General features: G+C 69.1%; 52 protein-coding genes (1 of these 52 cut by a window edge). 23 read left to right on the top strand and 29 right to left on the bottom strand.

Translation table 11 applies throughout. The features are described from left to right. Positions 1–1590 carry the 5' portion of an LPXTG cell wall anchor domain-containing protein gene (locus AS181_RS16360; protein ID WP_082652957.1) on the bottom strand. 372 nt of this gene lie to the left of the window's left edge, so the window shows 1590 of its 1962 coding nt (coding positions 1–1590); its start codon is at positions 1588–1590; the stop codon falls past the left edge of the window. 165 nt (positions 1591–1755) lie between these two features. Here AS181_RS16360 and AS181_RS16355 point away from each other — a divergent pair, with 165 nt between their 5' ends. Further along, on the top strand, positions 1756–2559 hold the full coding sequence (locus tag AS181_RS16355) for an alpha/beta fold hydrolase (protein ID WP_058252618.1): 804 nt from the start codon (positions 1756–1758) through the stop codon (positions 2557–2559). A 252-nt stretch (positions 2560–2811) separates the two neighbouring features. On the opposite strand, the gene AS181_RS16350 is transcribed toward AS181_RS16355, so the two are convergent. Then, positions 2812–4359 (bottom strand): carboxylesterase/lipase family protein, encoded by a 1548-nt coding sequence (locus tag AS181_RS16350; RefSeq protein ID WP_058252617.1) that lies wholly within the window; start codon positions 4357–4359, stop codon positions 2812–2814. A 98-nt stretch (positions 4360–4457) separates the two neighbouring features. Between AS181_RS16350 and AS181_RS16345 the strand changes: the two genes are divergently transcribed. After that, on the top strand, positions 4458–5216 hold the full coding sequence (locus AS181_RS16345; RefSeq protein ID WP_058252616.1) for a LamB/YcsF family protein: 759 nt from the start codon (positions 4458–4460) through the stop codon (positions 5214–5216). Positions 5217–5231: 15 nt separating this feature from the next. On the opposite strand, the gene rlmB is transcribed toward AS181_RS16345, so the two are convergent. From rlmB to AS181_RS16320, 5 genes are all read right to left on the bottom strand, one after another. Beyond that, on the bottom strand, positions 5232–6182 hold the full coding sequence (gene rlmB / locus AS181_RS16340) for a 23S rRNA (guanosine(2251)-2'-O)-methyltransferase RlmB (RefSeq protein ID WP_058252615.1): 951 nt from the start codon (positions 6180–6182) through the stop codon (positions 5232–5234). Beyond that, positions 6182–7573 (bottom strand): cysteine--tRNA ligase, encoded by a 1392-nt coding sequence (gene cysS / locus AS181_RS16335; RefSeq protein ID WP_058252614.1) that lies wholly within the window; start codon positions 7571–7573, stop codon positions 6182–6184. The genes rlmB and cysS overlap by 1 nt, the downstream gene beginning before the upstream one ends. Positions 7574–7636: 63 nt before the next feature. Next, positions 7637–8983, bottom strand: a complete 1347-nt coding sequence (locus tag AS181_RS16330; RefSeq protein WP_058252613.1) for a condensation protein — start codon at positions 8981–8983, stop codon at positions 7637–7639. After that, positions 8980–10431 (bottom strand): acyltransferase, encoded by a 1452-nt coding sequence (locus tag AS181_RS16325; protein WP_058252612.1) that lies wholly within the window; start codon positions 10429–10431, stop codon positions 8980–8982. The genes AS181_RS16330 and AS181_RS16325 overlap by 4 nt, the downstream gene beginning before the upstream one ends. Further along, entirely contained in the window at positions 10431–11939 is a 1509-nt protein-coding gene (locus AS181_RS16320; protein WP_058252680.1) for a condensation domain-containing protein, read from the bottom strand. The genes AS181_RS16325 and AS181_RS16320 overlap by 1 nt, the downstream gene beginning before the upstream one ends. A 496-nt stretch (positions 11940–12435) precedes the next feature. Here AS181_RS16320 and AS181_RS16315 point away from each other — a divergent pair, with 496 nt between their 5' ends. Continuing rightward, complete coding sequence (locus AS181_RS16315; RefSeq protein ID WP_058252611.1) at positions 12436–13788, top strand: hypothetical protein; 1353 nt, start codon at positions 12436–12438, stop codon at positions 13786–13788. Continuing rightward, entirely contained in the window at positions 13785–15035 is a 1251-nt protein-coding gene (locus tag AS181_RS16310) for a nucleotide disphospho-sugar-binding domain-containing protein (RefSeq protein ID WP_058252610.1), read from the top strand. The genes AS181_RS16315 and AS181_RS16310 overlap by 4 nt, the downstream gene beginning before the upstream one ends. On the opposite strand, the gene ispF is transcribed toward AS181_RS16310, so the two are convergent. From ispF to AS181_RS16295, 3 genes are read right to left on the bottom strand one after another with little or no spacing between them, the layout of a single operon-like run. Continuing rightward, positions 15032–15499 carry a 2-C-methyl-D-erythritol 2,4-cyclodiphosphate synthase gene (ispF, locus tag AS181_RS16305; RefSeq protein WP_055475225.1) on the bottom strand — a complete coding sequence of 156 codons (468 nt, stop codon included), beginning with the start codon at positions 15497–15499 and terminating at the stop codon, positions 15032–15034. The two genes, AS181_RS16310 and ispF, sit on opposite strands and share 4 nt — an antisense overlap. Beyond that, on the bottom strand, positions 15496–16188 hold the full coding sequence (gene ispD / locus AS181_RS16300; protein WP_058252609.1) for a 2-C-methyl-D-erythritol 4-phosphate cytidylyltransferase: 693 nt from the start codon (positions 16186–16188) through the stop codon (positions 15496–15498). The genes ispF and ispD overlap by 4 nt, the downstream gene beginning before the upstream one ends. Positions 16189–16218: 30 nt before the next feature. Further along, on the bottom strand, positions 16219–16707 hold the full coding sequence (locus AS181_RS16295; RefSeq protein WP_058252608.1) for a CarD family transcriptional regulator: 489 nt from the start codon (positions 16705–16707) through the stop codon (positions 16219–16221). Positions 16708–17164: 457 nt separating this feature from the next. Here AS181_RS16295 and AS181_RS16290 point away from each other — a divergent pair, with 457 nt between their 5' ends. Beyond that, positions 17165–17758, top strand: a complete 594-nt coding sequence (locus AS181_RS16290; protein WP_058252607.1) for a hypothetical protein — start codon at positions 17165–17167, stop codon at positions 17756–17758. Positions 17759–17762: 4 nt separating this feature from the next. Next, a complete protein-coding gene (gene radA / locus AS181_RS16285; protein ID WP_058252606.1) occupies positions 17763–19142 on the top strand; it encodes a DNA repair protein RadA in 1380 nt (459 codons plus the stop codon). Between the two features lie 22 nt (positions 19143–19164). On the opposite strand, the gene AS181_RS16280 is transcribed toward radA, so the two are convergent. Next, a complete protein-coding gene (locus tag AS181_RS16280; protein ID WP_055475229.1) occupies positions 19165–19713 on the bottom strand; it encodes a PaaI family thioesterase in 549 nt (182 codons plus the stop codon). 107 nt (positions 19714–19820) lie between these two features. Here AS181_RS16280 and disA point away from each other — a divergent pair, with 107 nt between their 5' ends. Then, a complete protein-coding gene (gene disA, locus AS181_RS16275) occupies positions 19821–20906 on the top strand; it encodes a DNA integrity scanning diadenylate cyclase DisA (protein WP_058252605.1) in 1086 nt (361 codons plus the stop codon). A gap of 29 nt (positions 20907–20935) precedes the next feature. Here disA and AS181_RS16270 read toward each other — a convergent pair whose 3' ends face one another. Beyond that, complete coding sequence (locus tag AS181_RS16270) at positions 20936–21706, bottom strand: hypothetical protein (protein WP_058252679.1); 771 nt, start codon at positions 21704–21706, stop codon at positions 20936–20938. A 133-nt stretch (positions 21707–21839) separates the two neighbouring features. Further along, positions 21840–22493 carry a carbonic anhydrase gene (locus tag AS181_RS16265; RefSeq protein WP_058252604.1) on the bottom strand — a complete coding sequence of 218 codons (654 nt, stop codon included), beginning with the start codon at positions 22491–22493 and terminating at the stop codon, positions 21840–21842. Here AS181_RS16265 and AS181_RS16260 point away from each other — a divergent pair. Both AS181_RS16260 and AS181_RS16255 read left to right on the top strand, forming a co-directional pair. After that, on the top strand, positions 22492–23388 hold the full coding sequence (locus AS181_RS16260; RefSeq protein WP_058252603.1) for an A/G-specific adenine glycosylase: 897 nt from the start codon (positions 22492–22494) through the stop codon (positions 23386–23388). The genes AS181_RS16265 and AS181_RS16260 overlap by 2 nt on opposite strands. 163 nt (positions 23389–23551) lie before the next feature. Beyond that, a complete protein-coding gene (locus AS181_RS16255) occupies positions 23552–24514 on the top strand; it encodes a hypothetical protein (RefSeq protein ID WP_058252602.1) in 963 nt (320 codons plus the stop codon). A 69-nt stretch (positions 24515–24583) separates the two neighbouring features. Here AS181_RS16255 and AS181_RS16250 read toward each other — a convergent pair whose 3' ends face one another. Continuing rightward, positions 24584–25414 (bottom strand): alpha/beta fold hydrolase, encoded by an 831-nt coding sequence (locus tag AS181_RS16250; RefSeq protein ID WP_058252678.1) that lies wholly within the window; start codon positions 25412–25414, stop codon positions 24584–24586. 111 nt (positions 25415–25525) lie between these two features. Between AS181_RS16250 and AS181_RS16245 the strand changes: the two genes are divergently transcribed. The 3 genes from AS181_RS16245 (at position 25526) to AS181_RS16235 (ending at position 28152) form a co-directional block, all read left to right on the top strand. Next, positions 25526–25834 (top strand): antibiotic biosynthesis monooxygenase family protein, encoded by a 309-nt coding sequence (locus AS181_RS16245; RefSeq protein WP_035717146.1) that lies wholly within the window; start codon positions 25526–25528, stop codon positions 25832–25834. A 54-nt stretch (positions 25835–25888) separates the two neighbouring features. Then, complete coding sequence (locus AS181_RS16240; protein ID WP_058252601.1) at positions 25889–26524, top strand: LON peptidase substrate-binding domain-containing protein; 636 nt, start codon at positions 25889–25891, stop codon at positions 26522–26524. Positions 26525–26652: 128 nt separating this feature from the next. Continuing rightward, entirely contained in the window at positions 26653–28152 is a 1500-nt protein-coding gene (locus AS181_RS16235) for an aldehyde dehydrogenase (RefSeq protein WP_058252600.1), read from the top strand. 538 nt (positions 28153–28690) lie between these two features. Here the strand turns inward: AS181_RS16235 and cydC are convergent. The 5 genes from cydC to AS181_RS16210 form a co-directional block, all read right to left on the bottom strand. Continuing rightward, a complete protein-coding gene (cydC, locus tag AS181_RS16230; RefSeq protein ID WP_058252599.1) occupies positions 28691–30406 on the bottom strand; it encodes a thiol reductant ABC exporter subunit CydC in 1716 nt (571 codons plus the stop codon). Then, positions 30396–32117 carry a thiol reductant ABC exporter subunit CydD gene (gene cydD, locus AS181_RS16225; protein WP_058252598.1) on the bottom strand — a complete coding sequence of 574 codons (1722 nt, stop codon included), beginning with the start codon at positions 32115–32117 and terminating at the stop codon, positions 30396–30398. Before cydD ends, cydC begins: the two co-directional genes overlap by 11 nt. Continuing rightward, positions 32114–33196, bottom strand: coding sequence for a cytochrome d ubiquinol oxidase subunit II (gene cydB / locus AS181_RS16220; protein WP_058252597.1), 1083 nt, complete (start codon positions 33194–33196; stop codon positions 32114–32116). The genes cydD and cydB overlap by 4 nt, the downstream gene beginning before the upstream one ends. A 12-nt stretch (positions 33197–33208) precedes the next feature. Then, positions 33209–34795: a cytochrome ubiquinol oxidase subunit I gene (locus AS181_RS16215; protein WP_058252596.1), complete on the bottom strand. Its 1587-nt coding sequence runs from the start codon at positions 34793–34795 to the stop codon at positions 33209–33211. 225 nt (positions 34796–35020) lie between these two features. Further along, positions 35021–35890 carry an aminodeoxychorismate lyase gene (locus AS181_RS16210; protein ID WP_058252595.1) on the bottom strand — a complete coding sequence of 290 codons (870 nt, stop codon included), beginning with the start codon at positions 35888–35890 and terminating at the stop codon, positions 35021–35023. A 58-nt stretch (positions 35891–35948) separates the two neighbouring features. On the opposite strand from AS181_RS16210, the gene ygfZ reads away from it, so the two are divergent. The 3 genes from ygfZ (at position 35949) to AS181_RS24620 (ending at position 38081) form a co-directional block, all read left to right on the top strand. Further along, positions 35949–37133, top strand: a complete 1185-nt coding sequence (gene ygfZ / locus AS181_RS16205; protein ID WP_058252594.1) for a CAF17-like 4Fe-4S cluster assembly/insertion protein YgfZ — start codon at positions 35949–35951, stop codon at positions 37131–37133. Next, entirely contained in the window at positions 37130–37807 is a 678-nt protein-coding gene (locus AS181_RS16200) for an MOSC domain-containing protein (protein ID WP_231742502.1), read from the top strand. Before ygfZ ends, AS181_RS16200 begins: the two co-directional genes overlap by 4 nt. A gap of 94 nt (positions 37808–37901) precedes the next feature. Further along, a complete protein-coding gene (locus AS181_RS24620) occupies positions 37902–38081 on the top strand; it encodes a DUF3073 domain-containing protein (RefSeq protein ID WP_010842099.1) in 180 nt (59 codons plus the stop codon). Positions 38082–38355: 274 nt separating this feature from the next. Here AS181_RS24620 and purM read toward each other — a convergent pair whose 3' ends face one another. From purM to AS181_RS16185, 3 genes are all read right to left on the bottom strand, one after another. Beyond that, positions 38356–39462: a phosphoribosylformylglycinamidine cyclo-ligase gene (gene purM, locus AS181_RS16195; RefSeq protein WP_058252592.1), complete on the bottom strand. Its 1107-nt coding sequence runs from the start codon at positions 39460–39462 to the stop codon at positions 38356–38358. A 97-nt stretch (positions 39463–39559) separates the two neighbouring features. After that, on the bottom strand, positions 39560–41170 hold the full coding sequence (gene purF / locus AS181_RS16190; RefSeq protein WP_058252591.1) for an amidophosphoribosyltransferase: 1611 nt from the start codon (positions 41168–41170) through the stop codon (positions 39560–39562). Positions 41171–41321: 151 nt separating this feature from the next. Next, positions 41322–41729 (bottom strand): sterol carrier family protein, encoded by a 408-nt coding sequence (locus AS181_RS16185; RefSeq protein WP_058252590.1) that lies wholly within the window; start codon positions 41727–41729, stop codon positions 41322–41324. Positions 41730–41784: 55 nt separating this feature from the next. Between AS181_RS16185 and AS181_RS16180 the strand changes: the two genes are divergently transcribed. Together AS181_RS16180 and ykgO are read left to right on the top strand one after the other, a co-directional pair. After that, positions 41785–43293: a hypothetical protein gene (locus tag AS181_RS16180; RefSeq protein WP_058252589.1), complete on the top strand. Its 1509-nt coding sequence runs from the start codon at positions 41785–41787 to the stop codon at positions 43291–43293. A 65-nt stretch (positions 43294–43358) separates the two neighbouring features. Then, positions 43359–43481, top strand: coding sequence for a type B 50S ribosomal protein L36 (gene ykgO, locus AS181_RS24615; RefSeq protein WP_033205406.1), 123 nt, complete (start codon positions 43359–43361; stop codon positions 43479–43481). 75 nt (positions 43482–43556) lie between these two features. Here the strand turns inward: ykgO and AS181_RS16175 are convergent, their stop codons facing one another. Then, on the bottom strand, positions 43557–44636 hold the full coding sequence (locus AS181_RS16175) for an NAD(P)H-dependent amine dehydrogenase family protein (protein WP_058252588.1): 1080 nt from the start codon (positions 44634–44636) through the stop codon (positions 43557–43559). 80 nt (positions 44637–44716) lie between these two features. Between AS181_RS16175 and AS181_RS16170 the strand changes: the two genes are divergently transcribed. Beyond that, the gene (locus AS181_RS16170; RefSeq protein ID WP_058252587.1) at positions 44717–45643 is read left to right on the top strand and encodes a glycerophosphodiester phosphodiesterase; all 927 of its coding nucleotides are present in this window, start codon (positions 44717–44719) and stop codon (positions 45641–45643) included. Here the strand turns inward: AS181_RS16170 and AS181_RS16165 are convergent. The 3 genes from AS181_RS16165 to purL all read right to left on the bottom strand — a co-directional run bounded on the left by AS181_RS16165 (position 45629) and on the right by purL (position 48886). Then, a complete protein-coding gene (locus tag AS181_RS16165; RefSeq protein WP_058252677.1) occupies positions 45629–45985 on the bottom strand; it encodes a DUF2752 domain-containing protein in 357 nt (118 codons plus the stop codon). The genes AS181_RS16170 and AS181_RS16165 overlap by 15 nt on opposite strands. Positions 45986–46073: 88 nt before the next feature. Beyond that, complete coding sequence (locus AS181_RS16160; protein ID WP_058252586.1) at positions 46074–46445, bottom strand: CD225/dispanin family protein; 372 nt, start codon at positions 46443–46445, stop codon at positions 46074–46076. A gap of 146 nt (positions 46446–46591) precedes the next feature. Further along, positions 46592–48886 (bottom strand): phosphoribosylformylglycinamidine synthase subunit PurL, encoded by a 2295-nt coding sequence (gene purL, locus AS181_RS16155; RefSeq protein ID WP_175404345.1) that lies wholly within the window; start codon positions 48884–48886, stop codon positions 46592–46594. Between the two features lie 200 nt (positions 48887–49086). On the opposite strand from purL, the gene eccA reads away from it, so the two are divergent. The 3 genes from eccA to AS181_RS16140 all read left to right on the top strand — a co-directional run bounded on the left by eccA (position 49087) and on the right by AS181_RS16140 (position 51915). Continuing rightward, positions 49087–50868, top strand: a complete 1782-nt coding sequence (eccA, locus tag AS181_RS16150; RefSeq protein WP_058252584.1) for a type VII secretion AAA-ATPase EccA — start codon at positions 49087–49089, stop codon at positions 50866–50868. A 64-nt stretch (positions 50869–50932) separates the two neighbouring features. Then, the gene (locus AS181_RS16145) at positions 50933–51361 is read left to right on the top strand and encodes a hypothetical protein (RefSeq protein ID WP_058252583.1); all 429 of its coding nucleotides are present in this window, start codon (positions 50933–50935) and stop codon (positions 51359–51361) included. 14 nt (positions 51362–51375) lie between these two features. Further along, entirely contained in the window at positions 51376–51915 is a 540-nt protein-coding gene (locus AS181_RS16140) for a hypothetical protein (RefSeq protein WP_058252582.1), read from the top strand. A gap of 12 nt (positions 51916–51927) precedes the next feature. Here AS181_RS16140 and AS181_RS16135 read toward each other — a convergent pair whose 3' ends face one another. From AS181_RS16135 to cysD, 3 genes are all read right to left on the bottom strand, one after another. Next, on the bottom strand, positions 51928–52707 hold the full coding sequence (locus AS181_RS16135; RefSeq protein ID WP_058252581.1) for a 3'(2'),5'-bisphosphate nucleotidase CysQ: 780 nt from the start codon (positions 52705–52707) through the stop codon (positions 51928–51930). 71 nt (positions 52708–52778) lie between these two features. Next, positions 52779–54641 (bottom strand): adenylyl-sulfate kinase, encoded by a 1863-nt coding sequence (cysC, locus tag AS181_RS16130; protein ID WP_058252580.1) that lies wholly within the window; start codon positions 54639–54641, stop codon positions 52779–52781. Continuing rightward, entirely contained in the window at positions 54641–55603 is a 963-nt protein-coding gene (gene cysD / locus AS181_RS16125) for a sulfate adenylyltransferase subunit CysD (RefSeq protein ID WP_171011707.1), read from the bottom strand. The genes cysC and cysD overlap by 1 nt, the downstream gene beginning before the upstream one ends. 62 nt (positions 55604–55665) lie before the next feature. On the opposite strand from cysD, the gene AS181_RS16120 reads away from it, so the two are divergent. Beyond that, positions 55666–56595: an IclR family transcriptional regulator gene (locus AS181_RS16120; RefSeq protein WP_058252578.1), complete on the top strand. Its 930-nt coding sequence runs from the start codon at positions 55666–55668 to the stop codon at positions 56593–56595. A gap of 121 nt (positions 56596–56716) precedes the next feature. Beyond that, entirely contained in the window at positions 56717–57190 is a 474-nt protein-coding gene (locus AS181_RS16115; RefSeq protein WP_058252577.1) for a hypothetical protein, read from the top strand. The last annotated feature ends 192 nt before the right edge of the window (positions 57191–57382 follow it).

Below are 57382 nucleotides of genomic sequence, written 5' to 3'. Positions count from 1 at the left end.
ATTGAGCACCGAGACCGTGCCGCCGTCGGCGGTCACCGGCAGCGACAGCTCGGGCAATCCCTGGCCGTCCGCGGCGATGACGACCGCGGGGGCCGAGGCCGACATGGCGTCGTCGAGCGGTACGACGTCGACTCCGAGACGCACCGCCGACAGTCGCTGCAGGCCCGACATCAGTGCCACCGCGCGGGCGACGTCGGCGACGTCACCGCGGGTCCAGGCCAACGAGTTCCGCGGCATCAACGCCTGCGGCAACGATGCGAACCCGGATGGTGTCGGCGGGTCGGCGACCTCGGATCGCACCTCACCGGAGGAGTCCAGGCTCAGCGAACTCCGCACTCCCGCGCCACACTGCTCGCCGACGTCGCCGTGGTTGTAGGTGACGGTGACCTCGGTGAAACGCGTCAGCAGGTCGGCGGGGATGTCGACCCAGGAGTTGTAGCTGCCGGAGGAGTCGGCGGGCCAGGAGGCGATGACCCGGTCCCCGACGGACACCGCGATCTGGCCGCCCATCGGGGTGTAGGTGCCCTTCAGCTGGATTCGCACGTTCTGAGACGGCCGTCCCAGGCGCGTCTGGTCGACCCCGAACGAGATGGTCGGCCAGCCGGTCGCCGAGACGCGCTGATCCCCCACGCCCAGTTCGGCGAGCGTGGTGACCTCCGGCGCGAGTTGCGGTGCGGCAAAAGGCGGTCCGGCCACGGCCGCAGAACTGACGGCGATCGACGAGAGATCAGAGGTGAGGAACTCGACCTGGGTCTCCAGGTCGTCCTCGCTGCCGCCGATCCGCAAAACCGGCCAGCCTGCACCCGGCCCCAGGCTGAGTCCGTCGGGCAGGGCCGAGTTGATGACGATCTGCCGTTCGAGCGGTTCGATCTCCTCGTCGGGTGCGGCATCACCGCGCGGCAGCGAGTCCGTCTCGATCTCCACTGTCGCCGCACCGTAATTCGCGATCACGGCGGTCGCGAGCGACACGGCCGCAGCGCCCTCGGCGGGCCGCACGTCGTCGGGGACGAAGATGGTCAGCTTGCGCAGAACCGGCGGCAGGAACTCGGCGACGCTGTTCGGCGCGGCTTCTCGGCCGCCGTATGTGACGGTCGCGTTCTGGATGCGCAACCCCGAATCGGGGTCGAACAGACACGATCCGGCCGTGCGCAGATAGGTCCGCAGGACGATGTCGGCGGCGTTGCGTTCGACCCGCACGCCGCGTAGCGACAGCGAGATCGGCGAATTCACAGCCGGATTGATCGGCGTCCGCGAGATCAGCCGGCCTTCCTGCAGGACGTCGATGTTGCCGCCGGTGACGAAGGCGGGATACTGCGTGACGCCGCGCAATTCGGTGGGGGCGAGATCCGGCGGTACCGCGAGGGACAGACTCACCTCGCCCTGCTGTCCCGGGAACGCGATGGTCGGCGACGAACCGAGATCGCGAAGGTTCAGCGGCGCAGGCGGATCCCCCGGCGCCGCCTGCGCGGCCGGTGTCGACGGCGCCCCGATCGAGGCGATGCCGGCCAACAGCAGGCCCACCAGCAACAACGCCGGCCCACGGCTACGTCGACAACGCGACTCGCCGCGGGTTCTCCAGGACACGTGCATTCGCCACCCTTCGAGTGACCCCCGTCCCGACCCTTAACGCCCCGAAGAGAACCTATCCCACGACACGGCTCGGCACATATTTTCACGCGATCGGACCGGTGGGCCGCCCGACTCTGCGACCATGTCCTGCAGGTCGACACGTCCGGCGAGATTCGAGGGAGCGCGATGCGACAGGTTCACGCCGGCGAACGCGTCGACGGCGGCGTCTACGTGGACATCGCCGACGCGACGATCTGGCACTTCACCGCCGGCGAGTCATACGGCCCGCCGATGGTCCTGCTCCACGGGCTGTTCGCGTCGGCGTCGACGTGGGGAACGCAGATCCCCGCCTTCCTCGACGCCGGTCAGCAGGTGTTCGTACCCGAACGGCCCGGTCACGGTCACAGTCCCGACCTCCCCGGCGAGTTCCACCTCGACCGGATCGTGGCACGCACGATCGTCTATCTCGAGACCGTCGTGCGCCGGCCGGCCAATCTGGTGGGATGGGCCGACGGCGGCACCGTCGCCCTGCTCGTCGCCCGGGACCGCCCGGACCTCGTCCATCGGCTGGTGTTCGTCGGCGGATACCTGAACCGTGCCGGCCGGATGGCCGACGAGTTCATCTCCCGGGTGTCTCGCCGCGACCCGGTGACGATGGACTACCTGCGCATCTACTACGACACCACGTCACCGGACGGGCCCGAGCATTTCGAGACGGTCTTCGACAAGGCGGTCCGGATGCTCGCCGCCGAACCGGAGTGCGAGGTCAGCGAATTCACCCACGTCGAGGTACCGACGCTGGTGGTGGTCGGCGATCGCGGGCTCGTCCGCCTCGAGCACGCGCTCCAGCTGTCGCGGACGCTGCCGTCGGCCCGGCTGGCCGTGATCCCGGGCACCCACATCCTGCCGGTCGAATCGCCCGAGCTGTTCAACCCGCTCGTCCTGTCGTTCCTGGCCGCCGACCCCCCGTCGGTCTGGGAGTTCGGCTGACCCGCTCCCCGACCGAAAGCACGACCTGCCCCTGCTCCCTGATCCGAGAGAACGACATACCCATTGCTCCCTGAGGTGTGAGGAGCGTCAGCGATTGCCCCTTTGCTCCCTGAGGTGTGAGGAGCGTAAGCGACGAGCCACGAAGGGCCTGGTGAGACACGTTGCGAAGCCCTTCGTGGCTCGCTTCGCTCGCACCTCAGGGAGCAGAGATGTGGATGCTGAGGGTGTTCTCTCGTTGTGCACGACGGCCGCCTAGGCCGGCGAATGCACCCGGTACCACGCCTGGCGCCGCAGGGTGTCCGGGTCGGCCTCGACGTGGTCGGGGTCGTCGAGGACGAGGACCTTGCGGTCGGCGGTGGTGTAGGCGGGCCAGCCGAAACCGGGGTCGCCGGTACGGGCGAACCCGCCCCAGCGGGTCTGGACGTTCCTGGTGACCCGGCCGGTGGCGGGCCAGTCGGCAAGGGCGAGACCGGCACCCATCGGGGCCCGGTAGGCACCGAACACGCTGAACAGCTCGGTGGCGTGCGTGGCCCCGAAGCCCGTGGCCTCGAGCACCTTCGTCTGGTAGTCGTAGCGGTACACGTAGGTCGGGGCGACGGCGCTGTGCCCGTCGGCGAAGGCGCTCATCGGTGCCCAGAAGATCGAGTCGCCGGCCAGCCGGATGCGATCCCGGTCCCCGTCCTCGTAGTGCGAGGCGATCTCGCGCCGGACCTCTTCGTCCTCGACGCGCATCAGGGTGCGTTCGGCGTCGGGCAGGACGTTCCAGAGTTTGGCGAACAGCTTGCCCTCGTCGCGGTTGCTGCCGATCACGAGCGGCACCGGCTGCGTGAGCCCACCCGCGGCGGCGGCGAGCGGCGACCGCGGCAGCAGATCGCCGTCGACGACGGGCGCGAACGGGATCGCACCACCGGCGGTCTTGGTGGCGAATCGCATCAGCCGGTTCCCCGCCGCCAGCAGCAACGCCGGGTTGGGCGAGGTGAGCAGACGCTGGGCGTGGACCGTGTCGACGGGCGGCTCGTCCCGTTCGAAGGAGGTCGCCCGACGCTGCGGGTCGCGTAACAGCCGGACGAACTCGTCCGCGTAGATCTTCGCCGCGTCCTGCTCGACGATCAGTTCCGGGGCGGGACTCTGCGCGATGGCCTGGTGATAGAGACCGGTCGTCGACGGGGCGGACAGCAGCGAGAGCACCGACGACCCGCCGGCGCTCTCGCCGAAGATCGTGACGTTCTCCGCGTCCCCGCCGAACGCCTCGATGTTGTCCTGGACCCACTGCAGGGCCGCGATCTGGTCACGCAGGCCGACGTTGGAGTCGAACGGACGGTCCTCGGTGGCGAACTGACCGAGGTCGAGGAAGCCGAACGGACCGAACCGGTACTGGATGGTGACGACGACGACGTCCTGGGCACGCGCGAGGAAGGCGCCGTCGTAGAGCGGGGTGGCGGCCGTGCCGAGGATGAACGCACCGCCGTGGATGAACACCATCACCGGTCGCGGAGTCGACGACGCGACGTCGGGCGAGTAGACGTTCAGCGTGAGGCAGTCCTCGGCCATCGGCGCGAACTTGCCCGGGGCGATGGCCGTGAACCGCTTCTCCTGGATGGCCGCCTTGGCCACCTTGGTGCAGTTGCGGACGCCGGGCCAGTCGTGGGCGGGCTCCGGTGCACGGAACCGGCGATGGGCCACCGGCGGTGCCGCGAACGGGATGCCTCGCCAGCTGATGGTCCCCTTGCGCAGCCGCTTCCCCCGGGCGCCCTCGACCACGCCGTTACGGGTGGTCACCTTACTGTCGAGTAATGCCATACCCACCACCGTAGACGAAACGACGAGTTCGTCTACCCGCCGCCGCACACACACCGATCGGGCGGTCCCCGCTGGTCGGCCACCACTACGATGCGCTCATGGGTTCCGGCGCGGCACGCATCGACCTCAACGCCGACCTCGGTGAAGGCATCGGCGACGACGCGGCGATGCTGGGGATCGTCACCAGCGCCAACGTGGCGTGCGGCTTTCACGCCGGCACCCCCGCGCAGTTGCTCGCCACCTGCCGGGCCGCGGTCGACGCCGGGGTCCGGATCGGCGCCCAGGTGTCCTACCCCGATCGCAGCGGCTTCGGGCGCCGGTTCATGGAGATGACGACTCCGGACCTCGTCGCCGACCTGGTGTACCAGATCGGCGCGCTCGACGCCCTCGCCCGATCGGTCGGCGGGGCCGTCACCTACGTCAAACCGCATGGCGCGCTGTACAACACCATCGTCCATCACGAGCAGCAGGCCGAGGCCGTGGTCACCGCGGTCCGCGATGTCGACGCCGGATTGGCGGTCATGGGGCTACCGGGATCGGAGGTGCTGTCACGCGCCCGACGGGCGGGACTCGACACCATCTCCGAGGCGTTCGCCGACCGCGCCTACACCCCGGCGGGCACCCTCGTGCCGCGCGGAACCGACGGCGCGGTGTTGTCGGACAGCGCCGAGATCGCGCGACGGGTGGTCGAACTCGTCACGACGGGCCGGATCGGCGCGATCGACGGAACCCAGATCGACGTCGACGCCGGATCGGTCTGCCTCCACGGCGACACCCCGGGCGCGGTCGGACACGCGCAGGCCGTGCGCGACGCACTCACCGCCGCCGGGATCGTCATCGGCGCGCCACCGGCCTGACCGGGAGGGATGCTGCTAGCGGCGTCGCTGGCGGGCGAACTCGGCGAGGACCACACCGGCGGCGACCGAGGCGTTGAGGCTCTCGACGTCGCCGGCCATCGGGATGGACAGGATCGAGTCGCAGCTCTCGCGGACGAGGCGGGAGAGCCCCTTGCCCTCCGAACCGACCACGATCACGGTGGGGCCGCTGCCGTCGTAGTCGTCGAGGGTGACGTCACCGTCTGCATCGAGACCGACCAGTTGCGCCCCGGCGTCGGCCCAATCCTTCAATGTGCGAGTCAGATTGGTCGCGCGGGCGACCGGCAGGCGCGCCGCGGCACCGGCGCTGGTCCGCCAGGCGACAGCCGTCACGCTCGCGCTGCGTCGTGCGGGGATGACCACGCCGTGCCCGCCGAAGGCCGCGACCGAGCGGATCACCGCGCCCAGGTTGCGCGGATCGGTGATGTTGTCGAGGGCGACGAGCAGCGGCGGGGTGCCGCTGGCCTTGGCCTCCGCCATCAGGTCGTCCGGGTGGGTGTACTCGAACTCCGGCACCTGCAGCGCGATGCCCTGGTGCATTCCGTTGGTGGACAGGCGATCGAGTTCGGGTTTGCCGACCTCGAGGATGGAGATCGCCGAGTCGCCGGCGATCTTCACCGCCTCGGCGACCCGCTCGTCGGGCTCGGAGTTGGTGGCGATGTACAGCGCGGTGGCCGGCACGCCGGCGCGCAGGCATTCCACGACCGGATTGCGGCCGAGGACATACTCGGGACCTTCGTCCCGGGCCCGCGCCCCGCTGCGACCGGCCGCCGACTTCGACGCCGCCTTGGCTCGCTTGTGAGCCGGATGATACGGCCGGTCAACCGCTTTCGGTGTCGCGCCACGGGCCTCGAGGCCGCGGCGACGCTGACCACCCGAGCCGACCGTCTGCCCCTTCTTGGTGCCGTCCTTGCGAATCGCGCCTCTGCGCTTGGAATTCCCTGCCATCACGCCTCACCCTTCAATGCCCATTGCGCACCGTCGGGGGTGTCGGTGACCTCGATACCGGCCTGCGCCAGCCGATCCCGCACCGCGTCCGCGGTCGCCCAGTCCTTGGCGACGCGCGCGTCGGCGCGTCGCTGCAATTCCGCCTGTACCAGCACGTCGAGTGCGGAGGTGGTGGCCGACTCGTCGGCGGCACCCGCCCACCGGTCGTCCAGCGGGTCGACGCCCAGAATCCCCATCATCGCGCGGACCGTGGATGCGGCCGCCAGCGCGGCGGCTCCGTCACCGGACTCCAGGGCGGTGTTGCCCTGCCGAACCACGTTGTGCACGACCGCGAGTGCGGCCGGGACGCCGAGGTCGTCGTCGAGCGCGGCGGCGAACTCGGGGTCGACGTCCCCGACGACCACCTCGCCCACGCGCGCGCCGACCCGGGCCACGAACGACTCGACGCGCCGATAGCCGGCGGCGGCCTCGGTGAGCGCGCCAGACGAGTACTCCAGCATCGACCGGTAGTGCGCGCTGCCGAGGTAGTAGCGGAGCTCGACCGCCCGGACCCGTTGCAGCATCGCGGGGATCGACACCACGTTGCCCAGTGACTTGCTCATCTTCTCGCCACCCATGGTGACCCAGCCGTTGTGTAACCAGTAGCGCGCGAACGCATCTCCCGCACCGTGTGCCTGCGCGATCTCGTTCTCGTGGTGCGGGAAGATGAGATCCATTCCGCCGCAGTGGATGTCGAACTCAGCGCCGAGCAGCGAGGTGGCCATCGCCGAGCACTCGAGGTGCCAGCCGGGACGGCCGGGGCCCCAGGGCGTCGGCCAGGACGGCTCGTCGGGCTTGGCCGCCTTCCACAGGGTGAAGTCGCGGGGATCGCGTTTGCCGGTCCCCGCGCTCTCGCCCTGATGCACGTCGTCGAGCCGGTGTCCGGACAGCGACCCGTACTCCGGCAGGCTCAGGACGTCGAAGTAGACGTTGCCGTCGGCGACGTAGGCGTGCCCGCGGTCGATCAGTCGCTCCATGTACTCGACCATCTGGGTGACGAAACCCGTGGCCCGCGGCTCGGCCGACGGCGGCAGGACCCCCAGCGCGCGATAGGCGTCGTCGAACGCACGCTCGTGGGTGGCCGCCCATTCCCACCACGGCCGTCCCGCGTCCGCGGCCTTCCGCAGGATCTTGTCGTCGATGTCGGTGACGTTGCGCACGAACAGGACGTCGAGGCCCTGGTGCGTCAGCCAGCGCCGGAGGATGTCGAAGGCGATACCGCTGCGGACGTGCCCGATGTGGGGTACTCCCTGGACCGTCGCCCCGCACAGGTACACCGACGCCTGGCCTGGGTGCAGCGGCACGAAGTCGCGCACCTCTCGGGAATCGGTGTCATACAGGCGCAGGGTCACGACCGGCAATCCTACCGGACCCTGACCAGGCCACCGACCGCCCGCGGCGTCGGCGCGCGCACCTCACGCACGTTCAGCGGAGGCGCCGACCGGTCCGGCCGGCTCCGCGGCGACGGCGGCGGCGACCGCCCTCATCTCCGCGATGGTCGCGGAGAGGACCGCGACCGCCCGCTCGGTGGCGGGATGCCGCACGCGGACGTGGATCCCGTCCGCATCGCGCCAGAACCACCACTGCGCGGTGTCGGTCGGTTTGGCACTGGAGACCTGTTCGGCCCGTACCCCCCGATGCGGACCCGGCAGTCGCGTGTAGTCGACGTAGGACATCATGAAGACGTCCGACCGGCGCTGACGGAGCCGGTTGCCGAAGGCGAGGTAGACCGGGGTCAATCCGATCTCGGCCAGCGGCAGGGCGGCGGCGAGCCGGACCGTGTTGACCTCCGCCGCCCCGAACAGATCGTCGCCAGCGGTGATCCGCAGGGGCGCGTTGCCCACCGACCAGCCCACGCAGCCGGGGCCCGCGCCGGTGCCGGTGGGCACCACGGTGGCGAGCTCGTCGGGCCCGCCGAGCGACTTGACGGCCATCGCCGCGCAGGTGAGCACCGCGGGGTACGTCCGCCCGCCGTGTCGGTGGACCGCCGAACTGAACGCCCGCGCCGTATCGCCCGGCAGCAGGGTCTCGACGATCGTGCGCATCTCCACGGATTCGCCCGCCGGGACACCGAGGTCGACGGGGAACTCCGGGACCTGCCAGTCGGTCGCGGCCAGGAATCGTCCCCACTCGCCCAGTCGGGGGTCGTCGGGGGTCACCGCCGCCTCGTCGCCCGCGACCCGACGCAGCGCGTCCAGCCCGGACTCCGCGGGAGCGAGGGCCGCTCCGGCGAGCAGATCGCAGATCTCGGAGGACAGCAGCGCCATCGAGCGCGCGTCGACGTAGCAGTGGTCGAACCCGCAGACGACGGTCGTGCTCGACGCTCTGCGGACAGCCGCCAAAAAGTGCGGCACCGGCTCGAACGGGTTGCACGTGGCGGTGATCCGTCCGGCCAGGTCGGCCGCGAATCCCGCGGGCCCGAGCCCGGCGTCGGGTTCGGGCGAGTCCTCTTTGACGTCGACGCCACCGTGCAGCACTCGCTGGTATCCGGTGTCGGTCGCCACGTAGTGGCTGCGCAGGACGTCGTGCCGCGCGATGACGGTGGACACCACCTCGCCCACACGCGCGAGCTCGAGCCGCTCGGGGAAGTCGAGCGTGAGCGCGATCCAGCCGGGCTGCCCCTGCGCGATCGAGTCCAGGTGGAATCGCTCGTTCTCCGACACCGGCGCGCTCGACGACGCCGCGCAGCCACCGGGTATCGGAAGCCATCGGATCAGCTCCCCCGGCTCGACCTCCCAGGTCTCCGAACTCGAGAGCTTCACCGCTGCGGCCTCCCGCTCGCATAGTCGTCGAGGATGCGGCCGACACGTACGAGGTGGTCGGCGACCGATGTGCGCGCCACCTCGTTGTCGGGGAGATGACACCGGACGACGAGGCCCGCGGGGGTCCGCGTGAACCACAGGTTGGCGTTGCGCGTGGGGCCGACACCACTCGAGGTCTGCATCGTCGTCAGGGCCGGGTCGTCGCCGATCGGTAGTCGCGCCAGATCGGTATAGGACACCATGTACGGGCTGCCGTCCAGGCCACGGAAGACGCCTTCGGCGTCCAGCAACGCCAGGACCCCGTGTGCGGGCGCCGAACTCGCGCGGCGCGCGGCGCGCACGCTGCGTCCGGCCGCGCGCACCACGTCGTCGAAGGGCACCGGCTCGGCGGGGAGCTCCACTGCGATCGGGGCGAAGTTGCACAGCCAGCCCTGGGTCCACGCGGTCCCGGCGTCGCGGGTGGCGAGCACCGTGGAGACGAAGAACCGCGACTCCCCGGTGATCTCGCGGTGACGCACCGCCAGGGTGGCGTACAGGAGACCGGCGAATCCCTCGCCGGTCCGGTCCAGTCGGGCGTCGCAGCGCGCGAGCGCATCCGGGTCGAGCAACCACTGCTCCACCGCGACCGCCGGGGCCGGGGCGTCGTCGGTGAGGCCCAGGTCGAGCGGGCACCGCGGTGCGCGACCGTCGTTGGCCAGCAACACCTCTCGCCACATCGCCACCCGCTCGTCGTCGGGCGGGAGCGCGGCCGCCGCGGACCGTTCGGCGAGCACGGCTTCGCCGAACGCGCCCGGCGCCGGCGGTGTGGGTGTCCTCCCCGCGCAGTGTGCACGGTAGAGCGCGGTGATCTCGGTCAGTGCGAGCACCGACGAATATCCGTCGCCGTGCGCGTGATCCGTGGCCACGAAGAACGTGAAACCGCCGTCGCCGACGGTCGCCGCCCACCAGGACCCCGGAACCAGTTCCGCGCGAGCCTTTTCCGATGCCCGACGCCCGACCCAGGTGCCGAGATCGGCCCCGTCCACGACGACGGATTCGGTGTCGGCGACCTCGATCACGTACTCCTCGGGCGGCGCCACCCACCGCTGGGGACCGTCCGGTCCGGGGCGGTAGTGCGCGCGCAGTTCTTCGTGCCGACGCACGAAGTCGGTGAGCGCCGCGGCCATCGCGCCCTCGTCGAGGACGGTGTCGAAACGCATGGCGGCGAGCAGGAATCCGGTGTGCACCTCGCCGCGACGCCGCTTGTCGCCCATCGTCGCCAGGTGGTCGGACTGCAGGAACGAGACCCCGCTCCCCCACTGCTGCGCGGCACGGCCCACTCGATCTGCTTCGCGCAGTTCCCATTCGACGGTCCGACCGCCGATCAGGTGGTCGCGCAGCGGGACCACCACCGAGCCCGGCGCACCGAACCGGGGCGTGGCGAAGACGGTCCGCACGGCGCCGGTCATCAGCTGCCGAGTGCGGCCGTCGACCCTCCGGTGTGCGCTCCGGCCGGCACGGATTCGACCGCACGGTAGGTGTACTCGCAGTCACCGTCGGCGACGATCGTCGTCAGGATCTCCCGGAACGTGGAGAGGAAGACCTCGACGGCGGCGGCGTTCTCGTCGGCGGGGAATCGCGCGGACACGTTGAGCCCGGTCGGAATCCGGTTGATCCAGAAGTAGACCTCGTCGGCGTCGCGAGTCGCGCTGCGCAGCACCCGCGCCTGGCGAGGTGTCCAGTCGGCCGCACCCTCGGCATGACGGAGGTCGATGTAGGACACCACGAAGCCGGGCGGGGTCACGTCGCCGCCGATGAGTTCGGCCACCGGCGCGAACGGGGCCGCACCCACGCTCTTGTACTGCGCGGAGGTCGCCGCCACGGCCGTCAGCGCGTCGGTGAACTTCGCCGGCCGGCCGGGCCGGACCGCGACGGGGATGATGCCGACGAACCAGCCGACGGCTTCGCCCCACTCGATGGCGTTACGGGTGTGCACCGGGCCGATGAATCGCAGATCCGCACTGCCCGACAGCGCGGCCGAGGTCATGGACAGCGCGGTGTAGATCCCCGCCGTCATCGACGATCCGGCACCCTTGCACACCGCGTCGAAGCGCTTGGTGTCCGCGGCGTCGAGCAGCCAGTGCGACAAGGTCGCCTGGAACCCGTTGTCCGGCAGGCGTTCCGACACGATGGTGCGCGGCGACCCGGCCGGCACCTCGAACCGCGGGAAACGCGGGACGGGTTCGGGCTGCACGGCGGTCGGGGTGTCGTCGAAGAAGTCCCGCCACTGACTGACCGCGACGTTGTTCGCGTCGATCTGCTCACCGAGTCGACGCTCGGCGTCGCTGAAGTCGAGGTAGCTGCCGAACTGGTGCAGCGCGTGGGGTTCACCGGTCACCTCGGCGGCGTAGAGTGCGGTGAGCTCGCGGATGGCGAACACCTGGGTGTAGGCGTCCATCACGGTGTGGTCGGCCGCGAACACGAGCAGGAACCCGGTGTCGTCACCGGTCGGCTCCACGGTCACGGCGATGCAGTGCGGCCAGCTCAGCGGCGTGACCGTGCGATTGAAGTAGTCGGTGACCAGGCCGGAGACCTCGTCGGCGGCCAGGTCCGACCCGAAGTCGCGCTGGCGGACGGTGATCGAATCGGCCGATATGGTGATCCGGGTCAGGTCGCCCTGCGGATGCTCCGGTTCGTGGACGCGTACCGAGGTCCGGAAGGCCTCGTGCCGGCGATACCACGCGATGATGGTGCGGGAGAGAACTTCCCGGTCGAGCGGATGCTCGATCCGGAAGGCGGTGCCGATCCACTGGCTGTACCACTCCGACCCCTCGCGGACCGCCCGGCGGGCGTGTTCGAGGTGCATGTAGGACAGCTGTCGGGAGTCCGTCTGCCACTCGGTGGCGTCGACCTGCGGCTCCCAGGCGGTGACGGTGCCGCCGGGCATCGAATAGTCGGTCAGCTCGGTGTATTCCACAACTTCCTCCGTGTTCGCCACGCGTTCGAGCACCTCGGTGGACGTCCTCAACGACACCACCGCAGACCCAGACACCACAGCCGATCGCACCAACGTGGTTAGGACGCCCTTATCAACGGTCAAGACAGTAACCCGGATCCGCCTTGATTGATAGTTTGGCGAGCAAAATGAATGCGAGGCTATGCGGTGGCAAGAGTCGGCCGACAACCTGACTCGAACGTCCGTAGGTCCGACTAACGTGCTCGTATGGCTCTGACCCTTAGTTTTGAGGTCTCCGGAGCGCTTTTCTGCCGTAGCAATGACCGCTGGGCGCGCGGGAGTCGCCCGTTGGTCCCTGACTCGGTGTGAAAGATCTCATCGTCAGAACCCCTACCGAACCGCGGTTTCCCTCTCGTGTCTCCCGGAGAGGCGTCCGGTAGTGTGCGCGTCCTGCGGTGAAGAGTGCGGAGTCCGTACCGGCAATCACCTGACCCGATCAACCAACGGCAAGGCAAGCATGAATTTTGCATCCCTGGTCCGCCCCGACCGCACGTCGGCACCGGAGGTCGTCGACCGCCTGACCGCAGACGACGACCTGTTCGTCCGGATGGACGTCGTCCTCGGCCTCCCCGTCGTGAACCAGACACTCTGGCGGTTCCCGGGCACGGTCGACGTCGACACCATCACCGCACTCGGCCAGAAGTTGCGTTATGGGCGCCTGAGCAGGCTCGTCACCCGACACCGTGGACCCGGCCGCGCGTACTGGCGGTACACCCCGGAGGCAGGCGCGGTCTCGGTGCAGACCGAACCGGTACCGGCCGGCGACGAGGAGGCCTGGGGGCGGGCACAGGCGGACGCCCCGCTCGACTTCGAGAACGGGCCGGCGTGGCGGCTCGTCGTCGCCCGCGCGGCCGCCGACGACTCGGTGCTGGTCTCGCTGATCATCTCCCATGTCATCGCCGACGGCGGCACCGGAGCGGTCGCGGTCATCGAGGCCATCCACGGCCTCGACTACGTGCCCGGCGCCGAACCCGGCCTCGTCTCCGACGTCCGCGATGCGGCGGACCTGCTGTGGACCGCGGGCACGACCGCGGCGCGGATCTGGCGGGCGAGCCGGTCCACCCCGCCGCCCTCCCCCGTGCGGGTGACCGGCCGGCCCACACCCGACACCGACGTCTCGAGCGCCGAGACCGCGCCGAATGTCACGGTCCTGATCCCGCAGGCGGACTACACCGGGGCGGCGAAGTCCCGCGGGGGCACCGACAACAGTCTCTTCGCCGCCCTGATGGTCGGCATCCTCGAGCGCAGCGGTCGCGTGTCGGAAGGGGACGTCGTCCCGGTCTCGCTGCCGGTCTCCTCCCGCACGCTCGACGACCGGCGGGCCAACGCCAGCTCGGGCGCAACGGCCTTCGTGGAGGTCGTCCCCGGGCGCTACGACGACCTCACCGCGGTGCGCACCGCATGCAAGGACGCCTACGGCAGACTCGCCGCGAACTCGGGCGCCGTCGCGCAACGAGCCGTCGTGTTGCAGGCGCTGAGCCCGTCGATCACGCGGCGCCTGGCGTCCAAGGTGACCACACCGCTGTGCCTGGCGTCGAACGTCGGCCAGGCCCCCGACGAGTTCGCGACGCTCGGCACCGGAACCGCTGGTGCACTGTCGATCCGGGCCATCACCGCGACCGGCGACCCGGTGCGGTTGCGCGACCGCAAAGGCGGTGTCAGCGGCTGGCTCGCGATCAACGACGGCCACGTGATGTTCAGCGTCAGTTCCCTCGACCCGGTCCGCATCCCCGACGCCGCGTCCCTGCGGTCCCTCGTCGACGACGAGCTCGCCGCCTGGGGGATCTCGGGAAAGCCCTGGGGCGCATGAGGTTTGCATTCGCGGTCCACGGCAGCCGGGGTGACATCCAGCCGGCGATCGCGCTCGGCGCCGAGCTCACCCGGCGCGGACACGGGGTACGTCTGGCCGTACCGGAGGATCTGGTCGACATGACCGCCGCGACGGGTCTGCCGACCGAGGTGCTGGCACCGTCGACCGCCGAGCTCCTCGCCAGCCCACTGGTGAAAGAGCGCCTCAAATCGAAGAACCCGCGCGTACGTCTGCGTGCACTCGGCGAGGTCGCCGAACACGGGCGCGCGACCTCCGAGCGCGTGATGCGCGAGCTCGCCGACTCCTCGGATCTGCTCGTGACCGGTCCGCTCGCCCAGGACCGCGGCGAGGCGATCGCACAGAGTCGTGGAATCCCGTTCGTACCGTTGCACTTCTGTCCGCTGCGGCCCAACGCGAGCCTCGACGTCCGCTACCGCCGCTACCCCCGGCCCCTCTCGCGAGCGATGTGGCTGCTCGCCGACCGCACCTATTGGCTGACGGTGCGCGGGGCGGACCGTCGACTCCGCCACGAACTCGACCTACCGGTCGCGAAAGGCCCACTCGGAAGCCGGCTCCGCGCGCGGGGCGTGCCGGAGATCCAGGCCTACGACGCCGCGCTCTTCCCCGGTCTCGACGAGGAGTGGGGCGCGCAGCGTCCGCTGGTCGGATTCCTGTTGCCCGACAACGTGACCCGGAGCAAGATGGCGACCCGGAGCGCGATGGGATCCGGGAACGACGCGACGGCCGCCGCGCTGGACTGGATCCGCGGAGGCGAACCGCCGATGTATGTCGGTTTCGGCAGCATGAAGATCAGCAGCGAGCAGATCACCGCCATCGTGACCACTCTGCTCGCCCGCGGCCTGCGCGTCATCGGGCACACCGAACACCCGCTGCCACACCACGACCGGCTGCTGCACATCGATGGGCCCGTCGACCACGAGCTCCTGTTGCCGCAGTGCGGCGGTGCCGTTCACCACGGTGGCGCCGGCACCACGGCGGCCGTGGCGCGCGCCGGGATCCCGTCGGTGGTCGCGTGGTTGAGCGCCGATCAGCCGATGTGGGCGGCCGCCCTGCGCAGAGCCGGCGCCGGCGCCGGCAATCGTCTCGCCCGGTTCGGCCCGGACGATCTGGCCCCCCTCACCGATCCCGCGGTGGCGGCGGGCGCGGCCGGTCTCGCCGCGCGTCTCACCCCGCCGGCCGAGGCCACCGGCCGGGCCTGCGACATCCTGCTGAGCTCGGGGGGTTAGCCCGCGGCGTCCAACAGCGCGGTGGCCACCGCGGCGATCCCCTCGCCGCGGCCGGTCATGCCCAGGCCGTCGGTCGTGGTCGCCGACACCGACACCGGGCCGCCCAGCACGTCGGACAGCACCTGCTGCGCCTCCGCACGGCGCGGTCCGATCTTGGGCCGATTGCCCACCACCTGTACGGCCGCGTTCACCACGCGGAGCCCGTCGGCCTCGATGAGAGTCCGTACGTGCGACAGCATCTGGACTCCCGAGACACCCTCCCACTCCGGGCGACCGGTGCCGAACACGGAACCCACGTCGCCCAGCCCCGCCGCCGACAGCACCGCATCGCACAGCGCGTGGGCGCCGACGTCGCCGTCGGAGTGGCCTTCACACCCGGGTTCGTCGGGGAAGTAGAGACCGACCATCCAGCACTCGGCGGACGCGTCGACGCGATGGGCGTCGGTACCGATGCCGACCCTCATCGCCCACCGACCATGTCGCGCACGATACGCAGGTCCCAGGGCGTGGTGATCTTCATGGCAAGCGGGTCTCCGGGGACGAGGTGGACATCGATTCCGCATCTCTCGACGAGGCCGGCGTCGTCGGTCGCGATACCGGCGTCATCGGCGTGCGCACGGAGGAGGGCGTCACGGGCGAAACCCTGAGGGGTCTGCACGGCGCGCAACTCCTCGCGGTCGACGGTCCGCGTCACGCGTTCGAGACCGGCCGAGCCGGGCTCGACCTGTTTGAGGGTGTCGACGACGGGAACGGCGGGGACGACCGCCTGATGCCCGGCGCGGATCGCGGCGACGACGTCGGTGAACACCCGCGCGGGGGTGAGTGGTCGCGCGGCGTCGTGCACGAGCAGGATGCCGGCGCCACCGGCGGCGGCGATGCCGGCGCGCACCGAATCCGATCGGTGAGCGCCACCGGCGACGACGCGCACGCCGGTCAGCAACGCCGATGCCCGCTCGACGAGGTCGGCGGGCACCACGACGACCACGGTCGCCCCCAGCGAGGCTGGGATGTTGTCGATGCATCGCTCGAGAATCGTCCGTCCGCCCACATCCACGAAGGCCTTGGGCACCGGCTCACCGAGTCGGGTTCCCGACCCGGCGGCCGGGATGATGACACAGACTTCTGCGCCGGAAAGCTCCGGCGTAGGGGTCACGAAGAGTCCTGAACCAGGTGCGACCGGCGGTCAGGACGCGGCGGCGAGGACCTCGTCCAGCATGCTGGTGGCCTTCTTGTCGTCGGTGTTCTGGGCGAGTGACAACTCGTCGACCAGAACGCGACGGGCTCGGGTCAGCATCCGCTTCTCACCGGCCGACAACCCACGATCCTGTTCGCGACGCCAGAGGTCGCGGACGATCTCGGCGACCTTGATGATGTCGCCCGAGATCAGCTTCTCCTGGTTCGCCTTGAACCGGCGCGCCCAGTTGGTCGGCTCCTCGGTGTGCGGGGCCCGCAGAACCTGGAAGACCTGATCGAGACCTTCCTGCCCGACTACGTCGCGAACGCCCACGTACTCGAGCTTCGTCGAGGGAATCTGAACGGTCATGTCACCGTCGGCAACCTTGAGAACAAGGTATTCGATCTGCTCACCCTTGATGGTCCGGGTCACGATGTCTTCGACCCGGGCAGCACCGTGATGGGGGTAAACGACGGTGTCGCCAACTTTGAAATTCAATGTTCCTTGCCCCTTTCGAGTGAAGCCAGTCTAGCACGGGCGTTCCGAGGCACCCACCCAACGGTGCAGGTCAACGCGGTGAACAGGTTTCATGACAGGCTCTTGCGAGGTCGCGAGGGGTGCGCGGTGAGGGTGGGCTACCCCACCGGAGCTCCCCGTCGGCCTGGCGCGGGGTACGCCCCACCACGGTGTCGACCGGGCTCCCCGGCACCGCCCGCCGACCCCTGGGACGACGTGGGCTCGACCACCCGGCGACCACCCGGCGACCGCTGCGGGGCCGTGGCGCCGGCGACGGCGACAGACCAATCGGGTACCCGGCCGGACTTTTCCGCACCGCGCCCACTACGCTGCGTAGTGCAGGGTTTCGCGCGCTGCATGTCGGCTTCGTTTGACCTGGGAGGATCGGGTGTCAGTGCTATCACTTTCCGCGCGGCGGTCGGCGGTTCGGCCATCTCGCATGGTGACCGCGGTTGCCGCGATCGGCATCGCCGTCGCCCTCGGCACCACCGGCTGCGGTGCGGGTCAGATCTCGCAGACCGCCAATCAGCTGCCCGCGATCAACGGCGCGAACGTCAACTACGACGAACTCGAGCTCCGCGACGTGCAGATCCTCTACCCCGAGAACGACGCATCGACGGTCTTCGGCGACGGCGGACCGTTCGAGCTGGCGTTCGTCATCGCCAATTCCGATCCGCTGGTCTACTACCGACTCAAGGGGATCAACCCCGAGGAGGGGCAGGTCACCTTCATCGAGGGCGCCGAGGCCGATGACCGCGTCATCCCGCCCAACGGGGCGCTGCGCGGCGGCACCCCGGTCGGCGCCAACCCCGAGTTCGAGAAGCGCCTCAGCGTCGAGCTCGACAACACCGGTGACACGGTCGCGGCGGGTCTGACGACCGAGCTGACGTTCGTGTTCGAGAAGCGCGAGGCCGACGGCCGCTGGGTCGATGCCGGCCAGACCACCGTCGACGCCCCGGTCGACGGCGGCGCCGAGCTCGAGCGCCAGGACGTGGCACGTAACGCCGAGCCGACCTTCTACAACCAAGGCTGACCGGGTGGCCAGAACCAAGACGTCCTTCCGCTGCACCGCGTGTGGCCATCAGGTGCCCAAGTGGGTGGGCCGCTGCCCCGAGTGCGGCGAATGGGGCACCATCGGCGAGGTGGCCGGGCCGGCACCGTCGGCGCGCTCGACCGCGGCGGTCGCACCGTCGAGCCCCGCTCTGCGCATCACCGAGGTCGACGCCGAATCGTCCGCCGCGATCCCCACGGGCATCGGCGAGCTCGACCGGGTGCTGGGCCGCGGCGTCGTCCCGGGCTCGGTCATCCTGCTGGCCGGTGAGCCCGGCGTCGGCAAGTCGACGCTGCTGCTCGAAGCCGTCAAACACTGGGCGGCACAGGACCGCACGGCGCTCTACATCACCGGCGAGGAATCTGCCGGGCAGGTCCGCATGCGGGCCGAGCGCACCGGCGCGGTGCATCCGAACGTCTACCTGGCCGCCGAGACCGACCTCGCGACGATCCTCGGCCACGTCGACTCCGTCGCGCCGTCACTCATGATCGTCGACTCGGTACAGACCCTCGTCGCCTCCGGGGCCGACGGCGTCACCGGCGGCGTGACCCAGATCCGGGCGGTCACGACCGCACTGGTCTCGCTCGCCAAGAACCGCGGGGTCGCGGTCATCCTCGTCGGCCACGTCACCAAGGAGGGCGCGGTCGCCGGGCCGCGGTCGCTGGAGCACCTCGTCGACGTCGTACTCGCGTTCGAGGGTGACCGGCACTCGACGCTGCGCATGGTCCGCGGTGTCAAGAACCGATTCGGGGCGGCCGACGAGGTGGGGTGTTTCGAACAGCGCGACGACGGCATCCATCAGGTCCCGGATCCCTCCGGAATCTTTCTGCATCAACGTGATTCGGATGTGAGCGGCAGCGCCACCCTGGTGACCATGGACGGCAAACGCGCACTGGTGGGCGAGGTCCAAGCGCTGGCGAACGGCACCGAGATGAACATTCCGCGCCGGGCGGTCTCCGGCCTGGACATGAACCGCGTCTCGATGGTGCTCGCGGTACTGCAGGCACGCGGGGGTCTGAAACAGATCGCGAAGAGCGAGGTGTATCTCTCCACGGTGGGCGGCATGCGCGTGACCGAGCCGGCCGCCGATCTCGCGATCGCGCTCGCGGTGTACTCCACGGTGAAGAACCAGCCGATCCCGCAGTCGACGGTGGTCATCGGCGAGGTCGGGCTCGGCGGTGAGGTCCGTCGTGTCTCGGCCGTCGCGCGCCGACTCGCCGAGGCGAAGCGACTCGGCTTCCGGGAGGCGATCATCCCCGCGGCCACCGACGAGGAACTGCCGACGGGCATCCGGATCCTGCGTGTGGCGAACCTCGGCGACGCCGTCGGTCTCCGCGACGCCGATCCGGTGGACGCGCCCTTCTGACCCGTCCCCCTGGCCGCTACGCCTAGGGGTACATCCGGCGTTTGTACTCCTCCGCCCGGGCGCTCTTCTCGACATGGGCGGCGAAGTGCTTCCGCACATCGATCGTCACGAAGATCGCGTGTGCGCTGGCCACCGGCTCGTCCGGATTACCGATGTGGGCGACCGCCTCGGTGAAGATCTTGCGGCGCTGTCGGCCCAGCAAGGTGCCGGTGAACTGCAGCGTCGAGCCCACCGGGATGGGCCGGATGTAATCCACCTCGAGATGCACCGTCACCCCGGAGGGCCCGATCAGGAGCGGGATCGTGCCCATCACCTCGTCGAACGCGGTGCTCAGGATGCCGCCGTGGATGACGCCGGGGCCGCCCTCCATCCGGGTCTCGACCTCCATCGACGCGTCGACGGTGAACCCCTCACCCGCATGCACCACCAGATGCAGGCCCTGCGGGGAGTCCGGTCCGCAGCCGTAGCAGGTCGGGTTGTGCATGCGGACGGGTTCGCCCGGCTTGGCCGCCTTCGGGTGGCGTTCCACCTCGTCCAGGTCGTCGGGCACCACGAAACTGCTGCTCTTCACATCCCGGTACCCTAGTCACCATCAGAACGGCCGATGTCGCGGGCATCCGGCCTTGCGCGGGTGGGCGCCGTCCCCGCGGGGGACGGACGGGTAGCTGGAGGGAAGTCATGGTTGCCGAGGTGGTCAGATCCGAGCTGACGCGCGACACGGTGGCGCGCGTCGCGCCCGGCACGCCGCTTCGTGACGGCCTCGAACGCATCCTGCGCGGCGGCACCGGCGCCCTCATCGTGCTGGGGCACGACTCCGACGTCGAGAAGATCTGCGACGGCGGTTTCCACCTCGACGTCGAGTTCGCCCCGACGCGACTGCGTGAGCTCGCCAAGATGGACGGCGCCGTCGTGCTCTCCACCGACGGCAAGCGCATCGTGCGGGCCAACGTCCAGCTGGTCCCCGATCCCTCCATCCCGACCGAGGAGTCGGGCACCCGCCACCGCGCGGCGGAGCGGACCGCCATCCAGACCGGGCATCCGGTGATCTCGGTGAGCGCGTCGATGTCGATCGTGAGCGTCTACGTCGACGGCGCCCGCCGGGTCGTCGAGAGCCCGGACCCGATCCTGTCCCGCGCCAACGTCGCGCTGGCCACCCTCGAGCGGTACAAGGCCCGGCTCGACGAGGTGATCTCGGCGCTGTCGCGCGCGGAGATCGAGGACTACGTGCTGCTGCGCGACGCGATGTCGACCGCCCAGCGCATGGAGATGGTCCGTCGTGTGTCGGCCGAGATCGAGGAGTACGTCCTCGAACTCGGTGTGAACGGCCGGCAGGTCAGCCTGCAGCTCGAGGAGCTGATCAGCGACAACGACACCATGCGCGAACTGCTCGTCCGCGACTATTACGCCAGCCCCGAGCCGGCGACCGCCGAGGATGTCCGCCAGGCGCTCGAGGTCGTCGAGAACCTCAGCGACGCAGACCTTCTCGACCTCACCCTGCTCGCCGGGGCCTTCGGGTACCCGACAACGATCGAGGCCCAGGACACGGCGATGAGTCCCCGCGGTTACCGTCTGCTCGCCCGGATCTCGCGACTGCAGTTCGCCCACGTGGACCGGCTCGTGCGCAGCTTGGGGACCCTACAGGCGCTGCTCGCGAGCTCGTCGGCCGACCTGCAGGCGGTCGAGGGTATCGGCAGCATCTGGGCCCGCCACATCCGTGAGGGACTGTCCCGCCTGGCCGAGACCAGCATCGAGCGCTACGACTAGTCGCCTGGCCCGGCGAAGGTGACCGTCGCTCAGGGCTGTTGGGCCGGGGCGACCATGTTGAACGTGATCGGGAACGATTCGCGTTCGCCGATCTTGCCGATGGCGGAGTAGGAGCCGGCGGGCACCTGGGTCCGCGGGCGCTCGCAACCGGGGCTGCTGGTGGTGCCCGACCAGGTGATCGTGTCCTTGACCTGCTGCGCAGGCTTGAGCACCACGTTGTTGACGGTGTTCAGCGGCGAGCAGTCGCGCGCCGACCACAGCGTCCGGGTACCGTCCAGGGTGCGGACGATGACGTTCTGCACGGCCTTGCCGACGTCGCGGGTGCACTCGGACAGTCCCGCGTTGGTGGTCACGATGGTGAACACCGGGTTCTGTCCGATCGTGTAGGTGGGCTTGTCGGTGTAGAGGACCACCGAGATCGCCTGATCCGGGCACAGGGCCGGCCCGCCGGCCGCTCCGGGAACGCCTGCTGGACTTGCCGATTCGACCGGGGTCGCGGACCCCGCGGGCGGCCCCGCCGGAGCACCCGCCCCGCCGCCGGCGCCGCCCCCCGCATCCGGTTCACCGGAGGCGCCACCCGCCTGCGGTTCCGACGCGGGCGGCGCGGATGTCGTCGACGACGCCGATGAGCTCGACGACACGCTCGCGGTGGCTGCGGTGTTCTGCGGATCCCCGCTTCCCGACGTCATCCACACGATCAGTGCGACGACCAGACCGACCACGACCAGCGCACCACCCGCGGCGACGACGCGGCGTCGCCAGTAGATCTCGGGTGGCAGCGGGCCCTGGGGTTCGATCACGACCACAACGCTAACGGCCGGGTCTTGACTTCTGGTTCATCACGTGCGGCGTGTCGCAGCGGGAAAGCGGTCCCGAGCAGGCAAAGTCTAGAGTTCGCCTTCAGGTCCACCGCATGCGGAGACGAATACGACGTCAGGCAGACTCGGCTGCCACCGCGGTGGGCGCCGGGCGTTCACCGATGTCCCCGTACACGCCCTGGACGTTCACCTGACCCTCGCTGAGTTGGTAGGTCAGGCCGACGATCGCCAGGCGGCCGGTACTGATCCGGTCGGCGATGATCCGGCTGCGCTGCATGAGCAGCTGCCCGGTCTCCACCACATGGCGGGCCTCGAACTCGTCGACTCGTGTCAGGCCCTCGCTACGGCCGGCGAGGATGCTGGGGGTCACCCGTTCCACGACGTCGCGGATGTAACCGCCGGGGATCTGGTTGTCGTCGAGCGCGTCGAGGGTGGCCTTCACCGCGCCGCAGCTGTCGTGTCCGAGGATCACGATGAGCGGCACCTGCAACACCTCGACGGCGTACTCGAGCGAACCGAGGACCGCCGAGTCGATGACCTGACCGGCCGTGCGGACGACGAACATGTCGCCGAGACCCTGGTCGAAGATGATCTCGGCCGCCAGGCGCGAGTCGGCGCAACCGAAGAGCGCGACGTGCGGATGCTGGCCCCCGGCGAGTCGCGCCCGGTCCTCGATACCCTGGCTGGGATGCTGAGATTCACCTGTCACAAATCGGTTGTTGCCGTCGCGCAGGATGCGCCAGGCCTGCCGTGGTGTCGTTGCGGTCATGCCCAATAGTGTGCCATCGGGCCATCTGCTCGGTTGGTTCGATATGCATGAACGGGATCTTCCGTGGCGTGACCCGTCGTGTAGCGGCTGGCAGATCCTCATCAGCGAGATCATGTTGCAGCAGACGCCGGTGTCCCGGGTGGTCGAACCCTGGCGGGAGTGGGTCCGGCGGTGGCCGGTCCCCTCGGCGATGGCGGTCGAACCGGCCGGGGAGGTCCTGCGGGCGTGGGGCAAGCTCGGCTACCCCCGACGCGCGCTCCGCCTTCACGAGTGCGCCAAGGTGCTTGCCGCCGACCACGGCGATCGGGTTCCCGAGGATGTCGAGACCATGCTGGGACTGCCCGGTATCGGAGACTACACCGCACGGGCGGTCGCCTGCTTCGCCTATGGACAGGCCGTGCCGGTGGTCGACACCAACGTCCGGCGGGTCATCGTCCGCGCGGTTCACGGGCGCGAACAACCGGCGAATCCGTCGCGGCGGGATCTCGCCGACGCGCAGGCGCTGCTCCCCCGGTCCGACGACGGCACCTACGCCGCGTCGGCGCCACGCTTCTCGGCGGCGCTGATGGAACTCGGCGCGCTCGTCTGCACGGCTCGAAACCCCAAGTGCGACAAGTGCCCTCTCGTCGAGGGTTGCACCTGGGTCGGCCTCGGCCGGCCGGCGCACTCCGGACCGCCGCGCCGGGTGCAGAAGTTCGCCGGCACCGACCGTCAGGTGCGCGGTCTGCTCCTCGATGTCCTGCGCAACACCGACGACGCCGTCGACCGCGCCGCACTCGACGTCGTGTGGACCTCCGACACCGCCCAGCGTGACCGGGCCCTGGATTCGCTGCTTGTCGACGGGCTCGTGGAGATCACCGCGAGCGGACGCTACTGCCTCGCCGGCGAGGCATAACTCCGCCGGGACTCCGCCGAACGGCACCGAGACGGTTGTACCGGAACTCCGCTCGAGCCGGTGCCGACAGACCTCATAATCCGTGCCGGGTTCATTGACCAGTCGTTTGATCGTTCGGAGATAGTCTCCCACCACGCCCGGATCGTTGCTAATGTCCCGATCCATGAGTCAGCCGCCGTATCCCCCTGTCCCGCCGCCGGACCCGCAGCAACCGGGCGGCTTCCCCGGGCAGCAGCCGCCCCAGTACGGGCAGCAGCCGCCGCAGTACGGGCAGCAGCCTCCCCAGCAACCGCCGTACGGCCAGCAGCCGCCGCCGCAGCCGCAGTACGGCCAGGCCCCGCCTCCACCGCCTCCGGGCGGGCCGCAGTACGGCGACGCCGGGGCCTATCCCGGAGCCCCGGAACCCTACGGCGCGCCGGGAGATTCGGGCAAGATCGACGTGGGCACCGCGTTCTCGTGGGCCTTCGGCAAGTTCAAGAACAACGTCGGCGCGATGATCCTGCCGGGCCTCGCGGTGTTCCTCTTGGGCGCGGCACTCATCGCGGTGGGGTTCTCCGCGGTCTCGCTCTTCGGCACCACCGAGACCGTCGACTACGGCAATGGCTTCTACTACGAGGAAACGTCACTCGGCCTTGGTGGCGGGATCCTCCTCGGCCTGGTGTACCTCGTTTTCATCCTGGGCCTGCTGTACATCCAGGCGAGCATCATCTCCGGCGCGGTCCGGGTGGCCAACGGCGAACCGGTGACGGCGAAGTCGTTCCTGACCCCGATCCGCTTCGGGCCGGTCATCGGCACCGCGATCCTCGTCGGTCTCATCACGGGTATCGGCTACGCGCTGTGCATCATCCCGGGCATCATCGCGATGTTCTTCCTGATGTTCTCGGTGGTCGCGACCATCGACAAGAGCCTGTCGCCGATCAACGCGATGAAGGCGTCCTTCGAGCTGACCAAGTCGAAGGTCGGCGACTCGATCCTGACCCTGCTGGTCACCTACGCCATCAACCTCGTCGGCGTGCTCCTCTGCTACGTGGGACTCATCGTCGCGGCTCCGGTGGCCCAGCTGTTCCTGGTGCACTGCTGGCGCCGGCTCAACGGCGCGCCCATCGCGCCGGCCGACCCCGCCTGACGCCACCCGTTCCTCCTCGGGGCGTACACGATTCGTCGTGTACGCCCCGAATTACGTTGCGCAGCGGTCTCAGCGGTCGAGGCCGGACAGGAATGCCTCCACCGCACCGCGATACACATGTGGCGCGTCGTCGTGGATCAGATGTCCGGCATCCGGCACGCGGAGGTACCGGGCGTGGTCGTTGACCGCGCACATCGTCCGCATCTGCCCCGGCGGGGTCACTCCGTGCTCGGCCTCGATCAGCAGCGCCGGCACGCCGACCGAACGCCATTGCGTCCAGAAGTCGCGTCGGCCCCATTCCTCGGCGATCGCGGCCCACAACGGAATCCGACCGTGTAACCGGCCGTCGTCGAAGGCCTCGAAGAAGTAGCGGCCGGCCACCGGCCCGAACATCTCGACGGCTTCGGCCTCGGAGGCGAATCGGTCCGGCCAGGACTCGAACCACGGGGTCCAGCTCGTGGTGGTCCGGCCGCGGAAGTCGGGGGCCATGTCCTCGACGACCAGCGCCGAGACGAGTTCGGGGTACTCCGCCGCCGCGCACCAGGCGTGCAGGGCTCCCATCGAATGCCCGATGAGGACCGCAGGCCCGCGGTCGATCCAGGTGAGGACCTCCGCGAGATCGGCGACGAACCGCTCCGTCGCGAGTTCGCCGTCGTCGCAGGGTTCTTCGGCGTCGGCGCCGGTGTGGAGGGCGGCGTCGTAGGTGAACACCCGGCCGTACCGGCGCAGCCACGGGACCTGGCGGCGCCATGTCCGTCCGCGGCCCATCAGGCCGTGCAGCAACACGATGGGCGGCGCCGCGCGCTCGACTGCGGCCGACGATCCGTTCGCGTCGTCCGCGACTTCGGGACCACCGTGGTCGCGAAGTCCGGTCTCCTGCGGAACCTCACCGTCGAACATGCCAGAACTGTAGTCGCAGAACCGCAGTGCCACCGACGAGCGGCACGGGGCCCGACCGCCGTGTCGTGGTTCTCCAGACGACCGGACCCGCGCAGCGCCTATGGTGGACGCATGTCTGTTGTGAAGATCAATGCCATCTCCGTCCCCGAGGGCGCAGGCCCCGAACTGGAGAAGCGGTTCGCCAATCGCGCCCACTCGGTCGACGGGTCCAAGGGGTTCCTCGGATTCCAGCTGCTGCGTCCGGTCAAGGGTGACGACCGCTACTTCGTCGTCACCGAGTGGGAGTCCGAAGAGGACTTCCAGGCCTGGTCGGCGGGCCCGGCCCGTGAGGCGCACTCCGGTGAGCGCGCGAAGCCGGTCGCCTCGGGTGCCGATCTGCTCGAGTTCGAGGTCGTGCTCGACGCGCGGCCCAAGTCCTGAGACGAGCACGCCCTGACCCCTGAACCGGCGGCGGGCGAGTCGCTCGTCGCGCCCATGTTCCCGCTCGGCACCGCCCTGGTGCCGAGCGCGGAACTGCCGCTGCGCATCTTCGAACCGCGCTATCGGCAGATGCTCGACGACCACGTCGACACCTCGTCCGACCCACCCACGGTCCGATTCGGCGTGGTGCTGATCGAGCGCGGTTCCGAGGTCGGCGGCGGCGAGTCACGCTGCCGCGTCGGCACCCTGGCGCACGCCGAGATCACCGACCGGCTGCCGGACGGCCGCGCGACGCTGACCGCGATCGGCCGACGCCGGTTCCGGGTCGAGGAGTGGCTGCCCGACGATCCATATCCGCGCGCCCGCATCACGGTGTTGCCCGAGCGGACCCCGAGCCGCTCCGATCTGGCCCGTCTGCGCGACCTCGCCGAACGACACCGCGAGCTGATCCGGCGGAAGTTCCGCGCCGCCGGCGAGGACCCCGAGCCGATCATCGCCGCCTTCGCCCTCATCGACTCCGATCCCCGGGCCGCGGACCTCTCGCCCATCCACCGGTGGGCGGCGCAGACGGCGGGACAACCGCATGACCAGCAACGACTCCTCGAGGCCGAGGACCCGACCGATCAGATCGAGATCCTCCACGACGTGATGCAGGGGATGGAGGCCCGGGTGGCCTTCGGGAGTTCCTGACGACCACCCCTGGCATCAGAGTTAGAACGTGTTCTAGTATTGCGTGTGCCGTAGTTCACACCTGTCCGTCGGCGGCTGTCGGCCGCCCACGCCCGGACAGGCCCCGTCCTCTGAGGAGCACACGCGTAATGACCGAGACCGTGGAGTCCCAACCCGCCACCCTCACCGGCGGGGGCGATCAACCCCAGTTGCTCATCGGCGGCCGATGGGCCGATCCCCATTCCACCGAGACCCTCGAGGTCCACTCCCCCGCCACCGGTGAGCGCGTCGGTTCGGTACCGCTCGCCGACGCCACCGATGTCGACGCCGCGGTCCGCGCGGCGCGCGCGGCCTTCGACTCCGGGGTCTGGAGTTCGACGCCGCCCGCACAGCGCGCCGACATCATCGCGAAGGTCGCCGATCTGATCGACGAGCGGGGCGACGAGATCACCGCGCTCGTGTCGGCCGAGATGGGCGCGCCGCCGAGCGCGATCAGCACCCTCCAACAGCTCCCCGGCACCGGTGTCCTGCGCGCCTACGCCAACGCGGCCCGTGACTATCAGTGGGAGGAATACCGCACCGGCCTGTTCGGCACCACCCGCATCACCCGCGAACCGGTGGGCGTCGTCGGCGCGATCTGCGCCTGGAACGTCCCGCTGTTCATCACCTGCAACAAGATGGGTGCCGCACTGGCCGCGGGCTGCTCGGTGGTGCTCAAACCCGCACCCGAGACCCCCATGACCGGCAACTACATCGCGCAGCTGTTCATCGAGGCGGGCGTGCCCGCCGAGGCGATCTCGGTGGTCACCGGCGGCGCCGAGACCGGGCAGGCGCTTGTCGCGCATCCCGACGTCGACAAGATCACCTTCACCGGTTCGACCGCGGCCGGCAAGGCGATCGGCGCCGCCTGCGCCCAGACCCTCAAGCGGTGTTCGCTCGAGCTGGGCGGCAAGTCGGCCGCCATCGTCCTCGACGACGTCGACCTCGCCGCGAACGCTTTCATGCTGACGTTCCTCGGCCTGTTCAACACGGGCCAGGCATGCGTCGCGCAGACGCGAATCCTGGTGCCGCGCAGCCGACAGGACGAGATCGTGGCCGCGATGGTCGAGGCGGCGAAGGCGATGAAGGTCGGGCTGCCGTCCGATCCGGAGGCCCAGCTCGGACCGCTGATCACCGAGAACCAGCGGAACAAGGTCGAGGAGTATGTCGAACTCGGCAAGAAGGCCGGCGCCACCGCGGTTCTCGAGAGCGAGCGGCCGGCCGGACTCGACTCCGGTTACTTCCTCACCCCCACGATCTTCACCGGCGTCACCAACGACATGGCCATCGCGCAGGAGGAGATCTTCGGGCCCGTGCTGTCGGTGATCGCCTACGACGACGTCGACGAGGCCATCGCCATCGCCAACGACTCGAGCTACGGACTCGCCGGCACGGTGTGGACGAACGACGTCGAGCGCGGTATCGAGATCTCCACCAAGATCCGCACCGGAACCTTCGGGATCAACTGGTACGCCATCGATCCCGAGTCACCGTTCGGCGGTTACAAGAACTCGGGCATCGGCCGTGAGAACGGCCGAGAAGGCCTCGAGTCGTTCCTCGAGCACAAGTCGACGATGCTGCCGATGGGATACGAGGTGTCCATGGGTTAGACCTCCCGCCTCTCACAGGGGGGAACCGGGGCCGGACGACGCGTACGTCCGGCCCCGGTTCTTGTTCTTGATGCGAGCGCCGAGTCGAAGCCACCACCCCCGCTGGTTGAGCCGGCACCGAGCGCAGCGAGGCGCCGAGTCGAAGCCACCTGGTGACCTCGACAAGCTCGGCCAGCGGGTGGGACGCTCGGCCAGCGGGTGGGAGCGCAACACCTTCGCTACGCCCCCACCGCTGGTTGAGCCGGCACCGAGCGAAGCGAGGCGCCGAGTCGAAGCCACCTGGTGACCTCGACAAGCTCGGCCAGCGGGGTAGAGGCTCGGCCAGCGGGTGGGAGGCCCGGCCAGCGCGTAGGAGCGCGATACCTTCGCTACGCGCCCCACCGCTGGTTGAGCCGGCACCGAGCGCAGCGAGGCGCCGAGTCGAAGCCACCTGGTGACCTCGACAGGCTCGGCCAGCGGGTGGGAGGCTCGGCCAGCGGGTGGAAGGCTCGGCCAGCGGGTGGGAGGCTCGGCCGGCGGGTGGGAGCGCGGCGTCCCGTCACGCTCGGTAGACGCTAGCACCGCCCGCCAACTCGAGCACCGCTGCCGCCCCGGTATCGGCCGGTGGCTGGTGCGTCACCACGACGACGATGCGGTCGGGCCCGAACAGGTCCCGCTCGATCCCCAGGAGGCGCCGCAACAGCTCGTCGGAGTCCGCCTCGTCGAGATGCTCGGTCGGTTCGTCGAGCAGGACGACCGGCGCGGGATGCAGCAGTGCGCGGGCGAGCAGCAGTCGCCGCCGCTGCCCGCCGCTCATCGCATCGGCCCCACCGGTGAGGACGGTGTCCAGACCGTCGGGAAGTGCTGCGGCCCAGCGCTGCAGCCCGGCGGCCGCCAGCGCGGTGTCGATCTCCTCGTCGGTGATGTCACCGCGGGCGACGCGCAGGTTCTCGCGGACCGACGTCGAGAAGATGTGCGCCTCCTCGGCGAAATAGCATCCCGCCGAACGTAACCCGACGATCGAACCGTCGCCGACGTCGACCGCCTCGACGTCCCCGGCCATCGGCGGCAACAACCCGGCGAGGGTGAGGAGCAGCGTCGACTTCCCCGCCCCGCTCGGGCCGGTGACCACCAGACGCGAACCAGGTCGCAGGTCGAGATCCACGCCCGCCGCGGGACCGAGGACCTCCCGATCCCGGTGTCCCCAGCGCAAGCCCGTGGTCCTCAGGCGCACCGGAGACCGATACACCTCGGCGTCGGTTACATCGACTGTTCCGTCGGCGTGCGCCCCGTCCACCAGCGCCATGAGCCGGGCCGCACTCTGTCGGCTCCGCTCGATCTGCAGCCCGGCCTCGGTGAGCGGCGCGGTGGATTCGAAGGCCGACAGCGGCAGCAGGACGAGCACACCGAGGATCATCGGCGTCAGTCCAGCCCCCGAACTCACCCCGGCGAGCGAACCCGAGGTCGCCGAGGCCAATTCGACGGCGATGACGCATGCCGCGATCAGCGACGCACCCAATGCCAGCGGAGTCGCCACCGCGGCGGATGCCTGCCACCGGATACCCCGGTCCGTGGCGTCGAGATGGCGGCGATCCGCCGCTGCGGCCGCTGCCAGCGCGTGATGGCGTCTGCGTGCGACGACGAGTTCAGGCGCGTGCCACAGCGCCGTCGTGGCGGCCTCCGTGGCCTCGGACGCGGCCTGCGCGCCGTCGCGGATCGACCGGGCACCACCGCGTGCGGCCAGCCACGGCGCCACACCGCCGCTGACGGCCAGCGCGAGTGCGAGCACCACGGCCGCGGGCACCGAGACCAGCGCCATCACCACCACTGCCGCAAGCGATGTCGTGGCACCGATGCCGATCGGGATGAGGCCGCGGATGAGGGCGTTCCCGATCTCGTCGACGTCGTCACCGGTCCGGTTCAGCAGTTCACTCCGCCGCAGCGTGACCGAATAACCCGGTGCGCCCGACGCCAACGCCGTGTACACCCGTTGCCGCGCGGTGGCCATGGCCTGCAGAGCGAGATCGTGGGTCGCCAGCCGTTCCAGATAGCGGAACACACCGCGCGAGATACCCAGCGCCCGGACCGCGGTGATCGCGACCGACAGGTACAGCACCGGCGGCATCTGCCACGCACGGGTGATGAGCCAGGCCGACAGCGCCGCCAGGAAGAGGGCCGAGAGCGAGCCGCCGACACCGAGCGCGAGCGCGGTGAGCGCGGGACGCCGGCGCAGGCCGAGGAAGCCCAGGGCCCGGATCAACGGATCACCGCGCATGGTCCACCTCCTCGGCCGTGCCCGCGGCTGCGGTGCCGGTGGCCACCGGGAAGTCCACCACCCGGTCCGCGTACTCGCGGGCGACTCCCCGGTGCGCCACCACGACGACGGTATCCCCGGCCCGAGCGCGATCGCGGAGTGCGGCGAACACGTCGCGCTCGGACGCCTCGTCGAGGTGGGCGGTCGGTTCGTCGAGCAGCAGCAGCGGCGCCGGCGAGGCGAGGACTCGGGTCAGGGCGAGGCGTTGCCGTTGTCCCGCGGAGAGCCCGACCCCGCCGGTTCCCAGCACCGTGCCGAACCGGCCCGGCAGTCCACCCAGGACCGCCGCGAAGCCGGTAGCCGCGGACACCGATTCGAAGGCGTCGCGGTCCAGCGCGCCGAACAGCTCCAGGTTCTCGGCGACCGTGCCCGGCACGATCACCGGTTGCTGGGGCAGCCAGGCGATCTGTTCGTGCAGCGCCGCGGGATCGGCCTGACCGACCGGGATGGACCCGATCAGCACCGAACCCGCGTCCGGAGCGAGCAGGCCCATCATCGCCGCCAGCATCGTCGACTTGCCCGACCCGTTCGGTCCGGCGAACACGGTCAGCGCCCCGGGTTCGATCGTCGTGCGGAGGCACTCCGGTGCCCAGCCGTCGCGCCCGTGGATGCCGACGTCGAGCACGGTGATCGGTTCGCCTGCGACGCTGACCCCACGATTCCCGGTGGCGGACAGCGTGGCCGCCTCAGACTGCGGTGTGATGAGCTCGAAGACCTGCTCGGCTGCGGTGAGGCCGTCGGTGGAATTGTGGAACTGCATGCCGACCCGACGCAGCGGCAGGTATGCCTCCGGCGCCAGGATCAACGCGAAAACGCCCGCGTACAACGACATCTCGCCATAGACCAGACGGAGACCGATCCCCACGGCGACCAGTGCGACGCAGAGCGTGGCCAGTAACTCGAGGACGGCGCCCGACAGGAACGCGACCCGCAGCGAACTCATCGTGCTGCGGCGGTGGGCTTCACCGAGTTCACCGACCCGAACCGCCGGGGCGCCGGCCCGGTTCAGTGCGCGCAACGTCGGCAATCCGGCGATGAGGTCGAGGAGCTGGGCACTCAGCCGGCTCATCGTCGCCAGCTTGCGTGTGGTGCGATCGCGCGTCATCAGTCCGACGAGCACCATGAACAGCGGGATGAGGGGCAGGGTGACGAGGATGATGAGCGCCGACGGCCAGTCGGCGAACGCGATGACCACCGTGACCGTCGGCGTCAGAACCGCCGCGGCCACCAGGGCCGGTAGGTAGCCCGACAGATACGGCCCGAGGGCGTCCAGCCCGCGCAGGAGGACGGTGCTCGCGTGTTCGCGGATCGCCGTCAGCGATCGCGGCGACGTGCGGGCCGGATCGGTGAGGACATCGAGGGCCTCAGCACGCATCTCGGCGATCGCACGCTCGGCGGCGCGGTGCGCGTATCGGTCGTGTCCGTAGGCCATCGCGGCCCGGGCCGCCAGTGCTGCGGCCAGCACGGTCAGGTGAACGCCCTGCGCGGCGAACGACCGCGCTCCGGGCGACACGATCAGTTCGGAGACGATCGACGCCACCATCGCGGCCACCACGATGATCGCCACCACCTCGGCCACCGCGAACGCCGCGGTGACCCCGACATACCGCCGCGTCGTCGGCGAATACCGCAGCAGCCGGGGGTCGAGCGGGGGCCGGGCGGTGCGTCTCACTTGCTCGGGATTCGCAACGACGGAAGTCCGGCCGGGTCCGGGATGTGCGCGACCGACAGTCGCTTTCGGAACACCCAGTAGGTCCAGGCCTGGTAGCCCATCACCACCGGGGTGACGAGCACGGCCGCCCACGTCATGATCGTGAGTGTGTAGTCGCTCGACGATGTGTTCTCGATGGTGAGGTTCCACTCCGGATTCAGGGTGGACGGGATCACATTCGGGAACAGCGCGGCGAACAGCGTGGCAACCGTGCCGGCGATCGCGATGAACGTGAACGCGAATGCGTAACCCTCACGGCGCATCTGCGTGGCCACCACCATCCCCACGGCGGCGACGGCCGCGATCAGCACCGGGATCCACGTCCACGAACTGCCGTACTCGAATTGCGTCCACAGCAGGAACACGGCGGCCACGACGAGGGTCGGCCACGCCAGTCGAGCGGCGTAGCGCGCCGAATCCTCCTGTAGGACACCGGAGGTCTTCAGCGACAGGAACACCGCGCCGTGGGTGAGGAACGCGAGCACTGTGGTGGCGCCGCCGAGTAGGGCGTACGGGTTGAGGAGGTTGAAGAACCCGCCGGTGTATTGCGCATCGGCGTCGATCGGGAGCCCGCGCACGATGTTGGCGAACGCCACACCCCACAGGATCGCCGGAATCCACGACCCCAGGCCGATTCCGATGTCGCACCACATGCGCCAACGCGGATTGTTGATCTTGCCCCGCCACTCGATCGCGCAGACCCGCACAATGAGCCCGATCAGGATGAGGAAGAGAGGCAGGTAGAACGCACTGAACATGGTTGCGTACCAACCGCCGAACGCCGCGAACAGCGCGGCGCCCGCGGTGATCAGCCATACCTCGTTGCCGTCCCAGACCGGGCCGATCGTGTTGAGAAGCGCGCGGCGTCGTTTGTCGGGGTCGGCCTCGGGATCGTCGGCGGCGACCTTGTCATCGCCGCCGGTGTGGCTGGCGCCGAGGAACGGCATCAGCATGCCGACGCCGAAATCGAAGCCCTCCAGTACGAAGTACCCGACGAACAGGAACGCGATGACCAGGAACCAGACTTCTTCGAGACTCATGACCACGCTCCTCTAGTACGCGAACGAGAGCTGTTTGGGCTCATCGGAATCGGATTCGTCATCGTCGTCGGTGTGTCCTGGTGGTCGCGAATCGTGCGCGGCCGGACCCTCGATGATGTAGCGCCGCTGCAACATGAACCACACGACCCCGAGGGCGCCGTAGAGCAGCGTGAAGCCGATCAGGGTGACCAGCACGGTGCTCGCCGAGTGGTTGGAGACGCCGTTCTGGACCAGCATGCTGATCCGGAGCGGATCGAGATCGTCCTCCCAGTTGGGTGCGACCACCCACGGCTGACGTCCCATCTCGGTGAAGATCCAGCCGGAACTGTTGGCCAGGAACGGGGTCGGGATCATCAGCAGGGCGATGAACCCGAACCGTCTGGATTCGACCACCCGCTTGCGTCGCGTGTACCAGAGTCCGCCCAGCGCCACGACGACCGAGCCGAGCGCCCACGTGATCATCGCCCGGAAACCCCAGTAGGTGACGAAGAGGTTGGGGGCGAAGTTCTGGTTCGCCGGCACGTTCGGCTGACCGGCGAACGCCTGCGTGTACTGCTCCTGTAGTTCCTCGACGCCCTGCAGCGTGGAGTCGAAGTCGTGATTCGCGAGGAACGACAGCATCTTGGGGATCTCGATGACGTGGTCGATGTTCTCGCAGTTGTTCTGTCGACCGATCGACAGGACCGAGAATCCCGGACCGGTCTCGGTCTCGCACAACGACTCCGCGGACGCCATCTTCATCGGCTGCTGCTTGAACATGATCTGCGCCTGTAGGTCCCCGGTGACGAACAGCGCGACGCCGGAGATGATGGTCACCCAGAGTGCGAATCTGGTGACCGGCCGCCAGAGGTCGCGGGCATCCTTGTCAAGTGCTTCGGGTGTCGCGTCGACGTGGCTGGGCGACGTGCTGTCCGGGATATCCCCTACGTCACCGGTTTCGGCGGCCTCACGGATCTTCTTCGCCCGCCACGAGTTCCGCGCCATCCACCAGATGCCGATGGCCGCGACGAAGGTACCCGCGGTGAGGAAGGCGCCTGCGATGACGTGCGGGAAGGCCGCGAGGGTCGTGTTGTTGGTGAGCACCGCGAGGAAGTCGTTCATCGCGGGCCGGCCGCGCTCTTCGTCCCAGACGACCCCGACGGGGTGCTGCATCCACGAGTTCGCGGCGATGATGAAGTACGCCGAGGCGTTGACGCCGATGGCGGCCAACCAGATACACGCCAGGTGCACCCGGCGCGGCAACCGGTCCCAGCCGAAGATCCAGAGCCCGATGAACGTCGATTCCAGGAAGAACGCGACCAGACCCTCCAGGGCCAGTGGCGCGCCGAAGACATCGGCCACGAACCGGCTGTACTCGCTCCAGTTCATGCCGAACTGGAACTCCTGGACGATCCCAGTGGCGACGCCCAGCGCGAAGTTGATCAGGAAGAGCTTCCCGAAGAACTTGGTGGCCCGCAGCCACTGCTCGTTGCCGGTGACATGCCACACCGTCTGCATCACCGCGATCATCGGCGCGAGGCCGATCGTCAACGGCACCAGGATGAAGTGGTAGACGGTCGTGATCCCGAATTGCCATCTGGAGACGTCCAGAGCGTCCATATCGCCTCGAATCGAGTTGCCGGCCCCCGGGCTGCGGGGGCAGGTCGAAACCTGCCGGGTACCTACTACTAGCGGTAGTAGTAGGTCGTAGGCGCGACGTTACGCCTGGTCACTAAGCCTTCACAAGCGCCAAAGGTCCCGCCGACCAGCTCGAAGCGGTGTCTTCCCTCTCACCCACGCGGGTGTGTGTCCCAGGCGGAAGAGATCAGGTAGGGGTGACCGGGATCAATTGTCGTCCACGGAGACGGCCCGATCGACCAGATCGGTGAGTCTGGCGGCGTCTGCGGGAACCGGCATCACATACCGGTTGAGATGGGTGACCCGCGCTGCGAGGGTCACGCTGCTGACCAGCCAGACCGAGTCGGCCGCCACCAGATCCTCGGGCCGTAGGACGTCGGTCTTGGTCGTCCACCCCTCCTGTTCCGCGACATCGAAAACCGCACGCACGGTGGTCGATTCGAGAATCCCGATCTCGGTCGGCGGTGTGACCAGGGTGTCGGAGTACACGGCGACGACCGTGGCTCGGGGCCCTTCGAGGACGGCGCCCTCGCTGCTGACGAAGATCACGTCGTCGTAACCCTCGGCCGACGCGTGGCGCAGGGCCGCCATGTTCGTGGCGTAGCTGAGGGTCTTCGCGCCGAGGAGCTGCCAGGGCGCCGTGGCGGCGAGGTCGATCGAGAAGCCGCGAGCGAGGGTGACCACCCGGACACCGTCCGCACGCGCCGCCGACACCCGGTCGGGCACCGCGTCGACGGTGACGTACGCGGTCGGCGCCGAACCGTGCTCGCGTCCGCGGGAGTAGACGAGCCGCAGCAGTGCCTCACCCGACGACCCGTGCTTCTCCGTCCACGCCTGCGTCGCGGTCTCGATCACCGCCCGCCACTCGTCGAGATCGGGCTTGTCGAGTTCCATCGCGGCCGCACTCCGGGCCAGTCGCTCGAGATGCAGTCGGACGCATCGCGCCCGGCCGCCGCGCACGAGAAGCGTCTCGAAGATGCCGTCACCGCGCACCGCGGCCAGGTCGTCGGCGTGGAGGAAGGGAGCGTCGGCATCGTGTCGGGTGCCGTCGAGGGAGACAAGGATCGAATCCGCCATGGATAGAAGGTTGTCATGCGTCGCAGCCCCGCGCCGAATCGACCCGTAGAATCGACGCGTGAGCCGCTCACCCATCCTGACCAGGCATTCCGAGGGCGGGGCGGTGCCCGGCCCCGGCGACCTCCTCTCCGCCGACACCGCGTGGCACTACGGCGACCCCCTCGGCGAACAACGAGCCGCACAACGTGGCGTGATCATCGTCGACAGGTCCGACCGCGCCGTTCTCGAGATCGCCGGCGCCGAACGCCTGACCTGGCTGCACACCATCAGCAGCCAGCACATCGCCACCCTCGCCGACCGGTCGAGCGCCGAGGACCTCTCTCTCGACCTCAACGGTCGTGTCGAAGAGCATTTCGTCCTCACCGACATCGACGGCGTGACGTGGATCGACACCGAGGGTTCGCGCGGCGGACCGCTGCTCGACTTCCTGACCAAGATGGTGTTCTGGGCCAAGGCCGAACCCGCCGCGCGTTCGGACATGAAGGTCCTCACGCTGATCGGGCCCGGGGCCCTCGACGGTCCGGTCGCCGATCTCCTGGAGATCGGCGCGGACGCCGTCGTGTACCAGGCGGGGGGGTTGCCCGAGTCGCACCACGAGGACGAACCGCTCGGCTTCTGGCGGCGCATGCCCCCGCTCGGCGGGGACCGGGACCTGCCGGTCGTCGACCTCGTGGTGCCCGAGTACGTGCTGACCCGCTGGTGGGACACGCTGACCGAGGCCGGCGCGCGAATGGCCGGCAGCTGGGCTTTCGAAGCCCTGCGCGTGGCCGCCCGCCGACCCCGGCTCGGCGCCGACACCGACGAACGCACGATCCCGCACGAGGTCGACTGGATCGGCGGTCCGGACGAGTTCGGCGCGGTCCACCTGGACAAGGGTTGCTACCGCGGCCAGGAGACCGTCGCACGCGTCCACAACCTCGGCAAGTCGCCTCGACGGCTGGTCCTGCTGCATCTGGACGGGAGCGTCGACGAGCGACCCGTCCCCGGCGACCCGGTCACCGCCGGCGGACGAACCGTCGGCCGGGTGGGCACGGTCGTCGACCACCATGAGTGGGGTCCCATCGCGCTGGCACTCGTCAAGCGCAACGTCGGCGCCGACGTGGAGTTGTCGGTCGGGGCCGAGTCCGCCGTCAGCGCGCGGATCGATCCGGATTCGATCCGCGACGACGATCGGGTCCAGGCGGGACGCGCGGCCGTGGAACGACTCCGCAGCGGTTCGGCGGCGCCGGGACGCAACGGTTGAGCACGGGTGTGGTGCTGGCCGTGTGCGCGGCCGGCGACGACGTGATCCTCGAGGGAATCGGCCCCTCCGCCATCGACAAGCGGCCCCGCAGCGGGCGCCTCGACGTCGACGAACTCGGTCTCGTCGACGACCACGTGGGTAACAAGCGACACCACGGCGGCGTCGATCAGGCGGTGTACGCCTACGCCGATCCCGAGGCGCGCCGATGGGCCGACGAGCTCGGACGTGAGCTTCCTTACGGATGGTTCGGGGAGAACCTGCGCATCGACGGGATGGCGGTCACCGATGCAGTCGTCGGGGAGCGATGGGAAGTCGGCACCGACGGGCTGGTCCTCGAGGTGACCATCCCTCGCGTCCCATGCAAGACCTTCGCGGTGTGGGCGGGCGAGCCACGGTGGATGAAGCGGTTCCTGGCGCAGGCAGATTTCGGCACCTACCTGCGCGTTGTCCGCAACGGCACGGTGGCGCAGGGCGATCGGATCACCGTCGTTTACCGCCCCGATCATGGCGTGCGGTCGCGTGATCTGCTCGCCGGCGGTGACGTCGAGGCGATCCGGTCGTTGCTCGCGCAGGACGATCTACCCGCCAAGGTCCGTCGCGAGGCGACCAAGATGGTGAACAAGTCGGAAAGACGCGTCGGCGCGGCAACACAGGGTGGACAACACAAATCCTAGAGGCGCGCTAGACTGGTCCCCACGACAGAATTACTTCAAGAGAACGGGGCCGCCAATTGTTTGGCCGCCCCGTCATTGTGCGAGGGGGTCCCATATGGGCCGCGGCCGGGCAAAGGCAAAGCAGACGAAGGTTGCACGTCAGCTGAAGTACTCCACTCCGAACACCGACCTGGAAAGCTTGCAGCGTGAGCTCTCCGGACAGGGCGATCCGGTTGTAGAACGACCGGATCCGGTGGACGACTGGGTGGACGAAGAGGAGTGGCGACGCGCTTGACGCGCACACTCTTCGGGCGTTGATCTCTCGACGCCCGGGATCACCCCACATTTTCTCCGCATGAGCGGACCCGCGGCGACGCGGGACCATGTTTTCGCACGCACCACCCGTTTCTGATGGGTGGTGCGTGCTCATGCGCACGTTCCGGGGTGATCCCGTCATGAACAGACACCGACGCCCGCCGAGGGAATCCCCTCCGGCGGGCGTCGGTGTTGTGTGTGCGGCTGCCCCCCCCGCTCCAATACTCCTGCGAGAGTTGCGGATTCACCGATCGCTAGAAGCGCGGGTGCTCCCCGAGCAGGGTCACGCGAGAGTCGTTGTCCGAGCGGTCACTCGCGCGCTTGACGGTGCCGAGGACCCAGTTGTCGACGTGCCGTGCCGTCAGCACGGCCTGCGCGCGGTCGGTGTCCTCCGGCGCGACGACCGCCACCATGCCGACGCCCATGTTGAAGGTGCGTTCCATCTCGAGCTGTTCGACCCGGCCGCGCTGACCGATGAGCGCGAAGATCGGGGCCGGCGTCCACGTGTTGCGCTCGAGCTCGGCCACCAGCCCGTTCGGGATCACACGCGCAAGGTTCTCGGCGAGGCCGCCGCCGGTGATGTGCGCGAATGTACGCACGTCAGCCTCGGCGATCAGGGCCAGGCAGTCGCGGGCGTAGATCCGGGTCGGCTCGAGCAGTTCTTCCCCCAGGGTGCGACCGAACTCCTCGACGTGGCCGAACAGGTCCATGTGGCCCCACTCGAGCAGCACCTTGCGGGCGAGCGAATACCCGTTGGAATGCAATCCCGACGACCCCATGCCGATGACGACGTCACCGGCGCGGACGCGGTCCGGGGTGAGCACGTTGTCGGCCTCGACGACACCGACCGCGGTGGCGGACATGTCGTAGTGGTTGTCCTGCATCAGGCCGGGGTGTTCGGCGGTCTCGCCGCCGAGCAGGGCGCAACCGGCTTCGACGCAGCCGTCGGCGATGCCGGCGACGATCTGGGCCACCGTTTCGGGGACCACCTTGCCGACCGCTATGTAGTCCTGCAGGAACAGCGGCTCGGCGCCGCAGACGACCAGGTCGTCGACACACATCGCGACGAGATCGCGGCCGACGGTGTCGTGCTTGTCGATGGCCTGCGCAACGGCGAGCTTGGTGCCGACGCCGTCGCTGGCAGCGGCCAGGACCGGCTCCCGATAGTTGCCCTTGAGTGCGAACAGGCCGGAGAAGCCGCCGATCCCGCCGAGAACCTCCGGGCGAGACGCACGCTTGGCATGGGGCGCGATGAGTTCCACAGCCCGCTCACCGGCGTCGATGTCGACCCCGGCCGCCGCATACGACGCCGGTGTCGAGGTCCCGGCCGTCTCGTCGGCAGCAGCATCCCGCTCCGTCATCACCGCAGCACTCCCGTTCCAGAAAATATCGGTCGAACGTTGTTTCCGGCGTGTTCGCCGACGGGTCATACGGTACCGGAGGGCCTGCGGCACGAAATCAGGGCCGCATGACCGCGCTGACGTTGTCGTTCGGCTGGGTCAGCGGGTCCACCGAGCGGTCGCCGGCCGCGCTCGCCAGCATCTGTTCGAGGACCGCCTTGCCCATCGAGGTCTCCTTGGGCAGCTCGATCGGGTACTTGCCGTCGAAGCACGCAGCGCACAGGCTCGACGCGGCCTGGCCGGTGGAGTTGATCATCTCGTCGATGCTGATGTAGCCCAGCGAATCCGCACCGATGGCCTGGCGGACCCCCTCGACCATCCCGGCCTCGGACTCCATGCCATTGGCGATCAGTTCCGCCGGCGACGCGAAGTCGATCCCGTAGAAACACGGCCACCGGACCGGGCTCGACGCGATGCGGACGTGCACCTCGGCGGCGCCGGCCTCACGCAGCATCCGGATGAGCGCGCGCTGGGTGTTGCCGCGCACGATCGAGTCGTCGACGACGACGAGCCGTTTCCCGCGGATCACCTCGCGCAACGGATTGAGCTTCAGGCGGATACCGAGCTGGCGGATCGTCTGCGACGGCTGGATGAAGGTGCGGCCGACGTAGGCGTTCTTCATCAGTCCCTGGCCGTACGGAATCCCGGATTCCTGGGCGAATCCGACGGCCGCCGGCACGCCCGACTCCGGTACCGGGATGACCAGGTCACCCTCGGCGGGGTGTTCCTTGGCGAGGCGCCGCCCGATCTCGACGCGGGTCGAGTGGACCGAGCGGCCGTGGATCACCGAGTCGGGCCGGGCGAGATAGACGTATTCGAAGACGCACCCGCTGGGGGTCGGCTCGGCGAAGCGCGTGCTGCGCACGCCGTCGGCGTCGATGGCAAGCAGTTCGCCCGGCTCGATGTCGCGGACGAACGACGCGCCGACGATGTCCAGCGCGGCGGTCTCCGATGCGACGACCCAGCCGCGGTCGAGGCGGCCGAGCGACAACGGCCGCACGCCGTGCGGGTCCCGCGCGGCATAGAGCGTGTGCTCGTCCATGAAGGTCAGGCAGAAGGCGCCCTTGAGGGTCGGCAGCAATTCCATCGCGGCCTGTTCGATCGAGCTGTCGGCGGCGCCGTGTGCGAGAAGAGCACCCACGACATCGGAGTCCGAGGTGGCCGCCGAGCTCTTGATCCCCTGCTCCCGCGCACGCGCCGCGAGGTCCGCGGTATTGACGAGGTTGCCGTTGTGGCCCAGCGCGACGCCGGTGCCCGCGTCGGTGGTCCGGAAGATCGGTTGGGAGTTCTCCCAGGTGGTCGAGCCGGTGGTGGAGTATCGGCAGTGCCCGATCGCCACGTGACCACTCATCGCACCGAGGGTCTGCTCGTCGAAGACCTGGCTGACGAGTCCGAGGTCCTTGAACACGACCACCTGGCTGCCGTCGCCGACGGCGATGCCCGCGGCTTCCTGGCCGCGGTGCTGCAGGGCGTAGAGGCCGTAGTAACTCAGCTTGGCGACGTCCTCGCCGGGCGCCCAGACACCGAAGACACCGCATTCCTCACGCGGTTCGTTCTCGGGTTCGTCCAGCGGGGCCGGATCGATCGCACCCGAGCCGCGTGCGGAGCATCCGCCCGCCGGCGTCGTGGCAGCGAGCAGGTTCATGTGGGCGATCGAATGATCAGGCATCGACTAGCTCCCTGGGGCTGCGAATCGGTCCGTCGAGTGGGCTGGGAGACATGCGTGAGTTTACGGGTCGGTCGGCTCCCGATGCGAATCTTCCAGCGGTGTCGACCGGCGGGTCATTCCCGACGCCCCGGTCGAGTGATGCATCACACTCCTACTCCCGGTCGCCCGGCGGGCCGATCGGGATGAGCGGCAGCAGGTCGGCGATGAGCGCCGCGCGATGCCCGGACGCATCCACCAGGCCCGCGGCGAGGGCGTCGTCGTAGGTGAGGACGCCGGCGACGAGGAGCAGCCAGGTCCGCGGCGCCATCTCGACGACGTTCGGCGGCGTTCCGCGGGTGTGACGGGGACCTTCGATGCACTGGACCGCGACGAACGGGGGCACCCGGACCTCGACCGAGTTCCCGGGGGCGAGCTGCTCGAGCGTCCGGGCCGATCGACGGACGGCGTCGGCGAGGGCGGCGCGCCCCGGGGTCGGCACGGTCGGGTCGACGAGCCAGTCCGAGACCGCCAGCACCGCGGCCCGGACCTCGGCGGGGTCCACTCTCCTGCGTGGTGGCACCCTGCCATCTTCGCAAGAGGATTCGTGCCGTTGCGGATCGGGCAGTATTGACCGCATGGGAGCCGAGGTGTCCAAACAGCAGTTCACCGGCGAGGACCGGGTTCGTTTCCGGCGTCAGGTGGGTCGCGGCACGGAAGCGATCGCGCGGATGCTCGCCGACGGGCTGTTCACCGACCAGGGCCGTCCGCCGAAGCCGTTGCTCGGCATGGAGGTCGAACTGAACCTTGTCGACGAGGCCATGCAGCCCGCGATGGCGAACGCCGCCGTCCTCGAGGCGATCGCCGATCCGGACTATCAGACCGAACTCGGCCAGTTCAACATCGAGATCAACGTCTCGCCGCGACCGTTCACGACCGACGACACGATCTCGCTCGAGCAGGCGCTGCGGACGTCCCTCAACCGGGCCGAGCAGCGGGCCGCACAGACGTCGAGCCACCTGGTCATGATCGGCATGTTGCCGACGCTGAAGTCCGAACACTTCGCGCACCACTGGATCTCGGCGAACCCACGCTACGACCTGCTGAACGAGCAGATCTTCGCCGCCCGCGGCGAGGACCTCGAGATCGACATCACCGGTGTCCCGCTGACCGATGGGCACCACACCGAGCACCTGCGCACCTCGACCGATTCGATCCTGCCCGAGGCGGCCTGCACCTCACTACAGCTACACCTGCGGGTCGCGCCGGAAGACTTCGCTTCGCACTGGAATGCGGCACAGGCCATCGCCGGGGTGCAGGTCGCCCTGGCCGGGAACTCGCCGTTCCTCGCCGAGACCGCGTTGTGGCACGAGAGCCGCATCCCGGTCTTCGAGCAGGCCACCGACACCCGGCCGCTGGAGCTGAAGAACCAGGGTGTCCGGCCGCGAGTGTGGTTCGGGGAGCGATGGATCAACACGATCTTCGACCTCTTCGAGGAGAACACGCGCTACTTCCCCGCACTCCTTCCCGTCTGCACCGACACCGACCCGCTCGCCGAACTCGACGACGGACGCATCCCGACCCTCGACGAACTGCGTCTGCACAACGGGACCGTGTACCGCTGGAATCGTCCGGTCTACGACATCCACGAGGGACAGGCCCACCTGCGCGTCGAGAACCGCGTGCTGCCCGCCGGTCCCACGGTCGTCGACACGATGGCCAACGCCGCGTTCTACTACGGCGTCGTCCGGGGCCTCGTCGAATCCGACCGGCCGCTGTGGTCGCGGATGTCGTTCAACGCCGCCGCCGAGAACCTGCAGTCCGGCGCCCGCACCGGCATGGAGTCGCAGCTCTACTGGCCCGACGTCGGCTGGGTGCGACCCGACGAACTCGTCCTGCGCCGACTGCTCGTGCTCGCCGAGGACGGACTGCAGCGGTTCGGCGTTTCCGACAAGGCCCGCAAGCGCTACCTGTCGGTCATCGAGGGCCGGTGCATCTCCCGCCAGACGGGATCGGTCTGGCAACGCCAGGCGGTCGCGGCCCGCGAACGCGCGGGCGAGAGCCGGACACAGGCGCTGCACGGGATGCTCCGCGACTACGTGACCCAGATGCACGAGGGCGAGCCGGTGCACACCTGGGAGGTCTGACACCCGCCTCGGCCCTCGTCGACGGACCTGCTTTAATGGAAACAATTCCCATTAAGGAGGCTCCGTTGAAGGTCCGTGCATCCATCCGGTCGTTGAAGAACCAACCCGGTTCACAAGTGGTCAAGCGCAAGGGGCGCATCTACGTGATCAACAAGGGCAACCCCAGATTCAAGGCACGCCAGGGCTGATCGGAGCGATCCGGTTGCGTTTTGTCCCGGTAACCGGGCCAAAACGCAACGGGATCTGCCAAGCCGGGATGGCGGCTACTTCTGCGCGAACAACCCCCGGCCCGTCACGAGCGGCAGGTCGAGCGCGGTGACCAGGCCGGGTTTCGCATCGACCACCGCCGCAACGGAATTGACCAGTCGCATCGCGGTGACGATCATCCCGGACACGTTGTGGTCGCCGTTCTCACCGTGGTGCCCGAACTCGACGGTCATCTCGGGTTCTCCGGAGATGCTGATGCGATAGCAACCGTCGCCCTCGTGCGGGGTAGGCCAGTCCGGGCATTGGTCGGGATGGGTGCGCGTGTAGTGCTCCAGCACAACGCGATCCACGCCGTCGACCTGGCCGACGACCTCGAAGCGCACCGCGGCCATCGTGCCCTCGGGGATCTCGACGGAGACCGTGGAGTAGTCACGATCGGCCGCCACCCGATCGACGCGTTCGACAAGCGGCTCGTCGAGCACGAGGTCGAGGCCCGCGGCGATCTGTCGCACGACACTCCCCCACCCCATCGACAGGATGCCCGGCGCGAACAGCAGCGGCGTGGCGTCCAGTGGTTGCCCGAAGCCGAACAGGTCTCGCATGACGACCGGCTGGTAGTAGGTCGAGTAGTCGGCGATCTCCTGACAGCGGATCTCGTCGATGCGCTGGGAGAGACTCGTCATCGCCAGCGGCAGTGCGTCATTCGCGAAACCCGGGTCGATGCCGTTGACGTGGAGGCTCGCGCCACCCGCCGCACCCGCGGCGGCGATCCGGTCCAGCAGCGAGTCCGGCAGGATGCCGTTGGGGAACTGCAGGACCACCGGCCCGCTCGACACCACATTGATCCCGTTCTCGACGAAGAAGATCAGATCCTCGATCGACTCCATGACGCGGTCGTCGGTCATCGCGGTGTGCACGATGCAGTCGGGTTTCAGGGCGATCAGCGCGTCGCGGTCGCCGGTCGCCGCGACACCCAGCTCACGGTCGAGACCGGCGAGTTCGCCGGCGTCCTTGCCGACCTTGGCGGGGTCGGACACCCACACGCCCACGAGTTCGAGGTCGGGCCGGGCGTCGATCCCGGCGATGGCATGTCGTCCGACGGTTCCGGTCGACCACTCGACCACGCGCAATGTCATGCGATCCAAACTAGAACACGTTCCAACTTCGGCGTGACGATTCGGCGAGATGCATCGCTAAGGTCGGGAGGGTGACTGCCATGTCGCCCCCGGACCCCACGCCCGCTCCGATCCACATCGACCACGACGGCCATCGGACGATGCTCAAGTGGCACCGGGGCCGACGGCGCGCCGACGACACGGCGTTCACCTCGACCCGGATCGTCGAGGGCATGCGGCTCGGCGCGAGTATCGAGATCGATCTGGTGATCCACGCCGAGCGCGGTTTCGCCGTCCTGCACGACCGCACGGTCGACCACGCCACCACCGGCACCGGCGCGGTGTCGGCGCTCCCGGCGTCGTATCTGCGGGAACTGTCCCTGCGGGACAACCGCGGCCGGCCCGTCGACGAGCACGTCCTCCTGCTCGAGGACCTGACCGAACTCTTCGACGGCGTCGACATCGCGCCCACCGCATCCCTCCAGCTCGACTTCAAGGAGGACGACGCCGCGCTCGATCCCGAGGCGGTGGCGGTGTTCGCCCGCAGTGTCGCACCGCACGCTCGCCACTACATCCTGTCGTGCGGCGACGCCGCGGCGGTCGACACGTTGACCTCGGCCGCACCGGGCATCCGGATCGGTTACGACCCTTGCCACCACGGTGCCGCCGACGCAGCGATCCGCTCCGGGGACTTCGACGGCTTCGTCGAGCGCGCGGTGGCGGCATCGCCGGAAGCAGAGATGGTGTACCTGGAGAACCGGCTGATACTGGCGGCCGACCACCGCGGCCACGACCTGATCGGCGCGTTCCACGAGCGCGGTCGGCTCGTCGACGGGTACACGGTGACGCGGGTCGGACCGCGCGTCATCCCGGACATCAGGCGACTGCTGGAGTTACGGGTCGACCAGATCACGACCGATGATCCCGAGGCCCTGGCGACGCTCGACCTCGATGCCCCCGCACGTGATTCCGGTTCGCGGCTGGTGCGCTGGATCCGCGGCAGCAGCCGACGCTCAGACGTGCAGTGACCGGAACGGTTCGACAGGGATGTTGCGGACGACGAACCAGGCCAGCACGACCACCAACACGACGACCCCGGAGTAGCGGAGGTGCTGCCAGCTGCGAACCCGGCGGCCGGTCCACAGTCGCAGGCAGTACGCGCCGAAAGCGAAGAGCAGCAACCCCATCGCGAGCACGCCGAGGGCGTTGTAGTGCAGCGCCGCCGGGACATCGCCGTGCAGCAGCGAGTAGATCGCCCGCAACGACCCGCAGCCCGGGCACGTCACCCCGAAGATCAGCTTGGTCGGACAGACCGGCAGGGCACCGCCCGGTGTCGTCGGATCGGCGAACCACACGGCCGCGCAGACCATCCCGGTCCCGGCGACGACCGTCGCCGGACCGAGGTACCGATGCTTCGAAAGGGCCGACACCCGTCCGAGGACGGCCCTCTCGAAACGCTCAGTACGTGGACGTGGACGCGGAGGCGCCGAGGAGGATGACGAAGAGGACGACATAGACGATGATGATCAGGACCCAGATGATGACCGACGAGATCGCACTCCACATCGCCCACTTCTTCGCCTCGTCGGCCGCCTTCTGCGCACCGGCGTAGTCGCCGGCGGCCCACAGCTTGCTGACCGAGGTCGACTTCACGATCGACACGATCCCGAGCGGCAGACAGCAGAGCACCGTGGACAGGATCGCCCACACGAGGTTGTTGTCCGGTTCCGGGCCGGCCGGATTCCCGCCCGGGAACCCGCCGTACGGCTGCTGTCCGTAGCCACCCGCGCCGTAGTTCGGCGGCTGGTTCGGATCATTGGGGTAGCTCATCTGCGCCCTTTCGACTCGGTCAGAGAACTCCAGGAGCGTAACCGTTCGTCACCGGGCGCGACATGCCTGGAAACGATATTGATTCCATTGACATACAACGGAATCCTCGCAGGCCGGACCGTTGCGCGATGCAACTAGGCCGTCCTCTAGACCGTGTCGCCGAACAACCTCGGGAGGGTGCCCTCGTGCGCCTCACGGAGTTCGGCGAGGGGCACCGAGAAGTAGTCCTGGACCTCGACGGCGTCGCTGCCCTGGTCGACCACACCGATGCGTGTCCACGGCATCGAACGCGCGTCGAGCATGGCGGTGAACCGCGATTCCTCGGTGCGCGGGACCGCCACGAGCACGCGCCCGGCAGACTCGGAGAACAGCCAGACGAACGGGTTGGCGTCCTCGGGCAGCAGGACGCGGCAGCCGGTCTCGCCGGCCAGGGCCGCCTCGACGACGGTCTGGATGAGGCCGCCCTCGCTGAGATCGTGTGCCGCGGAGATCAATCCGTCGCGGGACGATGCGGACAGGATATCGGCGAGCAGACGTTCGCGTTCGAGGTCGACCTGCGGCGGGACGCCACCGAGGTGGTCGTGACTGACCTGGGCCCAGATCGAGCCGTCGAATTCGTCGCGGGTCTCACCGAGCAGGATGAGTGTCTCACCGGGTTCGGTTCCGATGCCGGTCGGGATGCGGCGGTGCACATCGTCGATGACGCCGAGGACGCCCACGACCGGGGTCGGCAGGATGGCCGTCGCGCCCGTCTGGTTGTAGAAGCTCACGTTGCCGCCGGTGACCGGGATGCCGAGCTGGGCGCAGCCGTCGGCGAGTCCCCGGACCGCCTGCTGGAACTGCCACATCACCGCCGGGTCCTCCGGGGAACCGAAGTTGAGGCAGTTGGTCACGGCCTTCGGCGTCGCCCCGGACACCGCGACGTTGCGGTAGGCCTCAGCGAGCGCGAGCTGCGCGCCGCGGTAGGGATCGAGGAAGGTGTAGCGCCCCGACGCGTCGGTCGCCAGCGCGATGCCGCGTCCGGTCTCCTCGTCGATGCGGATCATCCCCGAGTCCGCATGCTCGGCGAGGACGGTGTTGCCGCGCACGTAGCGGTCGTACTGGTCGGTGATGAACTTGCGGCTGCACAGCGCGGGCGAGGCGAGCATGGCCAGCAGCGTCTCGCGCAACTGGTCGGGTGTGCTCGGGCGCTGCAGCGGTTCGGTCGTCGACGCGATGACCGTGTCCTGCCAGTCGGGACGGGCGACCGGACGCTCGTAGACCGGACCGTCATGGGCGACGGTGCGCGGCGGCACGTCGACGACGGTCTCGCCGTGCCAGGTGATGACCAGCTGATCGCCGTCGGTGACCTCGCCGATGACGGTCGCGAGCACATCCCACTTGCGGCAGACCTCGAGGAATTTCTCGACGTTGTCCGGGGTCACGACGGCACACATGCGTTCCTGCGACTCGCTGGAGAGCACCTCCGCCGGGGTCATGCCCTCGGCGCGCATCGGCACCTTCTCCAGGTCGATGTGCATGCCGCCGTCACCGGCTGCGGCGAGTTCGCTCGTGGCACAGGACAATCCGGCACCGCCGAGATCCTGGATGCCCACGACGAGTCCGGCGTGGTAGAGCTCGAGGCAGCACTCGATGAGCACCTTCTCGGTGAACGGGTCGCCGACCTGGACGCTGGGCAGCTTCTTGCGGTTCGGACCCGAGCCCTCGGAATCGTCGAACGTCTCCGATGCCAGCACCGAGACACCACCGATGCCGTCGAGCCCGGTGCGTGCACCGAACAGGATGATCTTGTTGCCCGCGCCCGAGGCGAAGGCCAGGTGCAGGTCCTCGGTGCGCAGCACGCCCGCGCACAGCGCGTTGACGAGCGGGTTGCCCGCGTAGCTGGCGTCGAAGACGGTCTCACCGCCGACGTTCGGCAGGCCCAGGGAGTTGCCGTAGCCACCCACGCCGCGCACCACACCGTCGACGACGCGCCGGGTGTCCGGGGCGTCGGCCGGGCCGAAGCGCAGCTGATCCATGACCGCGATCGGGCGGGCGCCCATGGCCATGATGTCGCGCACGATGCCACCGACTCCGGTGGCGGCGCCCTGGTACGGCTCGACGTAGCTCGGGTGGTTGTGCGATTCGACCTTGAAGGTCACCGCCCATCCGTCGCCGATGTCGACGACGCCGGCGTTCTCGCCGATGCCGGCCAGCATGCTCGCGCGCATCTCGTCGGTGGTGGTCTCACCGAAGTAGCGCAGGTGCACCTTCGACGACTTGTAGCTGCAGTGCTCGGACCACATGACCGAGTACATGGCGAGCTCCGCGTCGGTGGGCCGGCGACCCAGGATCTCGCGGATGCGCGCGTACTCGTCGTCCTTGAGACCGAGTTCGCGGAAGGGTTGCGGATGGTCCGGGGTCTGGGCAGCGGCTGAGACGGTATCCACCTGGGCACTCACCCGGACAAGTCTAGGCGTGCGCGGGCGGTTGCGGCCGCCGGGGCGCCTCGGGTGCGCACCCTGGGAGATCTGCGACGGATGTCACGCCGGTCTAGCGATACTCTGTCTCCGGCGACCGCCCCCAGGGTGTGTCGTCGTGGTACCCGGGGAGAACGGTTCGGGGTCGGTGTGCGCCGATGGGACGACACAGGGGGAAAACGATGGCCGATGTCCGCAAGGCGAGGGCACTCTTCGAACTCGGCGTCCTGTCCCTGAACATCCCCGTCGAAGGTCAGGAACCGGTCGACAATCCCGCGCAGGCCGCCAAGGCCTTCACCCGTGCGACCGAATGGGACCCGGCCCTGGGCGACGCCTGGATCGGCCGGCTGGCCTGCGGCGACAGCAGCAACGAGGTCCTCCTGGGCCTCTATCGTGCCCGCGGGTCGATCGGCGCGGAGCAGCGCCGGCTCGGGCTCCCGCCCGGCACGATCGCGGGACGCTGGTACACCGGGATGCTGATCGACTTCCCGGCGTCGAATGCCGTCGAGGCGACCGCGGCCTACGCGGCCAGCCTGGTCCGCGGCGCTGACTTCGCCGGTGCGGAAGAGGTCCTCGACGAGGTACCCCCGGCGCACCGCGTGCCGATCGTGGATTTCGTCCGCGCGTTCCTGCACTTCGCCACCCAGCGCTGGCCCGACGTCCTGACCTCGCTGACCAGGTCCGACCGGTGGAACGACCCGTACATGCAGGCCGTCGCCGACTTCATGGCCGGGACGTCGTGCGTGCATCTCGGCATGTACGGCGAGGGCATGCGGCGCCTGCAGAACGCGGTCGACGGCCCGATCCCGTCCTGTTCGACGCAGGCGATCTTCGTCTACGGCCTCGCGCTGCGCGAGCAGGGTCACGAGGAGAAGGCGAAGTCGATGTTCGAGCAGGCCTACGCCCGTGACCCGTCGCTGACCGGCGCGGCCGACGCCATCCGGTCGCCCTCCTACCGGATGCCACCCACGACGCCCGAGCAGATCGCCGAGCGCACCGACCGGTGGGACCCGAAGTCGGTGCCCGATCGCGCCGAGACCCTGGTGTCGACCTCTGGGGACCCCGCTGAACAGAATTCGCTGGTGACCGAGGCGCAACGGGAACTGGCCGAACAGATCGGGCTCGAGTCGGTCAAGCAGCAGGTGGCCAAACTGCAGTCCACCGCGACCCTGGCGAAGGTCCGCGCCGACCGCGGGCTGTCGACGTCGGCACGCAGCCTGCACCTGGCTTTCACCGGACCACCCGGCACCGGCAAGACGACCGTCGCTCGCATCGTCGCCAAGATCTACTGCGGCCTCGGCTTCATCAAGTCCGACAAGGTCGTCGAGGCCACCCGCCGCGACATGGTCGGTGAACACCTCGGCAGCACCGCCATCAAGACCGCGGCGCTCATCGACTCCGCGATGGACGGCGTCCTGTTCATCGACGAGGCGTACACGCTCATCCAGCAGGGGCTGTCCGGCGGCGACGCGTTCGGCCGCGAGGCGGTCGACACCCTGCTGGCCCGGATGGAGGACGACCGTGACCGGCTGGTCGTGATCATCGCCGGCTACGACGCCGAGATCGATCGGTTCCTCGCCTCCAACGACGGACTGGCGTCGCGCTTCGCGCGCCGGGTGCGGTTCGACTCCTACACTCCCGACGAGCTCGCCCGCATCGCCGATTTCATTGCGCGCAAACGCGATTCGTCCTTGACCCGGGAGGCGATGGTCGAGATCGAACAGGCGTGCGCTCCCCTCTACCACGACGTCCGCGAGCATCAGGGCACCGCGCGGCGCGCCACCGATCTCGCCGGCAACGGCCGCTTCATCCGCAACATCATCGAGGCGGCCGAGGAGGAGCGCGAGTTCCGGCTCAGCACCGCAGGCGACTTCGACTCACTCAGCCAGGACGACCTGATGCGCATCGAGACCACGGATGTCCGGGCCGCCATCTCGGGCGTGCTCTCCGGCCTCATGCGCTGACCGCGCCCCATCCCATCCCGCACCACCGGGTCACCACCCGGACCGCTTCCCGAGGAGTTCAGTGATGTCTGTTCCCGCCCGCCGATCCCGCCCAGCCGAGCTGGCCGCGGGCCTGTCGATGGCCGCGATGATGATGCTGGCGATCGGTGCGTGTTCGTCCGACGACGCCGCGCCCGCGCCTTCATCCGACAGCGCGGTCCCGACCACGAGCGCCACCGAGACGAGCAGCCCTGCCACATCTGCGGACAGCAGCCGGGCCAGTGCGTCACCGTCGCGCGTCTCCGAGTCCGGTTCCGACACCGGGTCCGGCTCCGCGTCGACCATGACGTGCACGGAGTTCCGCGAACTCGACGATGCCCGGCGGGCGGCGGTCCTGACCGACCTGGACGTGACCGACAATGTCCAGCACGTGGCCACCGTGGCGGCGACGGTCTGCCTGACGCGGCCCGACGACACCATCGCCGCTGTCGTCGCCGAACTCCTCCCGCGCTGATAGTTTCACCGGGTATGAGCAACAGTCCGTGGACCCTGCTGCACGGGCCGCTGTTCACTCGGGACAGCCCGCTCGAACGCAAGCACGCCGCGCCGCGCATCAGTGCCTACATCTACGGCAACATCCTGATCTTGGCCGTGCTCATCCCGTTGCACGTCGAGGACGACTTCGTCGGTATCGCGATCCTCGCGGGCACCGCCGCGTCGACCTTCATCGCGCACGTCTTCGCCGAGGGCGTCGCCCGGCGCGTGTCCGACGGCAAGGTCGAGCCGACGCGATCGGAGGTACTCGGTCATCTCCGCGACTCGGTGCCGATCCTGACCTCGGCGCTCCTACCTTGCGCGATCCTGCTGCTCGGTCTGATCGGCTGGATCGAGCCCCGCACCGCCCAGCTCGTCGCGGAGATCGTGATCCTCCTGCGCATCGGCGGCACGGTCTTCGTCATCGACCGGCTCAACAACGAACGACCGAGTCGGGCAACGCTGTTCAGCTCCGGCGCGGTCACGCTGGTGGCGACCGTGATCGTCGCGATCAAGGTCGTGGTCACGCACTGAGGCGCTCGGACGTCAGCCGCCGGCACCCTCGGTGGTGACAGTGAGGATCGCCTCGGTGAACTCCGGCCGGCAGATGACGAGGTCGGGCAGGTAGGTGTCCTCGTTGTTGTAGACGAGGGGCGAACCGTCGATCCGCCCGCACCACAGACCCTTCGCCTTCGCGACGGCGACCGGCGCGGCCGAATCCCACTCGTATTGACCGCCCGCATGGACGTAGGCGTCGGCCTCGCCGCGCACCACCGCCATCGCCTTGGCCCCGGCGGAACCCATGGGCAGCACCTCGCCGGCCATCGCCGCGGCCACCTCGTCGGCGAACGCCGGTGGGCGCGAACTGCTCACGACGACGCGCGGGACCCCGGTCCGGGGCCGGGACGCCAGGCCTTCCACGGGCTCGACGGTGGAACCGTCGTCGAGGTAGGTCACCCCGAGGGCCGGCAAGGCGACCGCACCGGCGATCAGCCCGTCGTCGGCCGACCACAGCGCGACGTGCACGGCCCAGTCGCTGCGGCCCCCGCCGGGTTCGTAGGTGCCGTACTCACGCGTGCCGTCGACCGGGTCGATGATCCACACGCGCGACGCCGACAGCCGCGACTTGTCGTCGGCCGACTCCTCGGACAGCACCGCATCGTCCGGCCGCTCCTGTGCGAGACGCCCGAGGATGAACTCGTCGGACCGGCGGTCGCCCTCCTGACCGAGCTCTTTGCCCGTCAATCCGCTGGAGCGTCGGATGTCGAGCAGGAGTTCACCTGCGGCGGTGGCCAGTTCACCGGCCAGGGCACGATCGTCGGTCACGGGGTTTCCTCTCGGTCGGGATACCGGTGGCAGGACGCGGCGCTTCGCGCCGGACGGCTATGAGGCTGCGCTCACAGACCCAGGTTACGCAGCACCAGGTCGGCGACCTCGGAAGGCGGGCCGTCGTCGGGGGTGATGTGCAGATCCGGGTCGGACGGACGCTCGTAGGGCGAGTCGATGCCGGTGAACTGACTGATCTCCCCCCGCCGCGCGCGGTCGTACAGCCCCTTCGGGTCGCGTCGTTCGCATTCGGCGAGCGGGGTGTCGACGAAGATCTCGTAGAACGGCAGCCCGCGCTCGGCGTGGATCTCCCGGGCCCGCTGCCGTTCCTCGGCGAACGGGCTGATGAGCGAGACGATCGCCACCGAACCCGAATCGGCGAACAGCGCCGCCACCTCGCTGGTCCGGCGGATGTTCTCCCGGCGGTCGTCGTCGGAGAAGCCCAGATCCGAGTTCAGGCCGTGCCGCAGGTTGTCCCCGTCCATCAGGTACGCCGGACGCCCCTCGGCGACGAAGCGCCGCTCGAGTTCGACCGCCAGCGACGACTTCCCGGAGCCGGACAGACCGGTCAGCCAGATCGTCGCGCCGCGGTGCGCACGGTGCTCACGCCCGACCTTCGTCGCCTGCCAGACGACATGACTGTCGTGACTCACCGGCGCCGTGATCATCCCCGCACCGACGGTCCGGTTGGTCGCCTCGTCGATCAGGATGAAGCTGCCCGTGTCGCGGTTGCGCCGGTACGAGTCGAAGGTCACCGGCTCCTGGGTGTGCAGGGTGACGCGCCCGATCTCGTTGAGCGACAATCCCTCCGCGTCCTCGTCGCGGTGCAGCGAGTTGACGTCGAGGCGATAGTTGAGCCCGTTGACCTGCGCGCGGGTCAACCGGGTTCCGCAGAGCAGCTGATAACGGTTGCCCGGTCGCAGTTCGGCGTCGTCGGCGAACCAGCACACCATCGCGTCCAGGTCGCGTCCCACGTACGGCCGGTTGTTGGGGCGGGCCAGCATGTCGCCGCGCACGATGTCGATCTCGTCGGCGAGTTCGACGGACACTGCCATCGACGCGAAGGCCTCGTCGACCGGCTGGCCGCCGGGCGCCCAGATCTCGGTGATGGTCGTGCTGAAACCGCTGGGCAGGACGACGATCTCGTCGCCCTTGGCGAGTACACCGCCGGCAACGGTGCCCGCGTAGGCGCGGTGGTCGGCGCCGTCGCTGCGCTGCGGCCGGATCACGTACTGGACGGGCAGACGGGTGTCGATCAGGTTGCGGTCGGAGGCGATGTAGACGTGCTCGAGGTGATTCAGCAGCGGACGCCCCTCGTACCACGGCATGGCCACGGACTGCTCGACGACGTTGTCGCCCCGCAGCGCCGACACCGGGATGAAGGTCAGGTCGACGACGTTGAGCTTGGTCGCGAAATCGACGAAGTCCGCGCAGATCTCGTCGAATCGCTCCTGCGACCAGTCGACGAGGTCCATCTTGTTCACGCAGACCGTCAGATGCGGGATGCCGAGCAACGACGACAGGAAGGCGTGCCGCCGCGTCTGCTCCAGCACGCCCTTGCGGGCGTCGACGAGGATCATCGCGAGATCGGCGGTGGAGGCGCCGGTCACCATGTTGCGCGTGTACTGCACGTGCCCCGGGGTGTCGGCGATGATGAATTTCCTTCTGGGCGTGGCGAAGTACCGGTAGGCGACGTCGATCGTGATGCCCTGCTCGCGTTCGGCGCGCAAGCCGTCCGTGAGCAACGCGAGGTTCGCGTACTCGTCCCCGCGCTCGGCGCTGGTGCGCTCGATCGACTCGAGCTGATCGGTGAAGATCGCCTTCGAGTCGTAGAGGAGCCGACCGATGAGTGTCGACTTGCCGTCGTCCACCGAGCCCGCGGTCGCCAGACGCAGCAACTCGGTCGCGCCGCCGGCTGCGATGAGGTCGCCCATCAGAAGTAGCCTTCCTTCTTGCGGTCTTCCATCCCCGACTCGGAGATCCGGTCGTCGGCGCGCGTGGCGCCCCGCTCGGTCAGCCTCGTCACCTCGATCTCTTCGATCACCTTCATCACGTCGTCGGCGCCCGACAGCACGCAACCGGTGCACGTGGCGTCACCGACGGTGCGGAACCGGACCGTCTCGGTCCGCACCTCCTCACCCGGGAGCTCCTGCAGGAAGCGGGTTTTCGCGAGCAGCATGCCGTCGCGCGGGATGACCTCGCGCTGGTGCGCGTAGTAGATCTCGGGTAGATCGATGTCCTCCGCCGCGATGTACTGCCAGATGTCGAGTTCGGTCCAGTTCGACAACGGGAAGACCCGGATGTGCTCGCCCTTGGCGTGCCGTCCGTTGTACAGCCGCCACAGTTCGGGCCGCTGCTCGCGGGGGTTCCATGCGCCGAACTCGTCTCGGAAGCTGAACACGCGCTCCTTCGCGCGCGCCTTCTCCTCGTCGCGCCGGGCGCCGCCGAAGACCGCGTCGAATCGGTTCTCGGTGATGCCGCGCAACAGCGCGGCTGTCTGCAGCCGGTTGCGGCTGGCCCCCGGCCCGGTCTGTTCGACGACCCGTCCCGCATCGATGTCGTCCTGCACGGAACTGACGAGCAGGCGAACCCCGGTCTCGGCGACCACGCGATCGCGGTACTCGATCACTTCGTCGAAGTTGTGCCCGGTGTCGACGTGCATGAGCGGGAACGGGATCGGCGCCGGCCAGAAGGCCTTGCGGGCCAGATGGAACATCACCACCGAGTCCTTACCGCCGGAGAACAGCAGCACCGGACGCTCGAAGGTCGCGGCGACCTCGCGGAAGATGTGCACCGATTCGGCCTCGAGCGCCGCGAGATGCGAGAGCTCATAACCGTGATGACGACGACGCCGGTCCTCGGTGTCGTCGGGACGACGTCCGTCGTCGGCGTCGATGGTGATGGCCACCGGAGCAACCCCCTTGACATGTCGAATATTCGACACTATGTGTTGACAATGTGACACAAACCGTAGGTGACTTCTCCGACGCACGTCAACCGGCACGTGCGGCGTCGCCACCGACCGCCCGGGTCGTCCGCATCGTCGAACTCCTCGCCGACGCCGAACAACCGGCGCTGACGCTGGCCGAGATCGTGCGTCAGACCTCGATGTCGCGCGCCACCGCGCACGCCGTAGTCTCCGAACTCGTCGACTGCGGATGGCTGATCCGGGACCCGTCGGCCGGCACCTTCGGCGTCGGACCGGCCTTCGTCGGCCTCGTCCGGAACGCCGACGGCGCGGACCACCTCGTACGGTGGGCGGCGTCGGCGGCGCGCGACCTGTGCGAACGGTTCGACGTCCCCTGTTTCGTCGCCCGACGGACCTCGGCCGACGCGGTGACCCTGGCGTCGCACGCCTTTCCGCCCCACCTGGCACCGGAAACCGCGCAGCATCCCTGGTTGCGCAACGGCAGCCGCATCCGGCTCCGCCCGCCGATCTGTCGGGAGTTCATCGCCTTCGACCCGGACGACGCCCGGTCGAACTGGATCGGCCAGGCCGCCGAGTCCACCCGCACCCGGCTGGGCATGGTGCTCGACGTCGTCGCCGAACGCGGCTACTCGATCGAGCGCATGACCGACGACCACGTGGCGATGATCGAGGCCCTGAGCTCCCTCGACACCATGTCGGACACCCTGCGCGCGCGGGTCGGCGACCTGCTCACCGAGCTGTCGGTCATCGATTACCTGCCCGAGGAGATCGACGCCTGCGCGGCCGACGGCACGGGGGTACCCGTGGTCACCATCGGCGCCCCCGTCTTCGACTCCGCCCGTCGGGTGGTCGCGGCGATCGTCGCCTGCCCGAACACCACCCTCGACGTCGACGAAGTGCGCCGACTCGGCGAGGCCACGCGTGCTGCCGCCGACGGCATCTCGAGTCATCTCAGCTGAGGGGCGGGTCGACCGAACGAATGAACACTGCGCCCGGAAATACCCACGAAACGGACTTCCTGCGGAAAACTGACCGGTGATCACGACACGTCACCGTCGCCACCAGCAAGGGAGTCGAGATATGCCCAGCACCAAGACGATCACCCGGTTGGCCGCCGCCGCCATCGCTCTGACCTCGGCTGCCGGACTCGGCGTCGCGGCCACCGGCGACGCGAACGCGGTGTCCCGCGAGTATCCGCTGTCGACCTGCGTGGGCCTGAGCCCGAACGTCGTCGACGTCCCGTTCCTGGCTCGACGCACGATCGTGAGCACGTATGCCGGCAACGCCTACATCGCTGCCGACTTCACCAGCTACTTTCCCGGCGGCTACCAGTCCTCGGCCCGCCTGGACTGGCACAACCTGGCCACCGGCAAGCGCGGCTCGAAGGTCAGCAACGTCCGCGTGAACCCGCCGTACCAGGGCGTCCACTACTTCGTGATCCCCGTCAACCAGATCGGCAAGGGCCGGGTGAACGTGACCTTCAGCGCGGTCAACCGGAACGCGCTCTGGAGCGTGCCGTCCACGAGCTGCAGCGGGAGCATCGTCATCCCCTGAGCCGGACCGCCACCGATGACTTCCGGCGGCACCCTGCTCAATCCGGATCCACACCCACTGGTCCCTGATCCGAAAGAAGCGACCCCATTGCTCCCTGAGGTGTGAGGAGCGATAGCGACGAGCCACGAAGGGCCTGGTGAGACAGGTTGCGGAGCCCTTCGTGGCTCGCTTCGCTCGCACCTCAGGGAGCAG

The sequence above is a fragment of the Gordonia sp. SGD-V-85 genome, assembly GCF_001456905.1.
Taxonomy (GTDB): Bacteria; Actinomycetota; Actinomycetes; order Mycobacteriales; family Mycobacteriaceae; genus Gordonia; species Gordonia hongkongensis.
Note: the sequence above shows the minus strand (reverse complement) of the source record. Positions and strands in the feature narration are given on the sequence as shown.

What these genes read in the sequence shown, in the direction of transcription:
- AS181_RS16355 (WP_058252618.1), top strand. Translation starts at nt 1,756, where the DNA reads ATGCGACAGGTTCACGCCGGCGAACGCGTCGACGGCGGCGTCTACGTG.
- AS181_RS16350 (WP_058252617.1), bottom strand. Translation starts at nt 4,359, where the DNA reads ATGGCATTACTCGACAGTAAGGTGACCACCCGTAACGGCGTGGTCGAG.
- AS181_RS16345 (WP_058252616.1), top strand. Translation starts at nt 4,458, where the DNA reads ATGGGTTCCGGCGCGGCACGCATCGACCTCAACGCCGACCTCGGTGAA.
- rlmB (WP_058252615.1), bottom strand. Translation starts at nt 6,182, where the DNA reads ATGGCAGGGAATTCCAAGCGCAGAGGCGCGATTCGCAAGGACGGCACC.
- AS181_RS16325 (WP_058252612.1), bottom strand. Translation starts at nt 10,431, where the DNA reads ATGACCGGCGCCGTGCGGACCGTCTTCGCCACGCCCCGGTTCGGTGCG.
- AS181_RS16315 (WP_058252611.1), top strand. Translation starts at nt 12,436, where the DNA reads ATGAATTTTGCATCCCTGGTCCGCCCCGACCGCACGTCGGCACCGGAG.
- AS181_RS16310 (WP_058252610.1), top strand. Translation starts at nt 13,785, where the DNA reads ATGAGGTTTGCATTCGCGGTCCACGGCAGCCGGGGTGACATCCAGCCG.
- ispF (WP_055475225.1), bottom strand. Translation starts at nt 15,499, where the DNA reads ATGAGGGTCGGCATCGGTACCGACGCCCATCGCGTCGACGCGTCCGCC.
- AS181_RS16290 (WP_058252607.1), top strand. Translation starts at nt 17,165, where the DNA reads ATGGTGACCGCGGTTGCCGCGATCGGCATCGCCGTCGCCCTCGGCACC.
- disA (WP_058252605.1), top strand. Translation starts at nt 19,821, where the DNA reads ATGGTTGCCGAGGTGGTCAGATCCGAGCTGACGCGCGACACGGTGGCG.
- AS181_RS16260 (WP_058252603.1), top strand. Translation starts at nt 22,492, where the DNA reads ATGCCCAATAGTGTGCCATCGGGCCATCTGCTCGGTTGGTTCGATATG.
- AS181_RS16265 (WP_058252604.1), bottom strand. Translation starts at nt 22,493, where the DNA reads ATGACCGCAACGACACCACGGCAGGCCTGGCGCATCCTGCGCGACGGC.
- AS181_RS16255 (WP_058252602.1), top strand. Translation starts at nt 23,552, where the DNA reads ATGAGTCAGCCGCCGTATCCCCCTGTCCCGCCGCCGGACCCGCAGCAA.
- AS181_RS16250 (WP_058252678.1), bottom strand. Translation starts at nt 25,414, where the DNA reads ATGTTCGACGGTGAGGTTCCGCAGGAGACCGGACTTCGCGACCACGGT.
- AS181_RS16245 (WP_035717146.1), top strand. Translation starts at nt 25,526, where the DNA reads ATGTCTGTTGTGAAGATCAATGCCATCTCCGTCCCCGAGGGCGCAGGC.
- AS181_RS16240 (WP_058252601.1), top strand. Translation starts at nt 25,889, where the DNA reads ATGTTCCCGCTCGGCACCGCCCTGGTGCCGAGCGCGGAACTGCCGCTG.
- AS181_RS16235 (WP_058252600.1), top strand. Translation starts at nt 26,653, where the DNA reads ATGACCGAGACCGTGGAGTCCCAACCCGCCACCCTCACCGGCGGGGGC.
- cydC (WP_058252599.1), bottom strand. Translation starts at nt 30,406, where the DNA reads ATGCGCGGTGATCCGTTGATCCGGGCCCTGGGCTTCCTCGGCCTGCGC.
- cydB (WP_058252597.1), bottom strand. Translation starts at nt 33,196, where the DNA reads ATGAGTCTCGAAGAAGTCTGGTTCCTGGTCATCGCGTTCCTGTTCGTC.
- AS181_RS16215 (WP_058252596.1), bottom strand. Translation starts at nt 34,795, where the DNA reads ATGGACGCTCTGGACGTCTCCAGATGGCAATTCGGGATCACGACCGTC.
- AS181_RS16210 (WP_058252595.1), bottom strand. Translation starts at nt 35,890, where the DNA reads ATGGCGGATTCGATCCTTGTCTCCCTCGACGGCACCCGACACGATGCC.
- AS181_RS24620 (WP_010842099.1), top strand. Translation starts at nt 37,902, where the DNA reads ATGGGCCGCGGCCGGGCAAAGGCAAAGCAGACGAAGGTTGCACGTCAG.
- purM (WP_058252592.1), bottom strand. Translation starts at nt 39,462, where the DNA reads ATGACGGAGCGGGATGCTGCTGCCGACGAGACGGCCGGGACCTCGACA.
- purF (WP_058252591.1), bottom strand. Translation starts at nt 41,170, where the DNA reads ATGCCTGATCATTCGATCGCCCACATGAACCTGCTCGCTGCCACGACG.
- AS181_RS16180 (WP_058252589.1), top strand. Translation starts at nt 41,785, where the DNA reads ATGGGAGCCGAGGTGTCCAAACAGCAGTTCACCGGCGAGGACCGGGTT.
- AS181_RS16175 (WP_058252588.1), bottom strand. Translation starts at nt 44,636, where the DNA reads ATGACATTGCGCGTGGTCGAGTGGTCGACCGGAACCGTCGGACGACAT.
- AS181_RS16170 (WP_058252587.1), top strand. Translation starts at nt 44,717, where the DNA reads ATGTCGCCCCCGGACCCCACGCCCGCTCCGATCCACATCGACCACGAC.
- AS181_RS16165 (WP_058252677.1), bottom strand. Translation starts at nt 45,985, where the DNA reads ATGGTCTGCGCGGCCGTGTGGTTCGCCGATCCGACGACACCGGGCGGT.
- AS181_RS16160 (WP_058252586.1), bottom strand. Translation starts at nt 46,445, where the DNA reads ATGAGCTACCCCAATGATCCGAACCAGCCGCCGAACTACGGCGCGGGT.
- eccA (WP_058252584.1), top strand. Translation starts at nt 49,087, where the DNA reads ATGGCCGATGTCCGCAAGGCGAGGGCACTCTTCGAACTCGGCGTCCTG.
- AS181_RS16145 (WP_058252583.1), top strand. Translation starts at nt 50,933, where the DNA reads ATGTCTGTTCCCGCCCGCCGATCCCGCCCAGCCGAGCTGGCCGCGGGC.
- AS181_RS16140 (WP_058252582.1), top strand. Translation starts at nt 51,376, where the DNA reads ATGAGCAACAGTCCGTGGACCCTGCTGCACGGGCCGCTGTTCACTCGG.
- cysC (WP_058252580.1), bottom strand. Translation starts at nt 54,641, where the DNA reads ATGGGCGACCTCATCGCAGCCGGCGGCGCGACCGAGTTGCTGCGTCTG.
- AS181_RS16115 (WP_058252577.1), top strand. Translation starts at nt 56,717, where the DNA reads ATGCCCAGCACCAAGACGATCACCCGGTTGGCCGCCGCCGCCATCGCT.